The 55,226-nt window shown below is 68.0% G+C and carries 61 protein-coding genes and 3 pseudogenes (1 of these 64 running past the window's edge); 32 read left to right on the top strand and 32 right to left on the bottom strand.

What is annotated here, in order from left to right; genetic code table 11:
- The 4 genes and pseudogenes from B0F77_RS37225 to B0F77_RS50175 all read right to left on the bottom strand — a co-directional run.
- A protein-coding gene (locus B0F77_RS37225; protein WP_086667737.1) for a hemolysin family protein crosses the window boundary here: on the bottom strand, window positions 1-668 show its 5' portion. 622 nt of this gene lie to the left of the window's left edge; 668 of the gene's 1,290 nt are visible here — the first part of the coding sequence; its start codon is at window positions 666-668; the stop codon falls past the left edge of the window.
- 4 nt (window positions 669-672) lie between these two features.
- Window positions 673-1,218, bottom strand: coding sequence for an rRNA maturation RNase YbeY (gene ybeY / locus B0F77_RS37220; RefSeq protein WP_086667736.1), 546 nt, complete (start codon window positions 1,216-1,218; stop codon window positions 673-675).
- A 5-nt stretch (window positions 1,219-1,223) separates the two neighbouring features.
- Window positions 1,224-1,580, bottom strand: a pseudogene (locus B0F77_RS50180) (PhoH family protein); the annotation flags it as partial.
- Between the two features lie 954 nt (window positions 1,581-2,534).
- Window positions 2,535-3,227 (bottom strand): annotated as a pseudogene (locus B0F77_RS50175) (PhoH family protein); the annotation flags it as partial.
- Window positions 3,228-3,371: 144 nt separating this feature from the next.
- Between B0F77_RS50175 and B0F77_RS37210 the strand changes: the two are divergent.
- Window positions 3,372-4,121, top strand: coding sequence for a GNAT family N-acetyltransferase (locus tag B0F77_RS37210; protein ID WP_086667734.1), 750 nt, complete (start codon window positions 3,372-3,374; stop codon window positions 4,119-4,121).
- Between the two features lie 7 nt (window positions 4,122-4,128).
- Here B0F77_RS37210 and B0F77_RS37205 read toward each other — a convergent pair whose 3' ends face one another.
- The 6 genes from B0F77_RS37205 to hrcA all read right to left on the bottom strand — a co-directional run bounded on the left by B0F77_RS37205 (window position 4,129) and on the right by hrcA (window position 9,154).
- The gene (locus tag B0F77_RS37205; RefSeq protein ID WP_086667733.1) at window positions 4,129-4,446 is read right to left on the bottom strand and encodes a histidine triad nucleotide-binding protein; all 318 of its coding nucleotides are present in this window, start codon (window positions 4,444-4,446) and stop codon (window positions 4,129-4,131) included.
- 9 nt (window positions 4,447-4,455) lie between these two features.
- Window positions 4,456-5,046 carry a TetR/AcrR family transcriptional regulator gene (locus B0F77_RS37200; protein WP_086667732.1) on the bottom strand — a complete coding sequence of 197 codons (591 nt, stop codon included), beginning with the start codon at window positions 5,044-5,046 and terminating at the stop codon, window positions 4,456-4,458.
- 9 nt (window positions 5,047-5,055) lie between these two features.
- Window positions 5,056-5,655: an alpha/beta hydrolase gene (locus tag B0F77_RS50765; RefSeq protein ID WP_342746880.1), complete on the bottom strand. Its 600-nt coding sequence runs from the start codon at window positions 5,653-5,655 to the stop codon at window positions 5,056-5,058.
- Window positions 5,656-6,211: 556 nt separating this feature from the next.
- Entirely contained in the window at window positions 6,212-6,943 is a 732-nt protein-coding gene (locus B0F77_RS37190; protein ID WP_086667730.1) for a 16S rRNA (uracil(1498)-N(3))-methyltransferase, read from the bottom strand.
- Window positions 6,940-8,088, bottom strand: coding sequence for a molecular chaperone DnaJ (gene dnaJ, locus B0F77_RS37185; RefSeq protein WP_086667753.1), 1,149 nt, complete (start codon window positions 8,086-8,088; stop codon window positions 6,940-6,942). Before dnaJ ends, B0F77_RS37190 begins: the two co-directional genes overlap by 4 nt.
- Window positions 8,089-8,131: 43 nt before the next feature.
- Entirely contained in the window at window positions 8,132-9,154 is a 1,023-nt protein-coding gene (gene hrcA, locus B0F77_RS37180; protein WP_086667752.1) for a heat-inducible transcriptional repressor HrcA, read from the bottom strand.
- A gap of 227 nt (window positions 9,155-9,381) precedes the next feature.
- Between hrcA and B0F77_RS49330 the strand changes: the two genes are divergently transcribed.
- The 3 genes from B0F77_RS49330 (at window position 9,382) to B0F77_RS37170 (ending at window position 11,217) form a co-directional block, all read left to right on the top strand.
- Window positions 9,382-9,984 (top strand): hypothetical protein, encoded by a 603-nt coding sequence (locus B0F77_RS49330; RefSeq protein WP_211294221.1) that lies wholly within the window; start codon window positions 9,382-9,384, stop codon window positions 9,982-9,984.
- 104 nt (window positions 9,985-10,088) lie between these two features.
- A complete protein-coding gene (locus B0F77_RS49325) occupies window positions 10,089-11,042 on the top strand; it encodes a hypothetical protein (RefSeq protein ID WP_211294220.1) in 954 nt (317 codons plus the stop codon).
- Complete coding sequence (locus B0F77_RS37170) at window positions 11,008-11,217, top strand: hypothetical protein (protein WP_143467110.1); 210 nt, start codon at window positions 11,008-11,010, stop codon at window positions 11,215-11,217. The genes B0F77_RS49325 and B0F77_RS37170 overlap by 35 nt, the downstream gene beginning before the upstream one ends.
- Here B0F77_RS37170 and hemW read toward each other — a convergent pair whose 3' ends face one another.
- Complete coding sequence (hemW, locus tag B0F77_RS37165; protein ID WP_086667751.1) at window positions 11,218-12,426, bottom strand: radical SAM family heme chaperone HemW; 1,209 nt, start codon at window positions 12,424-12,426, stop codon at window positions 11,218-11,220. It lies immediately after the preceding gene.
- Between the two features lie 369 nt (window positions 12,427-12,795).
- On the opposite strand from hemW, the gene B0F77_RS37160 reads away from it, so the two are divergent.
- Genes B0F77_RS37160 through B0F77_RS37120 form a run of 9 tightly spaced genes read left to right on the top strand, consistent with a single transcriptional unit; the run spans window position 12,796 to window position 20,983 of the window.
- Entirely contained in the window at window positions 12,796-14,475 is a 1,680-nt protein-coding gene (locus B0F77_RS37160) for a nitrite/sulfite reductase (protein ID WP_281252593.1), read from the top strand.
- Window positions 14,472-14,630, top strand: coding sequence for a hypothetical protein (locus B0F77_RS37155; RefSeq protein WP_030472080.1), 159 nt, complete (start codon window positions 14,472-14,474; stop codon window positions 14,628-14,630). Before B0F77_RS37160 ends, B0F77_RS37155 begins: the two co-directional genes overlap by 4 nt.
- Window positions 14,627-15,322 carry a phosphoadenylyl-sulfate reductase gene (locus tag B0F77_RS37150; RefSeq protein WP_086667727.1) on the top strand — a complete coding sequence of 232 codons (696 nt, stop codon included), beginning with the start codon at window positions 14,627-14,629 and terminating at the stop codon, window positions 15,320-15,322. The genes B0F77_RS37155 and B0F77_RS37150 overlap by 4 nt, the downstream gene beginning before the upstream one ends.
- Window positions 15,235-16,233, top strand: a complete 999-nt coding sequence (gene cysD / locus B0F77_RS37145) for a sulfate adenylyltransferase subunit CysD (protein WP_425435774.1) — start codon at window positions 15,235-15,237, stop codon at window positions 16,231-16,233. Before B0F77_RS37150 ends, cysD begins: the two co-directional genes overlap by 88 nt.
- On the top strand, window positions 16,234-17,574 hold the full coding sequence (locus tag B0F77_RS37140) for a sulfate adenylyltransferase subunit 1 (RefSeq protein ID WP_086667725.1): 1,341 nt from the start codon (window positions 16,234-16,236) through the stop codon (window positions 17,572-17,574).
- A gap of 14 nt (window positions 17,575-17,588) precedes the next feature.
- Window positions 17,589-18,638 carry an ABC transporter substrate-binding protein gene (locus B0F77_RS37135; RefSeq protein WP_086667724.1) on the top strand — a complete coding sequence of 350 codons (1,050 nt, stop codon included), beginning with the start codon at window positions 17,589-17,591 and terminating at the stop codon, window positions 18,636-18,638.
- Window positions 18,639-18,658: 20 nt separating this feature from the next.
- Entirely contained in the window at window positions 18,659-19,435 is a 777-nt protein-coding gene (locus B0F77_RS37130) for an ABC transporter ATP-binding protein (protein ID WP_086667723.1), read from the top strand.
- Window positions 19,419-20,291, top strand: coding sequence for an ABC transporter permease (locus B0F77_RS37125; protein ID WP_086667722.1), 873 nt, complete (start codon window positions 19,419-19,421; stop codon window positions 20,289-20,291). The genes B0F77_RS37130 and B0F77_RS37125 overlap by 17 nt, the downstream gene beginning before the upstream one ends.
- Window positions 20,288-20,983 carry a sirohydrochlorin chelatase gene (locus B0F77_RS37120; protein ID WP_086667721.1) on the top strand — a complete coding sequence of 232 codons (696 nt, stop codon included), beginning with the start codon at window positions 20,288-20,290 and terminating at the stop codon, window positions 20,981-20,983. Before B0F77_RS37125 ends, B0F77_RS37120 begins: the two co-directional genes overlap by 4 nt.
- On the opposite strand, the gene B0F77_RS48225 is transcribed toward B0F77_RS37120, so the two are convergent.
- Entirely contained in the window at window positions 20,980-21,156 is a 177-nt protein-coding gene (locus B0F77_RS48225; protein ID WP_158102926.1) for a hypothetical protein, read from the bottom strand. The genes B0F77_RS37120 and B0F77_RS48225 overlap by 4 nt on opposite strands.
- Window positions 21,157-21,496: 340 nt before the next feature.
- On the opposite strand from B0F77_RS48225, the pseudogene B0F77_RS50760 reads away from it, so the two are divergent.
- The 5 genes and pseudogenes from B0F77_RS50760 to B0F77_RS37105 form a co-directional block, all read left to right on the top strand.
- A pseudogene (locus tag B0F77_RS50760) lies at window positions 21,497-21,952 on the top strand (histidine kinase); the annotation flags it as partial.
- Between the two features lie 97 nt (window positions 21,953-22,049).
- The gene (locus tag B0F77_RS50995; protein ID WP_425435775.1) at window positions 22,050-22,358 is read left to right on the top strand and encodes a sensor histidine kinase; all 309 of its coding nucleotides are present in this window, start codon (window positions 22,050-22,052) and stop codon (window positions 22,356-22,358) included.
- Window positions 22,355-22,972 (top strand): response regulator, encoded by a 618-nt coding sequence (locus B0F77_RS50155; RefSeq protein ID WP_245849150.1) that lies wholly within the window; start codon window positions 22,355-22,357, stop codon window positions 22,970-22,972. Before B0F77_RS50995 ends, B0F77_RS50155 begins: the two co-directional genes overlap by 4 nt.
- A gap of 323 nt (window positions 22,973-23,295) precedes the next feature.
- Window positions 23,296-23,814, top strand: a complete 519-nt coding sequence (locus tag B0F77_RS37110; protein ID WP_086667719.1) for a hypothetical protein — start codon at window positions 23,296-23,298, stop codon at window positions 23,812-23,814.
- A 162-nt stretch (window positions 23,815-23,976) separates the two neighbouring features.
- Entirely contained in the window at window positions 23,977-24,591 is a 615-nt protein-coding gene (locus B0F77_RS37105) for a hypothetical protein (RefSeq protein ID WP_086667718.1), read from the top strand.
- 30 nt (window positions 24,592-24,621) lie between these two features.
- On the opposite strand, the gene B0F77_RS37100 is transcribed toward B0F77_RS37105, so the two are convergent.
- Together B0F77_RS37100 and B0F77_RS37095 are read right to left on the bottom strand one after the other, a co-directional pair.
- Window positions 24,622-25,056 carry a MarR family winged helix-turn-helix transcriptional regulator gene (locus B0F77_RS37100; RefSeq protein ID WP_245849144.1) on the bottom strand — a complete coding sequence of 145 codons (435 nt, stop codon included), beginning with the start codon at window positions 25,054-25,056 and terminating at the stop codon, window positions 24,622-24,624.
- Window positions 25,043-25,660 (bottom strand): DJ-1/PfpI family protein, encoded by a 618-nt coding sequence (locus B0F77_RS37095; RefSeq protein WP_086667717.1) that lies wholly within the window; start codon window positions 25,658-25,660, stop codon window positions 25,043-25,045. The genes B0F77_RS37100 and B0F77_RS37095 overlap by 14 nt, the downstream gene beginning before the upstream one ends.
- Before the next feature lie 62 nt (window positions 25,661-25,722).
- Between B0F77_RS37095 and B0F77_RS37090 the strand changes: the two genes are divergently transcribed.
- Window positions 25,723-26,499, top strand: a complete 777-nt coding sequence (locus B0F77_RS37090) for an enoyl-CoA hydratase family protein (protein WP_086667716.1) — start codon at window positions 25,723-25,725, stop codon at window positions 26,497-26,499.
- Between the two features lie 10 nt (window positions 26,500-26,509).
- Here the strand turns inward: B0F77_RS37090 and B0F77_RS37085 are convergent, their stop codons facing one another.
- From B0F77_RS37085 to B0F77_RS37070, 4 genes are all read right to left on the bottom strand, one after another.
- Window positions 26,510-26,869 carry a DUF2690 domain-containing protein gene (locus tag B0F77_RS37085; RefSeq protein WP_086667715.1) on the bottom strand — a complete coding sequence of 120 codons (360 nt, stop codon included), beginning with the start codon at window positions 26,867-26,869 and terminating at the stop codon, window positions 26,510-26,512.
- Window positions 26,870-26,969: 100 nt separating this feature from the next.
- On the bottom strand, window positions 26,970-27,233 hold the full coding sequence (locus B0F77_RS37080) for a barstar family protein (RefSeq protein WP_086667714.1): 264 nt from the start codon (window positions 27,231-27,233) through the stop codon (window positions 26,970-26,972).
- Window positions 27,230-27,673 (bottom strand): guanyl-specific ribonuclease, encoded by a 444-nt coding sequence (locus tag B0F77_RS37075; RefSeq protein WP_086667713.1) that lies wholly within the window; start codon window positions 27,671-27,673, stop codon window positions 27,230-27,232. The genes B0F77_RS37080 and B0F77_RS37075 overlap by 4 nt, the downstream gene beginning before the upstream one ends.
- Window positions 27,670-27,882, bottom strand: a complete 213-nt coding sequence (locus tag B0F77_RS37070) for a hypothetical protein (protein WP_086667712.1) — start codon at window positions 27,880-27,882, stop codon at window positions 27,670-27,672. The genes B0F77_RS37075 and B0F77_RS37070 overlap by 4 nt, the downstream gene beginning before the upstream one ends.
- Before the next feature lie 70 nt (window positions 27,883-27,952).
- On the opposite strand from B0F77_RS37070, the gene B0F77_RS37065 reads away from it, so the two are divergent.
- Together B0F77_RS37065 and B0F77_RS37060 are read left to right on the top strand one after the other, a co-directional pair.
- Complete coding sequence (locus tag B0F77_RS37065; RefSeq protein WP_086667711.1) at window positions 27,953-28,918, top strand: quinone oxidoreductase family protein; 966 nt, start codon at window positions 27,953-27,955, stop codon at window positions 28,916-28,918.
- A 114-nt stretch (window positions 28,919-29,032) separates the two neighbouring features.
- Entirely contained in the window at window positions 29,033-30,454 is a 1,422-nt protein-coding gene (locus B0F77_RS37060) for an amino acid permease (protein ID WP_086667710.1), read from the top strand.
- On the opposite strand, the gene B0F77_RS37055 is transcribed toward B0F77_RS37060, so the two are convergent.
- From B0F77_RS37055 to B0F77_RS37040, 4 genes are all read right to left on the bottom strand, one after another.
- The gene (locus B0F77_RS37055; protein ID WP_086667709.1) at window positions 30,426-31,955 is read right to left on the bottom strand and encodes a DUF885 domain-containing protein; all 1,530 of its coding nucleotides are present in this window, start codon (window positions 31,953-31,955) and stop codon (window positions 30,426-30,428) included. The genes B0F77_RS37060 and B0F77_RS37055 overlap by 29 nt on opposite strands.
- Complete coding sequence (locus B0F77_RS37050; protein WP_342746879.1) at window positions 31,955-33,478, bottom strand: DUF885 domain-containing protein; 1,524 nt, start codon at window positions 33,476-33,478, stop codon at window positions 31,955-31,957. Before B0F77_RS37050 ends, B0F77_RS37055 begins: the two co-directional genes overlap by 1 nt.
- Window positions 33,479-33,488: 10 nt before the next feature.
- Complete coding sequence (locus tag B0F77_RS37045; protein WP_086667707.1) at window positions 33,489-34,535, bottom strand: nitronate monooxygenase; 1,047 nt, start codon at window positions 34,533-34,535, stop codon at window positions 33,489-33,491.
- Between the two features lie 442 nt (window positions 34,536-34,977).
- Complete coding sequence (locus B0F77_RS37040) at window positions 34,978-36,444, bottom strand: chitinase (RefSeq protein ID WP_086667706.1); 1,467 nt, start codon at window positions 36,442-36,444, stop codon at window positions 34,978-34,980.
- Between the two features lie 230 nt (window positions 36,445-36,674).
- On the opposite strand from B0F77_RS37040, the gene B0F77_RS37035 reads away from it, so the two are divergent.
- From B0F77_RS37035 to B0F77_RS37020, 4 genes are all read left to right on the top strand, one after another.
- On the top strand, window positions 36,675-37,724 hold the full coding sequence (locus B0F77_RS37035; protein WP_211294219.1) for an SGNH/GDSL hydrolase family protein: 1,050 nt from the start codon (window positions 36,675-36,677) through the stop codon (window positions 37,722-37,724).
- 10 nt (window positions 37,725-37,734) lie between these two features.
- Window positions 37,735-38,166, top strand: coding sequence for an HD domain-containing protein (locus B0F77_RS37030; protein ID WP_245849142.1), 432 nt, complete (start codon window positions 37,735-37,737; stop codon window positions 38,164-38,166).
- Window positions 38,167-38,240: 74 nt separating this feature from the next.
- A complete protein-coding gene (locus tag B0F77_RS37025) occupies window positions 38,241-38,465 on the top strand; it encodes a hypothetical protein (RefSeq protein WP_086667704.1) in 225 nt (74 codons plus the stop codon).
- A gap of 141 nt (window positions 38,466-38,606) precedes the next feature.
- The gene (locus B0F77_RS37020) at window positions 38,607-40,184 is read left to right on the top strand and encodes a peptide-N4-asparagine amidase (RefSeq protein ID WP_086667703.1); all 1,578 of its coding nucleotides are present in this window, start codon (window positions 38,607-38,609) and stop codon (window positions 40,182-40,184) included.
- 7 nt (window positions 40,185-40,191) lie between these two features.
- Here the strand turns inward: B0F77_RS37020 and B0F77_RS37015 are convergent, their stop codons facing one another.
- Window positions 40,192-40,803, bottom strand: coding sequence for a class I SAM-dependent methyltransferase (locus B0F77_RS37015; protein ID WP_086667702.1), 612 nt, complete (start codon window positions 40,801-40,803; stop codon window positions 40,192-40,194).
- Window positions 40,804-40,840: 37 nt separating this feature from the next.
- Window positions 40,841-41,302 carry a winged helix-turn-helix transcriptional regulator gene (locus tag B0F77_RS37010; protein ID WP_086667701.1) on the bottom strand — a complete coding sequence of 154 codons (462 nt, stop codon included), beginning with the start codon at window positions 41,300-41,302 and terminating at the stop codon, window positions 40,841-40,843.
- 94 nt (window positions 41,303-41,396) lie between these two features.
- Between B0F77_RS37010 and B0F77_RS37005 the strand changes: the two genes are divergently transcribed.
- Together B0F77_RS37005 and B0F77_RS37000 are read left to right on the top strand one after the other, a co-directional pair.
- Window positions 41,397-41,984 (top strand): dihydrofolate reductase family protein, encoded by a 588-nt coding sequence (locus B0F77_RS37005; RefSeq protein ID WP_086667700.1) that lies wholly within the window; start codon window positions 41,397-41,399, stop codon window positions 41,982-41,984.
- The gene (locus B0F77_RS37000; RefSeq protein WP_086667699.1) at window positions 41,981-42,343 is read left to right on the top strand and encodes a PPOX class F420-dependent oxidoreductase; all 363 of its coding nucleotides are present in this window, start codon (window positions 41,981-41,983) and stop codon (window positions 42,341-42,343) included. The genes B0F77_RS37005 and B0F77_RS37000 overlap by 4 nt, the downstream gene beginning before the upstream one ends.
- 5 nt (window positions 42,344-42,348) lie before the next feature.
- On the opposite strand, the gene B0F77_RS36995 is transcribed toward B0F77_RS37000, so the two are convergent.
- Both B0F77_RS36995 and lepA read right to left on the bottom strand, forming a co-directional pair.
- Complete coding sequence (locus B0F77_RS36995) at window positions 42,349-43,173, bottom strand: DUF72 domain-containing protein (protein ID WP_086667748.1); 825 nt, start codon at window positions 43,171-43,173, stop codon at window positions 42,349-42,351.
- 32 nt (window positions 43,174-43,205) lie between these two features.
- Entirely contained in the window at window positions 43,206-45,041 is a 1,836-nt protein-coding gene (lepA, locus tag B0F77_RS36990) for a translation elongation factor 4 (protein WP_086667698.1), read from the bottom strand.
- Between the two features lie 286 nt (window positions 45,042-45,327).
- On the opposite strand from lepA, the gene B0F77_RS48220 reads away from it, so the two are divergent.
- The 4 genes from B0F77_RS48220 to B0F77_RS36970 are packed head-to-tail and all read left to right on the top strand — an operon-like array spanning window position 45,328 to window position 47,559.
- Complete coding sequence (locus B0F77_RS48220) at window positions 45,328-46,608, top strand: protein-glutamine glutaminase family protein (protein WP_158102925.1); 1,281 nt, start codon at window positions 45,328-45,330, stop codon at window positions 46,606-46,608.
- Between the two features lie 13 nt (window positions 46,609-46,621).
- Window positions 46,622-46,876 carry a hypothetical protein gene (locus B0F77_RS36980; RefSeq protein WP_086667697.1) on the top strand — a complete coding sequence of 85 codons (255 nt, stop codon included), beginning with the start codon at window positions 46,622-46,624 and terminating at the stop codon, window positions 46,874-46,876.
- Window positions 46,877-46,895: 19 nt separating this feature from the next.
- Window positions 46,896-47,108 carry a hypothetical protein gene (locus B0F77_RS36975; RefSeq protein ID WP_086667696.1) on the top strand — a complete coding sequence of 71 codons (213 nt, stop codon included), beginning with the start codon at window positions 46,896-46,898 and terminating at the stop codon, window positions 47,106-47,108.
- 22 nt (window positions 47,109-47,130) lie between these two features.
- A complete protein-coding gene (locus tag B0F77_RS36970; RefSeq protein ID WP_086667695.1) occupies window positions 47,131-47,559 on the top strand; it encodes a type II toxin-antitoxin system PemK/MazF family toxin in 429 nt (142 codons plus the stop codon).
- Here B0F77_RS36970 and B0F77_RS50990 read toward each other — a convergent pair.
- From B0F77_RS50990 to B0F77_RS36945, 5 genes are read right to left on the bottom strand one after another with little or no spacing between them, the layout of a single operon-like run.
- Window positions 47,544-47,633, bottom strand: a complete 90-nt coding sequence (locus B0F77_RS50990; RefSeq protein WP_086667694.1) for a DUF397 domain-containing protein — start codon at window positions 47,631-47,633, stop codon at window positions 47,544-47,546. The two genes, B0F77_RS36970 and B0F77_RS50990, sit on opposite strands and share 16 nt — an antisense overlap.
- 15 nt (window positions 47,634-47,648) lie before the next feature.
- Window positions 47,649-48,494 carry a helix-turn-helix domain-containing protein gene (locus tag B0F77_RS36960; RefSeq protein WP_086667693.1) on the bottom strand — a complete coding sequence of 282 codons (846 nt, stop codon included), beginning with the start codon at window positions 48,492-48,494 and terminating at the stop codon, window positions 47,649-47,651.
- A 59-nt stretch (window positions 48,495-48,553) separates the two neighbouring features.
- Window positions 48,554-49,396 (bottom strand): transglutaminase family protein, encoded by an 843-nt coding sequence (locus B0F77_RS36955; protein ID WP_086667692.1) that lies wholly within the window; start codon window positions 49,394-49,396, stop codon window positions 48,554-48,556.
- Between the two features lie 3 nt (window positions 49,397-49,399).
- Window positions 49,400-50,347 carry an alpha-E domain-containing protein gene (locus tag B0F77_RS36950; RefSeq protein ID WP_086667691.1) on the bottom strand — a complete coding sequence of 316 codons (948 nt, stop codon included), beginning with the start codon at window positions 50,345-50,347 and terminating at the stop codon, window positions 49,400-49,402.
- Between the two features lie 13 nt (window positions 50,348-50,360).
- Window positions 50,361-51,989: a circularly permuted type 2 ATP-grasp protein gene (locus B0F77_RS36945; RefSeq protein ID WP_245849141.1), complete on the bottom strand. Its 1,629-nt coding sequence runs from the start codon at window positions 51,987-51,989 to the stop codon at window positions 50,361-50,363.
- 91 nt (window positions 51,990-52,080) lie between these two features.
- Between B0F77_RS36945 and B0F77_RS36940 the strand changes: the two genes are divergently transcribed.
- A complete protein-coding gene (locus B0F77_RS36940; protein ID WP_086667690.1) occupies window positions 52,081-54,279 on the top strand; it encodes a P-loop NTPase fold protein in 2,199 nt (732 codons plus the stop codon).
- Here B0F77_RS36940 and B0F77_RS36935 read toward each other — a convergent pair.
- Entirely contained in the window at window positions 54,276-55,097 is an 822-nt protein-coding gene (locus B0F77_RS36935; protein ID WP_086667689.1) for an SMP-30/gluconolactonase/LRE family protein, read from the bottom strand. The two genes, B0F77_RS36940 and B0F77_RS36935, sit on opposite strands and share 4 nt — an antisense overlap.
- Window positions 55,098-55,226: the final 129 nt, after the last annotated feature.

Below are 55,226 nucleotides of genomic sequence, written 5' to 3'. Positions count from 1 at the left end.
CGCAACGACTTGGCCTGCTCGATCCACACGATCTCGGTGCGCGGCACCATGATCTCGCGCGCGATGGTGTCACCCAACTCGAACACCGAGTGGATCATCTCGCGCTCGCCCTCGTCGACGACGCCGCGTTCCTGCGCCATGTCGACGAGCTCGCGCAGCTCCACTTCGGACGAGAACGGACCCTCGCGGAAGCCCTTGCCGGGCGTGATCGCGTTACCGATGAGGATCAGCAGCTTGCTCAACGGCCCGAGCACGCGACCGAGCTGCCGGACCGTGCCCGCCGCGATCAGGCTCACGCCGTACGGGTGCTGACGGCCGAGTGTGCGCGGCCCGACGCCGACGAGCACGTACGACACGACGAGCATGCTCAGGCACGAGTACAGAACGGCGAGCCAGTCCTGTTCCACGTACTGCAGGTACACGCCCGTGACGAGCACCGTCGCGAACAGCTCGCAGAACAGGCGCAGCAGCAGCAACAGGTTGACGTGCCGCGGCCGGTCGTTGAGGACCTGCAGCAGCTGCCCAGTGCCCCAGCGGCCCTGTCGTTGCAGCGCCTCCACCCGTGCTCGTGACACGGTGCCAAGCGCGGCGTCCACACACGCGAAGACACCGGCGGCAAGCACGAGCAGAACGGCCAGCACGATCACACTGGCAGGGTTCTCGCTCATCGCGTCAGGCTTCTTCGTTCTTCTCGTCCAGGCCGACGGCGCCGAGCACCTTGTCGTCCGTGCTGCGCTGGTGCGCCGCCCGTTCGGCCTCGTCGCGAGCGTTGCGGAAGTCCGCGAGGATGCGGTTCTGCAGCGTGAACATCTCACGCTCCTCAGCGGGCTCCGCGTGGTCGTACCCGAGCAGGTGCAACACGCCGTGCACGGTCAGCAGGTGCAGCTCGTCCAGCAGGCCGTGGCCCGCCTTCTTGGCCTGGTCCTTGGCGAACGCGGGGCACAGCACGATGTCCCCGAGCAGCGCCGGGCCGAGGCCCGCCGCGTCGGGCCGGCGCGCGGAGTCCAGCTCGTCCATGGGGAAGGCCATGACGTCCGTCGGACCCGGCAGGTCCATCCAGCGCTCGTGCAGGTCGGCCATCACGTCCAGCTCGACGAGCAGGACGGACAGCTCGGCCAGCGGGCTCACGCCCATGCGGTCCAGCGCGAAGCGGGCGGCGGAGACGATGGAACCCTCGTCGACTCCGACACCCGACTCGTTGGCGATCTCGATGCTCACGGCGCCTATCGTCCCCGGCGCTGGTTCCCCCGGCGTGCACCGGGTCCGTGGTGTGGCACGTTCTGGTCCAGGACGTCCTGCTGGACCTGCCACTTCTCGTACGCGTCGACGATGTCGCCGACCAGGCGGTGGCGCACCACGTCCTGGCTGGTCAGCACGGAGAAGTGCACGTCCTCGACACCTTCGAGGATGTCCTTGACGACCCTCAGACCGCTGCGCTGGCCGCCGGGGAGGTCGACCTGGGTGATGTCACCGGTCACGACGACCTTGGAACCGAAGCCCAGCCGGGTGAGGAACATCTTCATCTGCTCGGGCGTCGTGTTCTGCGCCTCGTCGAGGATGATGAACGCGTCATTGAGCGTGTTGTGCGTCAGCAGGTAGTCCTCGGTGACGTACAGGGAGTCCTGCGCCGCCACCTGAATGCACACCGTCTCCGTCCGGCCTGCGGGCTCGATGCTGTCGATGAACCGCATCGGGCGCCCGCCACCGCCTGCGGCGTGGTACTTCTCCCGCTTGCGCCCGAGCCGGAACGGCTCGACGCCCTCGGGCAGCCTGATGTCGAGCACGTAGGCGTCGTGGCGGCCATCCTGGTAAGCCACGCCGCCGAGCGAACGAACGAGGGCGACCACGTCGTCCCGCAACTGTTCGGACGTTGTCATGTACGCGATGCGGCAGGTTCTGCCGACCTGGGCGACCGGTCCGCCGGCGGAGTCGAGCAGGCCCTGGAGCACTGCCAGACGCACGTCCGCGCTGTTGTGCAGATAGAACTCTGGAACGAACGCCACCTGCGGACGCGTCTCGTGCAGCCCCAGCTCGCACAGGACCGCGGTAGCCGACCTCTCCAGCGTGACCACGTCGCCAGACGCCCTGACGCGCAGGATCTGCGCCGCGCGCACCACCTCGGCAGAGGACGACGGCGTCGTGGAGCCCGTGAGGCACCCGTCGCCGATCAGCAGGCCGAGCGCGTAAGCGTCCATCGGCACTTCGCGGGCCGGGAGGCACACCGGCGCGCTGAGCATCGGCAGCTCGTAGCGCCCGCGGAGGTTGCCGATCATCTCCTTGGTCTCGAGCACGCGCCACGGCTTGTTCCGGCGCCGGTCAGACGCGGTCCGAACGGTCCAGAGATGCTCGCCACACGCCAGCGTCGAGGAGCCGTCCTGGGCGGTGACGCGGTAGATGTCCTTCTCGCCCTGCGGGTACACGCCGAGCACCGGTGTCGGCTCGCCGTTGGAGCCGATGACGAGATCGCCCACCTGCAGCGACCCGATCGGCCGGTAGCCCTCCGGGGTGAGGACCGGAGTGAAGATCGGCTGAGCGCGGCCACGCATGTAAGCCAGCGGGGCGACCTCGATCGTGCCCGCCTGGGTGAGGCGTGGGATCGACTCCGGGTCGACCATGTCGTGCAGCGCGTCGTAGAGCGGGCGCAGGTACGGGTCGATCTTCTCGTAGAGCGTGCCCGGCAGGTAGCCGAGGCGCTCGCCGGCCTCGACGGCCGGGCGGGTGAGGATGATCCGGTTGACCTGCTTGGCCTGCAGCGCCTGCACGGCCTTGGCCATGGCGAGGTACGTCTTGCCGGTGCCGGCGGGGCCGATGCCGAACACGATGGTGTTCTTGTCGATCGCGTCGACGTAGTGCTTCTGGTTCAGCGTCTTCGGCCGGATCGTGCGGCCGCGGCGGCTGATGATGTCCAAGCTCAGGACCTCGGCGGGCGAGGAGTCGGCGTTCGCGCTCAGCATCGCCACGGTGCGGCGGACCGTGTTCTGGTCGACTGCCTGGCCGCGGCTCGCGAGGGTGACGAGCTCGGAGAAGACGCGCTCGGCGAAGGCCACGTCGGCGGGGTCGCCGGACAAGGTGATCTCGTTCCCGCGCACGTGGACGTCGGCGTCGAGCAGTTCCTCCGCGAGCCGGAGGTTCTCGTCACGCGACCCCAGCAGGCTGAGCACCGCGCCGTCTGGCACGGCGAACCGGGACTGACCTTCCTTGGTGCTCTGCTGTGTTTCTTCGGCCACGTGGCCCCGGCCTGCTTCCTGTCGCTCGGATCTGATGCGTCGATGCTAGTCCGGGCGAAAATGAGTGGCTACCGCTTTGCTCACGGTGTGTGCTCACCGACCGTGGAGATCCGCAGGCTTGGTGTCGACGACATACCCGAGTGCATGAAGCTCATCACGGACCGAGGTTGGGCGTGGACCCCGCAGCAGTGGGAGCTGATGCTCGAACTGGGTCCGGGTTGGGGCGCGTTCGACTACTCAGGATTGCTGGGCACGACGCTGACGACGCCATATCCCGAGATGCAGGCGATCAGCGGCGTGCTGGTCGGCTCGTGGGCCGAACGACGTGGCGTAGCCACCGCACTGATGTCCAATATATTGGATATCAGTGCGTCGGTGCTGTACGCGACGCCGATGGGCGAGCCGCTCTACGCCAGGCTCGGCTTTCACCCGGTCGGGACGACGACCGACTTCCACGGCGTGTTGCCCGGTGCCGCGCCCGGCGTGTCGAGGGAGGCCACTCCGGCCGACGCCGAGTCGCTGGCGGCGCTCGACCACGAGGTCAGCGGGTACACCCGGCCCGCGCTGTGGGAACGGATGCTCGACCCGGCCTCGCCGCACACCGTCCGCACGTCCGGCGCGGGTTTGATCGCCACCCGGCCGAATCCCGCGGGGCTGACCATCGGCCCGGTGATCGCGCCCTCCGCCGCGGAGGCGTGCGAGCTGATCGCGGACGTGGCGGCCGGCGCCGGCCAGGTCCGGGTGGACACCGACAGCGTCGACGTGGGCGCTTTCCTGCTGGAACGCGGTTTCGAGAAGCGCACCGGCGGCTGCACGTTGATGGTGCGCGGAGCCGAGCACGTGCCGGGCGACCGGTCGCGCTACTTCGCGCCCGCGTCACTCGCGCTCGGCTGATCTCCGGTCAGAGCTTCCCACCGCCCAGCAGGTGCAGGTGAGCGTGAAAGACCTCCTGCCCGCTGTCCGGCCCGGTGTTGAACACCAGCCGGTATCCGCTCTCCGACACACCTTCGGCTTCGGCGACCTCGCGCGCGGCGGCGAAGAGGTCGCCGAGCTGATCGCCGTTCAGGTCGACGGCGTTCGGCACGTGCTCGCGCGGAATGAGCAGCACGTGCACCGGCGCCTTCGGCTGGATGTCGCGGAAGGCGAGAATCGTCTTGGTCTCGTGCACGATCGTCGCGGGAACCTCACCGTCGACGATGCGGCAGAACAAACAGGACATGCCCTCCAGCTAAGCGAAGATGGCGTCCAGCTGCTCGTCGACGGCCGCGATCATGTCGTCGGCGGTGAGCTCGTCGGGCCCGAGCCCGTGGTGGATGTTGAGCCCGTCGATCAGCACGATCAGCCGCCGCGCCGACTTCAGGGGCACCACACCGTCCCGCAGCTGCCCGGCCTCCTGCGCGGCAGTGAGAATGCCCGCGATCTCGCCGTACAGGTGACGCGTGCCGTAGCGCTCCAACTCGTGCAACGACGGTTCGACCATCGCGCGCGGCAAGAACGACAACAACACGGCAGCCTCAACGCGCCGTTCGTCGTCCAGGGTGAGCAACTCGTGCGCGACGGCCCGCAACAGCTCGCGGTTGCCGACCGAGGTGTCGATCTTCTGCAGCCGCGCGATGAACCGCCGGTACGCGAGCTCCATCGCGAACCCGAGCAGGGCGTCCTGCGTCGGGAAGTAGTGGCGCAACGACCCGCTCGACCACCCGGACTCGGCCGCGACGGCACGCACGGAGGCGCGGTCGATGCCGTCCCGCTGCACGATGCGCCACACCGCCTCGGCGAGCTCACGGCGACGTTTCTCGTGGTCGACAACCTTCGGCACCGACCCTTTTTAGCAGTCGCGGGCAAGCCGAACGACAGCCGCGCGGCACCTCTCCCACGACTCCGTGCCCGGCGTGATCATGTCCATGTGCCCTGCCCCCGGCACCACGACGAGTTCGGCCTGCGGCTCCACCTCGCAGAACCCGATGCTCTGCGCGACCGGCACGTCCTCGTCCTGATCGCCGTGCACGCAGATCACCGGTTTGCCGATGGGCACGAGCGCGGCCGGCGAGGCCTCCGCGAACTGCCCTTCGGCACACAACTCCAACGCCCGCGGCGTGATGTGCCGGCTGAAGTCCAGCACCGCGGCCTGGGCGACAGCTCCGACCACTCGCGCGCTGTGTTTGGCCGCCCACACAGCGAGGTGGCCCCCAGCACTGTGTCCAAGCGTCACAAGGGGCCCAACATCGACGGCGTCGATGGCAGCAAGAACGTCCGCACCGGTCTGCGGCCATCCCCCACCGCCGCCAACACGCCGATATTCGATGTTCCAGACAACAAATCCGTCCGCGACAAGAGCGTCCGCGAGGGGCCGGCCAAGTTCCAGCCCGTAGCGCTGGTGCCAAAAACCACCGTGAATGACGACAACAGCACCCTGAGTCGCCCCCACAGGCAAATGTAGCTCACCAAACTGACTGGGGTGATCACCGTAAGCAATCCGCTGCACACGCAGAACTTACGTGACCGTCAGGAATTCCCAGGGAAGCAACACCGACACGAGAAGAAGACACGAGCAGGCACAGGAACACCACGGGAAGACACGAGGTGTGCCGAAGGTTTTGTCAGGGCCTGCCGACGCCGAAGGCGAGGCGGCCCACGGGGGTCCGGGGGCTTGCCCCCGGCGTGGGGCTTGGGGGCTCGGCCCCCAAAAGACACGCTTTTGGTGCCGGCAGCGAAGGCGCGCCAGCGCCGAGCAGCCTGCACCAAAACCAAAAGGGGCGCCTCGCGGTCCGAAGCCTGGGGGTCGCTTCGCCGCGAGGCGCCGACGCCGGACCGAGGGGGGAGGTGTCCGGCGAGTCCTTTGGTGTGAAAGGTCTAATGGTCTACTCCGTTTACGGATAGACCAATCAGCCCCTCCGCAAACTAGGGTAACCCCATCGGCCTGCGATTCGCTACAACTTCCGTCAAGCCAATCCATCCGATGTTCACCTTCGGAGTGATTGGGGTCACCAGCGCTCGGTGAGTACCCCGAGCGCACCAAGAGCAACCGCCGCAGCGGTAGATGCACGCAGAACGGTTGGGCCCAATCGGACAATCCGCGCACCCGAAGATCGCAAGACGTCCAGTTCCTCTGGCGTGATCCCGCCCTCCGGACCGACGACGAGCAGCACGTCGCCGGACGCGGGCAACGGAACGTCGGCCAGCCGTTCGGTCGCGCTCTCGTGCAACACGAGCGTCAGGGCCGAGGACGACACGCGCTGGGAAAGCTGGGTCGTGCTCACGGGTTCGTCGACGAACGGCACCCGTGAACGGCGGGCCTGCTTGGCCGCCTCGCGGACCGTGGATCGCCAGCGCCCCAACGCTTTCGCGCCGCGCGGGCCGTCCTCCCACTTCGCCACGCACCGGGACGCGCGCCACGGCACCACACCGTCCACGCCGGCCTCGGTGGCCAGTTCGACGGCGAGTTCGCCGCGGTCGCCCTTCACCAACGCCTGGGCGAGCACGACGCGCGGCGTCGGTTCGGGCTCCACGGAACGCTCAACCACACGCAGTGACAACGCATCGCGCTCCACCGCGACCACCGAGCACCGCACGAGCGCGCCGGAACCGTCGGACAGCACGAGCTCCTCGCCCGCGCGCAGCCGGCGAACCGTGGCGGCGTGCCGGCCCTCGGGGCCGTCCAGCACGAACTCCTCGCCCGGCGGAAGCGCCGGGACGAGGAAGACCGGCAGCGTCACCGGTGGCCGCGCGAGGCACGCAGGCGGGAGAACAGACCGCCGCCGCCCTTGCCGTTGTGCGACAACGAGGGCTCGCTCTCACCACGCAACTCGGCGAGGTCGCGCAGCAGCGACGACTGCGCGGCGTCGAGCTTGGTGGGCACGACGACCTCGAGGTGCACGTGCAGGTCGCCACGGCCGTCGACGCGGCCGGTGGAACGCAGCTTCGGCATGCCGCGGCCCGTCAGCACGAGCTGCGTGTTCGGCTGCGTGCCGGGGTCGATCTCCAGCTCTTCCTCGCCGTCCAGCGTCTTCAACGGCAACGTGGCGCCCAGCGCCGCCGTCGTCATCGGGATCTGCACCACACAGTGCAGGTCGGCGCCGTCGCGTTCGAAGATCTCGTGCGGGTGTTCCTCGACCTCGACGTAGAGGTCGCCGGCCGGGCCACCGCCGGGGCCGACCTCGCCCTGGCCCGCGAGGCGCACGCGCATGCCCTCGGCGACGCCGGCGGGGATGTTCACGGAGATCGTGCGACGCGACCGCGTGCGGCCGTCACCGGCGCACTGCTGGCACGGGTCGGGGATGACCTCGCCGAAGCCGCGGCACACCGGGCACGGGCGGGACGTCACGACCTGGCCCAGGAACGAGCGCTGCACCGACTGGACCTCGCCGCGGCCGTTGCAGGTGTCGCACTGGACCGGCTTGGAGTTGTTCTGGGTTCCGGCGCCGTGACAGCGGTCGCACAGGATCGCGGTGTCGACGGTCAGCTCGCGGGTCGCGCCGGCCGCGCACTCCTCCAGCGTCATGTCGAGCCGGATCAACGCGTCGGAGCCCGGCTGCACGCGGCTGCGCGGACCACGACCGCCGCCGGTCGAGGCGCCGAAGAAGGCGTCCATGATGTCGCCGAGGCCGAAGCCCGCGAACGGGTCACCGCCAGGACGGCCACCGCCGCCCGAGTCGAGCGGGTCGCCACCCAGGTCGACGACGCGCCGCTTCTCGGGGTTCGACAACACCTCGTAGGCGGCCGTCACCTCCTTGAAGCGGGCCTCCTCGTTGGGATTGACGTCCGGGTGCAGCTGCCTGGCGAGCTTGCGATAGGCGCGCTTGATCTCATCCTGTGTCGCGTTCTGCGAGACACCGAGGATGCCGTAGTAATCCCTGGCCACCTTGTTCGCTTTCGTGTTCATCTCAAGTGCAAGAAGTTTCTGGTCAACGACCGGTCAGGATCTCACCGACATAGTTGGCAACCGCGCGGACGGCCGCCATTGTTCCGGGGTAGTCCATGCGCGTCGGTCCCACGACGCCCAGGCCCCCGAGCGGATTGTCACGGCTGCCGTAGCCGATGGACACCACGGAAGTGCTGCGCATCTCAGCCGCCTCGTTCTCCTCGCCGATGCGCACCAGCACGCGACCGGGGTCGCGGGAGGCGGCGAGCAGCTTGAGCACGATCACCTGTTCCTCGAGCGCTTCCAGCACCTGCCGCAGCGATCCGGGGAAGTCCGTGATGTTGCGGGTGAGGTTCGCGGTGCCACCGAGCACCAGGCGTTCCTCCGGGTGCTCGACCAGCGTCTCGATGAGCACGGTAGCGACTCTCAGCATCGGGTCGCGCAGGTTCGACGGAACCTCTTCCGGCAGTTCGGCGACCTTGGCCGAGGCGTCGGCCAGGCGCTGGCCCGCCATCGCGGTGTTCAACACCCCGCGCAGCTGGGCCGTGTGCTCCTCGCTGATGACGTCACCCAGCTCGACGATCCGCTGGTCGACGCGGCCGGTGTCGGTGATCAGCACCAGCATCAGCCGCGACGGTGTGATCGGCAGCACTTCGAGGTGCCGCACGGCGGCGCGGGACAGGGTCGGCACCTGGATCACCGCGACCTGTCGGGTGAGCTGCGCGAGCAACCGGACGCTGCGGCGCATCACGTCGTCGAGGTCGAGCGCCCCGTCGAGGAAGCTCCGGATCGCCCGCTTCTCGGCCTGCGAGAGCGGCTTGATCTCGCTCAGCTTGTCGACGAACAGCCGGTAGCCCTTGTCCGTCGGCACGCGCCCGGCACTGGTGTGCGGCTGGGCGATGTAGCCCTCGTCCTCCAGCGCGGCCATGTCGTTGCGCACGGTCGCGCTCGACACACCCAGGTTGTGCCGCTCGACCAGGGCTTTCGACCCGACGGGCTCCTGGTTGGACACGTAGTCGGCGACGATGGCGCGCAGCACCTCGAACCGACGCTCATCGGCGTTCACGCTGTTCACCTCCGTGTCCCGTACTCCCGAGTTTACCCAGCCGGTTTCCGGCCCGGTGCCCGCTGTGTTTTTCACGAGCAGGCAGCCCAAGACGGCGCTCGTCGATGTGCGCCGGGGCGCCAGCCCGGGCGATGTAAACACCGCAGAACTCTCCTTTTCCCTTGACCGACGGCTCAACCGGACCGTTGGGTTGAGGCGCCGCCGCCCCGGTCGAGTGAGGGGTGCGCATGCGCAAGCTCTGGTGTCTGCTCCTGGCGGTGATGCTGCTCTCGCCCTCTGGCGTCGCGGCGGCGCACGACTCGATCCGCGGCTGGACCGTCCTCTCGGACAGCGACGCCGGCGCCGACGAGGTGATCGCGTCCGCGCGGAAGTACCGGGTCAACCACCTGCAGCTGTCCCACGAGGTGGTGCACGACCTGCGGGAGGTCCGCGACCCGCGCAGACAGGCGCAGGTGAATCGGCTCACCTCGCTGGCCCACGCGTCGGGCATCAGGGAGGTCGCGGCCTGGGACCACGCCCTCTACGACCTGACCTACTACCCCGCCGAGTTCCGCACCGGCCCCGGCGGCACGATCGATCTCGACAACCCGGCGTTCTGGGACTGGTTCCGCGGCGACTACCGCGCGATGCTCGACCTGGTGCCGCAGGTGGACTCGATCATCCTGACGTTCGTCGAGACCGGCGCCCGTGTCGAGAACCAGCACTCCACGCGCCTGAAGACCGCCGAGGAGAAGCTCGCGCACCTCGTCGACCAGATCGCGTCGGTGATCGACGACCGCGGCATGCTGCTGTACCTGCGCACGTTCGGCTACTACCCCGCCGAGAGCTGATCGAGTACGACACCACCGGCAAGTACAACGGCCAGGGCAAGATCGCGAACGCCCTCGTCGCCGAGCACGCCGACCGGCTCCGGCACTACCGCAAGCTCCCCAACGTGATCGGCTACGTCGCCCGCACCGACCGCTACGACGAGTCGCGCATCGTGGGCACGCCCACCGAGATCAACCTGTTCGCGTTGAAGCGGGCGAGCGAAGGCGCCTCGAACGCCCAGATCTACCTGGAGTTCGCCGCCCGCAAGTACGGCCTTCTCGCCGCACCTCACATCGCCCGCGCGCTCGCCCGGTCACCAGAGATCATCACGTCGACGCTCTACACGCTGGGCAGCAACAGCGCGAACCACTCACGGCTGGACTACGACCCGTACTGCTCCAGCTATCACCGCAGCGTGTCCGGCAAGTGGATCGACCCGCCCGAGACGTTCGTGCGGCACGGTGTGAACAGGAAGTTCCACTACTGGATCGACGTCGCGAACCACCTGTCGCCGCCGCACTGCAAGACCGACGGCATCCTGCGGCGCGAGGCCGGCTACGTGCTCGACCGCGGCTGGGTCACGCCGGGCAACCTGATGACCCGGGAGCACCTCTCCTACATCGGCATCGAGAAGGACCACGGCGTCCAGCTCGCCGAGGCGTCGTTGCGCGACGTCGAGCACGTCCGGAAGTTGCTGCGCCCCAACGACTTCGCGCAGCTGAAGTCCTACTTCGAACGGACCGTGCTGACCGCCAGGCTGCACCGGGCGGTCGCCAGGGCGTACTTCGGTTACCGGATCTACGTGCAGCAGCCGTCGGCCGAACTCGCGCGCACGATCTGGGCCGGGCTCGACGAGGCACAAACCGTTGCGGCACAGGTGAAGGCGTATCCGGCACCACCGACCGGGGAGTGGAACTGGGTGGTGGACGCCGCGCAGGCCGAGCTGTACTTCAAGCGGATCTCGGAGGGCTGGGACCGCTACTCCAACATCAAGGTCCCTCGACCCTGGCGTTTCTGTCGGTGGTGGTCGCTAGGGTCCAAACGTGGACAACGTGGTGTGGCTGCGGCCGCCCGATGAGGAGCCGCCCGGGAAGGCGTGCCTGGTGCACAGCGACGACGAGTGGTGGGAGGGCACCGTCGTCTGGGAGCAGGCCCGCCGGGAGGACGGGTTGTGGTGGGGCAGCGTGACGTACCGCAAGGGCGGGCAGGAGATCACCGAGGTGCGCAGCCAGCACGACCTGCGCGCCCGCTGATCACGGCAACAGGCGCCTGACCACGGCGTCGGCCAGCAGGCGGCCGCGGTCGGTCAGCACGCAGCGGTCGTCGAGCGGTTCGAGCAGACCGTCGGCGATCGCCTGTTTCGCTTCCTCACGCCCGGCGTCGTCCAGCACGTCGAGAGGCAGGCCCGAGGCGAGGCGCAGTTCCAGCAGCACCCGCTCGACCCGCTGGTCCTCGGCGGACAACACCTCTCGGCCCGCCGCGGGCGAAAGGCCCTCGGCCAGCAGCGACGAGTAGCGCGCCGGGTGCTTCACGTTCCAGAACCGCACCCCGCCGACGTGGCTGTGCGCTCCCGGTCCGAAGCCCCACCAGTCGGCGCCCTGCCAGTACAGGACGTTGTGCCGGCACTGCGCCTCGACGGAGGTCGCCCAGTTCGACACCTCGTACCAGGAGAAACCGGCGCCGGACAGCACGGAGTCGACCATCTCGTAGGACGACGCGAGCACGTCGTCGTCCGGCATCGGCAGGTCACCACGACGGATCCGGCGCGCCAGGCCCGTGCCGTCCTCCACGATCAACGCGTAGGCGGACACGTGGTCGACGCCTGCCTCCAGCACGGCGTCCAGCGAGGCGGCGAGATCCGAGGGCCGCTCCCCCGGCGTTCCGTAGATCAGGTCCAGGTTCACGTGCTCGAAGCCCGCCGCACGGGCCTCGCGCGCGGCGTCCAGCGCCCGGCCCGGCGTGTGCTTGCGATCCAGCACGGCCAGCACATGGCGTGCAGCCGACTGCATACCGAGTGACACACGCGTGTATCCCGCATCCCGTATACCGGCGAAGAAGGACGGTGACGTCGACTCAGGATTGGATTCAGTCGTCACTTCGGCGTCCGGTGTCAGGCCGAACGACTGATATATCGCATCCAATACATCAGTCAGGCCCGACGCGCCCAGCAGCGACGGGGTGCCGCCGCCCACGAAGACGGTCGAGGCGGGCACCGGAGAGCCGAGCACCGAGGCGGCCAGGTCCAGTTCGCGGCGCAGGCCCTCCAGCCACGACTCGGGCGAGGCGGAGGTGCCCAGTTCGCCGGGCGTGTAGGTGTTGAAGTCGCAGTAGCCGCAGCGGGTCGCGCAGAACGGCACGTGCACGTAGATGCCGAACGGGCGGGAGCCGACGCCGGCGAGGGCGGAAGAGGGAAGCGAACCGTCGGCGGGCGCGGGCTCACCTTCGGGCAAAGCGGAGGGCATGACGTTCAGTGTCCACCACGAGCCCCGGATGGCGGTGTCCAGCCAGGCGTTGTGTCTGTCGGTGACAGACACATTACGGAGTGAAACCAGCCTAGGATGTCAACTTCCCCTCGTCAATCCCAGCATTCGGTTGGCGGTGGACCATGCACTGGACGCCAGGCACACTGAGGTCATGCATTCGACTGGAGTCCGCCTCGTGGCCCGCCGCCACGTCGACTTCCGTCGTGTCTCCAGCGCGATGTGCCGTCGTTCGGCATAACCGCGCGCTGATTTGTTCCCGTCGGCGCTTGGTGCGCTGACGAGGCCCCCACCACAAGCACCTCTGGGCTCGCATGCGCATGAAGCGCCTCGAAATCCCGGAGGATGGCGATGGTCCCGCCGCAGACGTCACCGCGAGCCAAGCAGCGTCGCGGCGAGGGACAGTGGGCACTCGGCTACCGAGAGCCGCTGAACCCCAACGAGCGGAGCAAGAAGGACGACAACCCGCTCAACGTCCGCGCCCGCATCGAGAACATCTACGCCCACGGCGGTTTCGACTCGATCGACCCGGCCGACCTGCGTGGACGGTTCCGGTGGTACGGCCTGTACACGCAGCGCAAGCCCGGCATCGACGGCGGCCGCACGGCCACGCTGGAGCCGGAAGAGCTGGACGACGAGTTCTTCATGATGCGCGTCCGCAGTGACGGCGGTGCGCTGACCACCCAGCAGCTCAAGGTGCTCGGCGAGATCTCGCAGACCTACGCGCGCGACACCGCCGACATCACCGACCGGCAGAACATCCAGTACCACTGGATCCAGGTCGAGGACGTTCCCACCATCTGGCAGAAACTCGAAGCGGTCGGGCTGACCACGATGGAGGCCTGCGGCGACAGCCCGCGCGTCATCCTCGGCTCGCCGGTCGCTGGCATCTCCGAGGACGAGATCATCGACGGCCAGCCGGCGATCGACACGATCCTCGAGCGCTACATCGGCGACCCGCGCTTCTCGAACCTGCCGCGCAAGTTCAAGACCGCCATCTCCGGGCTCCAGGACGTCGCGCACGAGATCCACGACATCGCGTTCGTCGGCGTGAACCACCCCGAGCACGGGCCCGGCTTCGACCTCTGGGTCGGCGGTGGCCTGTCCACGAACCCCATGCTGGGCAAGCGTCTGGGCGCGTGGGTGCCGCTGGACGAGGTGCCGGACGTGTGGGAAGCCGTCATCAGCGTCTTCCGCGACTACGGCTACCGCCGGCTGCGCCACCGCGCGCGCATCAAGTTCCTCGTCGCCGACTGGGGCCCGGAGAAGTTCCGCCAGGTCGTGGAGGACGAGTACCTCAAGCGCAAGATGATCGACGGCCCGGCGCCCGAGGTCCTCGACCAGCAGCTCGACCACATCGGCGTGCACAAGCAGAAGGACGGCCTGTTCTACGTCGGCGCCGCCCCGGTCGCGGGCCGCGTGTCCGGCTCGATCCTGGTCGAGGTCGCGAAGGTCGCCGAACGCGCCGGTTCCACCCGCGTGCGGTTCACGCCGCAGCAGAAGATCATCGTGCTGGACGTGCCCGAGACCGAGGTCCCCACGCTCAAGAGCGACCTCGCCAAGCTGGGCCTGCAGGTCGACCCGTCGCCGTGGCGCCGGGGCATCATGGCCTGCACCGGCATCGAGTTCTGCAAGCTCGCGATCGTCGAGACCAAGGCACGCGCCCTCGACCTCGTGACGCAGCTCGAAGCCAACCTGAAGGACATCGTCGACGGCGTCACCGCGCCGATCACCGTGCACATCAACGGCTGCCCCAACTCCTGCGCCCGAATCCAGACCGCGGACATCGGCCTGAAGGGCCAGATCGTCACGGACGAGCAGGGCAACCAGGTCGAGGGCTTCCAGGTGCACCTCGGTGGTGGCCTCGGCCTCGACGCCGGGTTCGGCCGCAAGCTGCGTGGCCACAAGGTCACCGCGGACGAACTTCCCGCCTACGTCGAGCGCGTGGTGCGGAACTTCGTGGCCCAGCGCGAAACCGACGAGCGGTTCGCGCAGTGGGTCGGCCGCGCGGAAGAAGGCTCGCTGCGATGAGCGAACGCGCGACGCCGTTCTACTGCCCCTACTGCGGTGACGAGGACCTCCGCCCGCAGGAGGAGCCCAGCTACGCGTGGCTGTGCACCGGGTGCCGCCGCGTCTTCAAGGTCTCGTTCGTCGGGCTCAACCTGCCGCAGGAGGTGAAGAAGTGAGCGATCTCAAGGAAGACCTCAAGATCGTCGCGGAAGCCGCGGAGCTGGAGCTCAAGGACGCCACCGCGGAAGAAGCGCTGGAGTGGGTCGCGCGGACGTTCGGCGACAACTACATCGTCGCGTCGAACATGCAGGACGCGGTGCTGATCGACCTCGCCGCCAAGGTGAAGCCGAACTTCGACGTGCTGTTCCTGCAGACCGGCTACCACTTCCCGGAGACCATCGGCGTGCGCGATGCGGTCGGGGTCGTGTACCCGGACGTCCGCATCGTGAACGCCGAGGCCGAGCAGTCGGTGGAGGACCAGGAACGCGAGTTCGGCCTGCTGTACCAGTCGGATCCGGCCAAGTGCTGCAACCTGCGCAAGGTCGTTCCGTTGCGGCGCGAGCTCGCGAAGTACGACGCGTGGGTCACCGGTGTGCGCCGCGTCGACGCGCCCACCCGCGCGAACACGCCGATCGTGCAGTGGGACGACCGCAACGGCCTGGTGAAGATCAACCCGATCGCGCCGTGGAGCGATGACGAGTTCAACGCCTACATCCGCGAGAAGGGGATTCTGGAGAACTTGCTGGTGCAGGAGGGATATCCCTCCATCGGCTGCCTGCCGTGCACGTCGAAGCCGTTGCCGGGGCAGGACGCCCGCAGCGGCCGGTGGGCCGGCCAGTCGAAGACGGAATGTGGGTTGCACGGATGACGGTCACATCACAAGCAGGGGCACTGGACACCCTGGGACGCCTCGAATCGGAGGCGATCCACATCTTCCGCGAGGTCGCGGGCGAGTTCGACCGGCCGGTGATCCTCTTCTCCGGCGGCAAGGACTCGACGCTGCTGCTGCACCTCGCGATCAAGGCGTTCTACCCGGCGCCGGTGCCGTTCCCGCTGCTGCACGTCGACACCGGGCACAACTTCGACGAGGTCATCGAGTTCCGCGACCGCGTTGTCGCGCAACACGGTCTGCGTCTCGAGGTCGCGAAGGTCCAGGACTGGATCGACGACGGCCGTCTCGAAGAGCGCCCGGACGGCACCCGCAACCCGCTGCAGACCGTGCCGCTGCTGGACTCCATCACGCAACACAAGTTCGACGCGGTCTTCGGCGGTGGCCGCCGGGACGAGGAACGCGCCCGCGCCAAGGAGCGGATCTTCAGCCTGCGCACGGCGTTCGGCCAGTGGGACCCGAAGCGCCAGCGGCCCGAGCTGTGGAACCTCTACAACGGCCGGCACCGCGCTGGTGAGCACGTCCGCGTGTTCCCGCTGTCCAACTGGACCGAGCTCGACGTGTGGAACTACATCGAGCGCGAGGGCATCGAGCTGCCGGACATCTACTACTCGCACGAGCGCGAGGTGTTCCTGCGCGACGGCATGTGGCTCGCCGAGGGCCCGTGGGGCACGGCGCGCGACGGCGAAACGTTGCAGCGCAAGGTGGTTCGTTACCGCACGGTCGGCGACGGCTCCTGCACGGGCGCCGTCGAGTCCGACGCCGCCGACATCCACGCGGTGATCGCCGAGGTCGCCGCGTCCCGACTGACCGAGCGCGGCGCCACGCGGGCCGACGACCGGTTGTCCGAGGCCGCCATGGAAGACCGCAAGCGGGAGGGGTACTTCTAAATGAGCGACCTGTTGAGGCTGGCCACGGCGGGCAGCGTGGACGACGGAAAGTCCACGCTCGTCGGCAGGCTGCTCTACGACACCAAGTCCGTGCTCGCGGACACGCTCGACGCCGTGCACCGCGCGAGCGCCGACCGCGGTCTCGCGACGCCGGACCTGTCGCTGCTGGTCGACGGCCTGCGGTCGGAACGCGAGCAGGGCATCACGATCGACGTGGCGTACCGCTACTTCGCGACGCCCAAGCGGTCGTTCGTGCTCGCGGACACCCCCGGCCACGTGCAGTACACCCGCAACACCGTCACCGGCGCCTCCACCGCGCAGCTCGCGGTCCTGCTCGTCGACGCGCGCAAGGGCGTCATCGAACAGACCCGGCGCCACGCGGCGGTTCTCGCGCTGCTGGGTGTGCCCCGGCTCGTCCTGGCGGTCAACAAGATCGACCTCGTGGACTACGACGAGGTGACGTTCTCCCGCATCGCCAAGGAGTTCACCGCGCACGCGACGGCGCTCGGCTACACCGAGGACGCGGTCGTCGAGATCCCGGTGTCGGCACTGGCCGGTGACAACGTCGTGGAGAAGTCCGCGAACACGCCGTGGTACGAGGGCCCGACCCTGTTGGAGCACCTCGAAAACGTGCCGGTCGAGCCCGACCCGCACGACGCGCCGTTCCGGTTCCCGGTGCAGTACGTGATCCGCCCGCGCACCGCCGAGCACCTCGACTACCGCGGGTACGCCGGTCTGGTCGCGGCGGGCACGGTCAAGCCGGGCGACGAGATCGTCGTGCTGCCGTCCGGCCGTCGCTCGACCGTGACGAAGATCGACACCGCTGACGGCGAACTGACGGAGGCGGCGGCCGGGCAGTCCGTGACGTTGCTGCTGGCCGACGACATCGACATCTCGCGCGGTGACCTGATCTCGGTGGTGGGCAACGAGCCCAACGTCACCGACGAGCTGGACGCCACGCTCTGCTGGCTCGCGGAGAAGCCTCTTCGCGCCGGCGCCCGCGTCCTGGTCAAGCACGGCACGCGCACCGTGCAGGCGATGGTCACGGACCTGCGCGACCGCTTCGACGAGCAGACGCTGTCCAGTGTGGACAGCCCCAGTTCGCTGGAGCTCAACGAGATCGGCCGAGTGGCTCTGCGGCTGGCGGAGCCCGTTCCGCTGGACGACTACAGCTTCAGCCGGCGCACCGGGTCCTTCCTGGTGATCGACGCCTCCGACGGCAGCACGCTCGCCGCCGGACTGGTGGGCGCCCCGCTGCCGGAGTTGGACGCGGAGACCTGTACCGAGGGCGGCGACATCGCTGCCCAGGACGACCGCGCCCTCGTCTCCCCCGGTCCCTGAAAGGCCTCATCCCCGTGAACCTCAAGCCCGCACTCGCCATCGCGCTCATCGCGCTGACAGCACTGTCCGGTTGCAGCCGCCGCGGCACCGAAGACGCACCCGTCGCTCAGTCCAAGGGTGCCGCGACCGAGGTTCGCCTCGGGTACTTCCCGAACGTCACGCACGCCGCCGCGTTGATCGGCGTCGAAAAGGGCCTGTTCGCCAAGGAGCTCGGCAACACCAAGCTCACGACGCAGACGTTCAACGCGGGCCCGGACGAGGTGAACGCGCTGCTGGGTGAGTCCCTCGACATCGCCTACATCGGCTCCGGTCCGGCGATCAACGCCTACGCGAAGTCCAAGGGCGAGGCGGTGAAGCTCATCTCGGGCGCCACCTCGGGTGGTGCGCAGCTCGTGGTGAAGCCCGAGATCAACTCGATCGAGGACCTCAAGGGCAAGATCGTCGCCACGCCGCAGCTCGCGAACACGCAGGACGTGTCGCTGAAGAAGTACCTGGCGGAGAAGAACCTCACCGGCCAGGTCACCGTCCAGAACGTGGAGAACGCGGCGTCGCTCGACCTGTTCAAGAAGGGCGACATCCAGGCAGCGTGGGCACCGCAGCCGTGGTCGGCGCGCCTGGTCGCCGAGGCGGGCGCCAAGGTGCTGCTGGACGAGAAGACGCTGTGGGAGGGCGGGGCGTTCCCGACCACCGTGGTGATCGTGCGGACCAAGTTCCTGCAGGAGCACCCGGAGACGGTCGAGGCCGTGCTGAAGGGTCACGTCGCGGCGATCGACTGGGCCAAGGCGAACAAGGACGAGGCCAAGACCACCGTCAACGCCGCCCTGGAGAAGCTCACGTCGAAGAAGCTCGGCCAGAAGATCCTCGACGCCGCGTGGGACAACATCGAGCTCACGACCGACGCGCAGGCCAAGCAGTTCCCGCAGCTCGCCAAGGACGCCGTGACCGCGGGCGTGGCCAAGGAGGCGGCGAACGTCGCCGGGTATGCCGACTTCACCTTGCTGAACAAGGTTCTTCAGGCACAGGGCAAGCCGCAGGTGCAAGCAGCCGGACTGGACCAGAAGTAACTTTCCGAGGGGACACGGACATGACCGCCACGCTCGAGACCACTGTTTCGTCTACTGTGGACACTGCCGTCGAACTGGCCGGCGTTCGCAAGGTGTTCGGCCACGGCAACTCGGCCGTGGTGGCGCTCGACGGCGTCGACCTCAAGGTCAAGCCGGGTGAGTTCGTGTGCCTTCTCGGTGCTTCGGGCTGCGGCAAGAGCACGCTGCTGAACATCGTCGCCGGCCTGGACGGCGCGACGTCGGGTGAGCTGCGGCTCAACACGTCGCGCCCGGCCGTGATGTTCCAGGAACCCGCTCTGATGCCATGGCTCACCGCTACTCGCAACGTCGAACTGGCGCTGCGCTTCGCCGGCGTCGGCCGGTTGGCGCGCAAGCGTCGCGCGCTGGAGCTGCTGGAACTGGTGCGGCTCGGCGACGTCGCGGACAAGCGTCCGCACGAGCTTTCCGGTGGTATGCGTCAGCGCGTGGCTCTGGCTCGCGCGCTGGCGTCCGCCACCGTTTCCGCGGACGGCGCTCCCGCCCTGCTGCTGATGGACGAGCCGTTCGCGGCGTTGGACGCCATCACGCGTGACGTGCTGCAGGGCGAACTTCTGCGCGTGTGGGAGACCACGAACACCGCGATCATCTTCGTCACGCACGACGTGCGCGAGGCCGTGCGCCTCGGCGAGCGCGTCGTGCTGCTCTCGTCGCGCCCTGGCCGTGTGGTGCGCGAGTGGGACGTGACCAACTCTTCCGACACGGTGCTCGACGAGATCAACATCCACCTGCGAGAGGTCATCAGTGGCCACGCCTCCTGACACGCTCGACAAGGTCGGCGCCGGCCTCGACGCGCTGGATGTGCCCGTAGAGGCATACAGGCCGCCGTTGTGGCGCCGTTTTCTGAAGACAGGCGTGCCACCGATCATCGCGTTCGCACTGCTCTTGGGCGTGTGGCAGGCGTTGTGGGCTTCGGCGATCCTGCCTGAGTTCCAGCTGCCCGCCCCGGTCAACGTGTGGAACGAGCTGGTCAGCTCGATCTCCTCCGGTGAGGCGTTCAGCATCCTGTGGACCTCGTTGCACCGCGCGGTGTTCGGGTTCATCGCGGCGGTGCTGATCGCGACGCCGCTCGGGTTGCTGGTTGCCAAGGTGCGGGTGGTGCGTGCGGCGATCGGCTCGTTGCTGACCGGCCTGCAGTCACTTCCCTCGGTGGCCTGGGTTCCGGCGGCGATCCTGTGGTTCGGCGTGACGCCGTCGACGATCTACTTCGTGGTGCTGATGGGATCCGTGCCGTCGATCGCCAACGGCCTGGTGGCCGGCATCGACCAGATCCCGCCGCTGCTGCCGCGCGTGGGTCGCGCTCTGGGCGCGGGACGGCTTGCTTCGGCACGGCACATCCTGCTGCCCGCCGCGCTGCCCGGCTACCTGGCCGGCCTGAAGCAGGGCTGGGCGTTCTCGTGGCGGTCGCTGATGGCCGCGGAGATCATCGCGACCTCACCCCAGCTCGGCGTCGGGCTCGGTCAGTACCTGCACAACGGGTCGTCGTTGAACGACATCAACATGGTGATCGCGGCGATCTTCCTGATCCTGTTGGTGGGCATCGGGATCGAGCTGCTGCTGTTCCGCCCGTTGGAGCGCGCGGTGCTGCGGGCCCGTGGACTGACGGGTGCGCTGTGACGCCGTTGATCGCCGTCGCGCACGGCAGTCGTGATCCGCGATCGGCCGCGTCGATCCACGCTCTGTTGGACGTCGTGCGGTCGTTGCGTCCGGAGTTGGACGTCCGCGGTTGTTTCCTCGACCTGTGCGCGCCTCGGTTGAGCGATGTGTTGCGCGGGCCGGCGGTGGTCGTGCCTTTGTTGCTGGGCAAGGCTTATCACGCGCGGGTCGACGTTCCGGCCGCGGTTGCCGAGTCACGGATGCCTGCCGTGGTCACGGACGTGCTGGGGCCGGATCCGCGGCTGGAGTCGGCCGCCCTGCGACGGCTGTCCGAGGCCGGGGTTTCGTTCGGCGACCGGTCGTTGGGCGTGGTGCTGGCCGGTGCCGGGTCCTCGCACGGCCCCGCGAACGAGGCCGTGGCACGCGTCGCCCGGCGGTGGGCGCGCGAGTCCGGGTGGGCCGGCGTGGAGCCCGCGTTCGCGTCGATCGCGTCGCCTGACGTGCCGACCGCCGTTGCACGGTTGAAGGCTCGCGGGGCGACGCGGATCGCCGTCGCGTCCTGGTTCCTCGCGCCGGGTCTGCTGCCGGACAAGGTGGCGTCCCTCGCAGGTGACGCCGTGGTGGCGCACCCGTTGGGTGACGATGTCGAGGTGGCCCAGCTCGTGCTGGACCGTTACGACTCCGCGGTGGCACGCCAGACGGTTGCCGCTTAGCTCTTCTGGTTGGACAGGTAACCGACCGTCGCCCAGCCGATGCCGAGCAACGCTCCCCCGGCGATCGCAACGGCCGTGAGCGCGCTCGACTCGGCGACGGCCAGCAGGGCGATCACCGCCGCGTAGACCATCGACAGGATCAGCAGGACCAGACCGGACTTCTTTCTCGTCATGGCCGAGAATCCTGGGTGCTGAGTGCGTGCGCCCGCATCGACGTTCCGGTGGGTTTTGATCTCAGTCGACCGGCTACTGGTGTTTTCGCGCGCGTGGCCGCACAGTTTCCCGGTGTCCTCCGAAGACGCCTGGGACCGCACCAAGGTCGCCTGGCACGTCGCCTTCGCCGTGTTCGCGCTCGTCGGCGTCATACTGGTCCTCGCGGAAGAACGCGTTCAGCCCGTCGCGCTGGTGCTGCTGGCAGCGCTGTGCGTCTGGTACTGGCGTGTCGGAGCACCGCTCACCCGAGACGCACGCGGCGTGCGTTACCTGGCGGTCGCGATCCCGCTGGTGATCGCGATGTTCGCGTTGGTACCCGCCCTGTCGGTGCTGTTCTTCACGCTCTACCCGCACATCTGGTCGCTGCTGCAACCTCGCCTGGCAATCTGGGCGACCGCGCTGACGTCCCTGTCGATCGGCACCGTGGTGCTGGTGGCCGGCCGCTTCAGTGCGGCCTCGGCCGAAACGGCGGTGATCATCTTTCTCAGCGTGATGCCCGCGGTGATGCTGGGCCTGTGGATCGCCCGGATCATCGAGCAGAGCCGTCAGCGCGCTGCGCTGGCCGACGTCAGCCATGAGGCAGGCATCCTGACCGAACGCGAACGGCTCGCCCGCGACCTGCACGACACGCTCGCCCAGGGCGCGACCTCGGTCCTGCTGTTGCTGCGAGCCGCTCGAACGGCCACGGAACCCCTTGTGCGCGACCGACATCTGGCTCTCGCGGAGCAGACCACGGCCGAGAACCTCGCCGAGATCCGCGCTCACACCCGTCGAGTTGAACGGCGCCGCCCTACCCGCCGCACTGGAGCGTCTCACTTCCCGGTTGGGCCGCGAACTAGGCCTTACGGCTTCGATGACCGTGCACGGCTCGTATCGCCCGTTGCCGCCCGACCGCGAGGTAACGCTCTTGCGCGTCACACAGGAGGCACTGGCGAACGTCCGCAAGCACGCACACGCCTCGACCGTGACCGTGTCGCTGGACTACTCGTGCGGCGTCGAGCTCTCGATCGTGGACGACGGCCGCAGCTTCGGCCCGGACACCCCGCCCGGCTATGGTCTCGACGGGTTGCGGGACCGCGTGCGCGACGCCGGCGGCTTGTTCGAAATCCGTTCCGCCCCAAGCGAAGGAGTCCGCGTGCAGGTCCGGCTGGAGGACGCGTGATCCGGGTGCTGCTGGTCGACGACCACCCCGTCGTCCGGTTCGGCCTGCGCACGATCGTCGAGGCTCAGCCCGACCTGACCGTCGTCGGCGAGTGCGGCTCCGGCATCGATGCCGTGCGCCTGGCCGTGGAACTCGCACCGGACGTGGTGTTGATGGACCTCAAGATGCCGGGCATGGACGGCGCTTGCGCGACCGCACAGGTCGTTGCCCAGACGTCCAGCCGAGTCGTCGTCCTCACGACGTTCGACACCGACGGCGACATCCTGCGCGCCATCGAAGCTGGTGCCACGGCGTATTTGTTGAAGGACGCGCCCAGCGATGAGTTGATCGAGGCCGTGCGGGCTGCGTCTCGTGGTGAGACGGTGCTGGCCTCTCCGGTGGCGACCAAGCTCGTGAGCGCTGTGCAACGGCCTGGGTTGAGCGTGCGGGAGGCGGAGGTGTTGTCGTTGGTGGCTCTTGGGCTGTCCAACGGTGCTATCAGCCGGGAGCTAAACGTGAGCGAGGCGACCGTCAAAAGCCATCTGCTGCACGTGTTCGGCAAGCTCGACGTGAGTGATCGCACCGCCGCCGTGACAGTGGCGATCAGCCGCGGTTGGCTGCCGCCGCCGGTCTGATCACCCGGACGAGATCTGTCAGGGGGAAACAGCGAGCACGTTCGATCAAAGTTGTTGGCGCTACTGGTCGAAGACGCCATCGGTGCCGGCGTCACCAGGCTGGTGCTCGACTCGCGGGACCCCGTGGCCAACGGCCGGGACCGACTGGTGATCGGTACCCGGACCAAGGCTCACTTCCTCCACCTAGCGGCAGAGGCGATGGGAACACCATCGCACATTTGAGCCCAACCGCTGACTCCGAAGCGCCCCGGCCTGATTCGCCGAACCGCCACGACGCGGGGCCATGGCGTGGTAACAACCGCGCAAACGGCACCGGGGGCGACGTGAACGACGATCCACACCAGTCCGAGCCACACCAGTTCGATCACAGCATTCGTGACGGGATCTTCGACGGCAGCGCCGACGACATCCAAGACCTCGACCGCGACGGCTTCACCGACTTCAACAGCTTCTCGCGCTCACGACGCCGTTCCGGCTACCACGGCTACCGCGACCTGTCCGGGGCACCTTCGTGGGTCAAGGTGTTCGTGTGGGCGGGCGTCCTCCTGGCCATAGCGGGCATCGGAGTCGTCATGTTCGGCGTCCTGTCGACCCCGGACGCGCCCGAGCCGTTCAGCACCCGCCTGGCGCCCGGCATCACGACCTTCGCCCTGCCGCCCGGTTTCCCGCCCGATGACCTGCCGGTCGACCTGCAGCCCCCGGCCGTGACGGGCTTCCCCAGCCGGCCCACGCCCCCGAGCGTCGGAGGTCCCAACCTGCCGCTGGGCTTTGGCCTCTTCTTCGCGGGCTTCGTGCTGGCGGCGATCGGCGCGCTGGGTCACAGCACCTCGACCCGGCGCTGACCCGCACGACGACACCACTTCCGGCCGCCGCCACAAGATCGAATCCGCAGCGCCGTTCGGGCGATGTGAACTGTGAACTGTTGACGTGAAACCTACTCATGAGTAGTCAAGGGTTACGCCGCGTGCTGGAAATGTCCCTCGTCCACTCATCGGGGAGAGGTCATGAAGCTAGCCGGAATTGCAGCAGCCGCACTGGTACCGATGCTGATGTTCGCCACCAACGCGTCAGCAGCGGCCCCGCAGACCATCACCTACAAGCTTCGGGCGAGCGCCGCCGGGCAGTCGTCGGACTTCACGCTCGACCAGGGTGTCGACGCGAGTGCTCCCGCGACGGTCGCGCCCAACGGCACCCTCAAGGTCACCATCGACCCCGCGCCCAACAAGATCCCGTCCGAGGCCGGTGGCCGGCAGGTCCGGGAGATCAAGGGTCTCGCGCTGAAGCTGCCGGTGCCCGGCAACTCGAAGTTCCAGTCCGCCTCGCTGTCCGGCGGCGCGGGACTGGGTGGCACGCCGACGATCGCCTTGCAGGGCAACGACGTCGTGCTCAGCGTGCCCGGGCCGATCAAGGGCGGGGCTGACTTCGAGCTGCCCACCGTGACGATCAACCTGCAGGCCGGCGGCACCGGCACCATCACCACGAAGCTGGGTGGCACCAGCTACGACGTGCCCGGTCTCACCTTCACCGCCGTCGTCACGGTCATCGGGTTCCCGATCAACGCCGCCGCGAAGGGCTACCCGGACCCCAGTCCGGTGCTGACGACCACGACCATCGGCTAGAAGTCGTGATGCCCCAACCCCTGCCGGGCATCACGACGTAGCCGCGACGAGTTTGGTCATGGTTTCGAGCGTCGTGCGCAGGTCTTCCAACGAGACCTGCGCACTGACGCGGTTCGCCCACTCGTGCTGTGCCTCCCGCAGCCGCTCGATGGCCGCGTAACCCTCGTCGGTCGGCCGCACCAGCTTGGCCCGCTGATGTGCCGGGTTCGGCAGGTATTCGGCCAAACCCTTGTCCACCAACAGGTCTGCGATCCGTTGCACCGACTGGCGGGCCAGTCCCATCTCGCGGGCGATGCCCGACACCGACAGCGGTTCGCGCAGCACCGCGCCGAGCACCTGCCACCACGCCGCCGTCAGGCCGACCGGCTTCGTCATCACCTCGGCCGCGTCGAGAAACGCTCCGTACAAACGGAAAGTCCTCATCACGACGTCGGTCAGCACGTCGCCAGACTCACTCCTGGACACTCGCCACCAGCTTCCCGAACGCTTCGACGGTGTCGTCGCGGTTGAACTCGTACCAGGCGGTCAAAGTCTTGGGAGAGAACGTCTCCAGCTCCGCCAGCACCTCTCGCGCGAACTCCAGCGAGCTCGCGCCACCTGCCGTGATCACGCCGTCAGCGCGCACGACCCGTTCGTCGCGGTACAGCGCCGCGCCGCCGTAAGAACCAAGTCCCTCAAGGAAGTTCGACGTGTGCGCCACGTCGTCCAGCAGCCCCTCGGCCGCGAGCCCCACCGTCGCACCGCAGATCGCCGCCACCGGCTTGCCCGCCTCACGGAACTGCCGTGCGAGCTTCGCGAACGGAGCCAGCGCGCCGCTCTCCCACCCGTCGCCGCCCGGCAGCACGAGCATCGCCGCGTCGTCCAGTGAAACGTCGGAGAGCGCGACGTCCGGCAGCATTCGCACGCCACCGAGAGTGCGGATCGGGTCCAGGGTGAGCCCGACCGTCCTGATCGCGTAGCGCCCCGGCCGAGCCTGGAACCGCTGGATGCTCACCTGCGCGGCCACGTGGCCGTACTCCCAGTCCGCCAGCTGGTCGTAGAGGCCGAGGTACACCGTCTGCGTTGTCATGACAGTAGGCTGTCATATTCGACAGCATGCTGTCAACAACGGCCCCAGCTAAGGTCAGCCGCATGGCAGACGAGCTGGTCCACTACGAGGTGCGGCGTGGCATCGCGACGATCACGCTGGACTCTCCCCACAACCGCAACGCCCTGTCCGCGCAGCTGCGCCGGGAGCTCAAGGAGCACCTGAGCCAAGCAGCGAGCGACGATCAGGTGCGCGTGGTCGTGCTGACCCACACGGGCTCCGTGTTCTGTTCCGGCATGGACCTCAAGGAGGCCGCCGGCGCGAGCGCGGGAGACCAGGGCGTCAACGAGTTCCCGGCGATCCTGGAGCAGCTCTGGACCAGTCCGAAACCGGTCGTCGCCGCACTCAGGGGCCCGGCCCGCGCCGGCGGCGTCGGCATCGTCGCGGCCTGCGACATCGCCATCGCCGCGAACGAGGCGACCTTCGCGTTCAGCGAGGTCCGGATCGGCGTCGTGCCGGCCGTCATCTCGGTGACCGTGCTGCCGCGCCTGCTCCCCCGCCAGGCCCACGAGCTGTTCCTGACCGGCGAGGCGTTCGACGCCCAGCGCGCGAAGGAGATCGGCCTGCTCAACTCCGCCGTGCCGGTCGACGGCGTGGACGCCGAGGTCCGCCGCTACACCGACATGCTCGCGCTCGGCGCGCCCAACGCGCTCGCCGCCACCAAGGAGATGCTGCGGCAGGAACGGTCCACGAACCTCGGCGAGGTCTTCGCGGACATGCTCGAGCTCTCCGCGCGGCACTTCGGCGGACCGGAGGGCCAGGAGGGCATCACGGCGTTCAAGGAGAAGCGCAAGCCCTCCTGGGCGCCGGCCGACAACTAGAACCAGCAGGCTAGAACCAGCCGGTGCACTCGATGACGCCCTGCGAGGAACCGCAGGCGCGCATCACCTTGCCGTCGTTCTTGAACGCTTCGGTGTACTTCGCGGAACCCGAGTCGATCCGGGTGTAGCCCAGGAACCCCTCGTGCTGATTGGCCGAGGGGTCCTTGCGGTCGGTCCAGATCTCCTCGCCGGGCGTGCCGTAGGAGATGCGGCCCCACGCGCACTTGGACTTGTTCGACGCCCGCAGCTCGATCACGCGGCCGTTCTGCATGGTCACCGGGTTGTCGCCGTCGATCGTCTCGAACGGCGTGAAAGGCCCCTCCTGCGAGCAGTCGGGGTCACCGGCGAACGAGACCGCCGGACAAAGCACACCAACAACTGCAACGACGCTGAGCGCACAGCTCAAGCGGCGGAATTGCGTTCCCATGGGATTGCACTGTCCACTCCGGACCGGAGAAGCGCAGCCCAAGTCACCGATCCGTGCGAATCACGCGCAGTTTCCGGTCACCTGATTCAGCGGTCCGCTTCGCAGCGTCACGCAGCACTCCCGAAACGGACGAGTCCAGATCAGCGGGCACGACCAGCACGTACTCACCCTCGGGCAGCCAGGAGAGATCGCTCAGGCTGTCGTACAACGCGTCCAGGTTCTGCCCGAACCATTCCGGGAAGTCCAACGCCTGCGCAATGGCCGATATGGCAGCCTGCTTTTCCGAAACGAGAATGTGCCGTTTCATTTGCTCACGTCCACGACGACGAACGTCGAATAGTGGTCGCCGGTGTAGAAGACTTCTTTTTCCGAACCGGTCACGATCCGGCGCGCGCCGCGATCCGGGCTACCGGGCGTCGGCACGGTGTACTCCTTGTAGTACCCGGACTTCTGCTGCGGCAGCCGCTTCTCGCGGTTCTCGAACGTCACGCCGTCGTTGCGCGGGTACGGGAACGGCCCCTTCGCCTCGATCAGCTTCCACGTCTTCGCGGCCTCGACCGGCAGCTTCGACAGCGCCTGGACGTCCAGCTTCGACGAGGCACCGGGCACGGCCTGCTGGGAGGCCGACGGCGGGGTGCTCGTCGGCGGCGTCTCGGGGTTGGCGACGTTGTCCTTGACGAACCACCCGACCACGACCAGCGCGATCAGGCCGACCAGGGCAACGGTCAGGCGACGACCAGGACTCACGCGGCGACCTTCTCCGACTCGGTCTCGGGTTCGGGCTCAGGAGTCGACGCGGGGTTCTTCGCTCCCCAGTCCGCGACCCTGTCGATGAGGCGCGCCACGCCGAGACAGGCCGGCAGCACCACGATCATCACGACGGGGAACTGCACGGCGACGGGCAGCTGCACGACCCACAGCTCGACCCCGTCCCACCACTGCACCAGCCAGTCCACGCCGCCGACTCTAGTCTCGTGACCGGTGTCACGGCATTTGGCCAGGGCAACGCTGGGTATGTTGCCAACCATGTTCGCCGTTTACGCAGCAGAACCCAGTCCTGAGAACCCGCTGGCGTCGCTTCGCGTCGGCGAGCGCCCCGAGCCCGAGGTTCCGGACGGGTGGGTGCGGGTCGCGGTCAAGGCGGCCAGCCTCAACATGCACGACCTGTGGACGTTGCGCGGCGTCGGCATCAAGCCCGAGCAGTTCCCGATGATCCTGGGCTGCGACGGCGCCGGCGTGCTCGACGACGGCACCGAGGTGGTGCTGCACTCCGTCATCGGTGACCCGAACTGGTCCGGTGAGGAGACGCTCGACCCGAAGCGCACGCTGCTCACCGAGAAGCACCAGGGCACGTTCGCCGACTACGTCACGGTGCCGGCCCGCAACGCGCTGCCCAAGCCCGCCGGTCTGTCGTTCGCCGAGGCCGCGTGCATGGGCACGGCGTGGCTGACCGCGTACCGGATGCTGTTCGTGAAGTCCGGCCTGCGCCCCGGCCAGTCGATGCTCGTGCAGGGCGCGTCGGGTGGTGTGTCGACCGCGCTCATCCAGCTCGGCCGCGCCGCCGGTTTCCGCGTCTGGGTCACCGGCCGCAGTGAGGAGAAGCGCGCGCTGGCGACCTCCCTCGGCGCGCACGAGGTGTTCGAGTCCGGTGCCCGGCTGCCCGAACGGGTCGACGCGGTCTTCGAGACGGTCGGCAAGGCCACCTGGTCGCACTCGATGAAGGCGCTCAAGCCCGGCGGCATCGTGGTGATCTCGGGCGCGACGTCCGGCGACGCCTCCGCGGCCGAGCTGCAGCGGCTGTTCTTCCTGCAGCTGCGGGTCGTCGGCTCGACCATGGGCACCCGCGAGGAGCTGGGCGACCTGATCCGGTTCTGCGCGCTCAACGACCTCAAGCCGCAGATCGGCGCCGAGCTCAAGTTCGAGGACGCCGAACAGGGCCTCAAGGCGATGCTCGACGGCGAGACGGCCGGCAAGATCGTGCTGACCCGATAGCCGTAAACAAGCCATCTGGCCAAAAATCGGCTCCCTGATTGGTGGGTCCGGACAAACCGCGTGACAGTTGACGCGAATAGGTTCGCCCGGACCCACCATCAAGGGAGCTGAGGCATGACTACGCAGGGCGTGTTCCGGCGCAAGCCCATCGACCAGATCGCGGACGACAAGGGCGACGGGCTCACCAGAACGCTGGGCCTGTGGCAGCTGACCGCGATCGGCATCGGCGGCATCATCGGCGCGGGCATCTTCTCGCTCGCCGGCGCCGTCGCGAACAAGACGGCGGGCCCGGCCGTGCTGATCTCTTTCCTCGTGGCCGGTGTCGCGAGCGCGGCGGCGGCGTTCTCGTACGCGGAGTTCGCGGGCCTGATCCCCAAGGCGGGCAGCGCCTACACCTACGGCTACGCGGTGCTCGGCGAGATCGTCGGCTGGTTCATCGGCTGGGACCTGTTGCTGGAGTACACCGCGATCGTGGCGGTGGTCGCGATCGGCATCTCCGGCTACTTCACCGAACTGCTGTCACTGCTCAACATCCATCTCCCCCAATGGATGCTGGGCGCGCCGGGCACGGAAGGCCAAGGCGTCGAACCGGGAAGCTACAAGGTCAACCTCTTCGCGGTGATCCTCTGCCTGCTGATCGCGTACGTGCTGAACCTGGGCATGAAGAACGCGGCGCGGTTCGAGACCACGTTGGTGTACCTGAAGATCGCCGTCGTGCTGCTGGTGATCGGTGTCGGTGTCTTCCACATCAACACCGACAACTACAACCCGTTCTTCCCCTTCGGCCTGTCCGGCGCTTTCACCGGTGCCGCAACGGTCTTCTTCGCGGTGTTCGGCTACGACGCGATGAGCACCGCGGCCGAGGAGTCGAAGGACTCCCAGAAGCACATGCCGAAGGCGATCCTCTACTCGCTGGCGATCTCGATGGTCCTGTACGTGCTGGCCTGCCTCGTGCTGACCGGCATGGTCAACTACCAGGACGTCGACGCCGAAAGCGCGTTCGCCACGGCGTTCGCGGACATCGGCTTCCACTGGCTGGGCATCATCATCAGCGTCGGCGCGATCCTCGGCATCACCACCGTGCTGTTCACGTTCCTCCTCGGTGCGGCCCGCGTCGGGTACTCGATGAGCCGCGACGGCCTGCTGCCCCAGTGGTTCGCGAAGACGCACCCGGTGAAGCACGTACCGTCGCGCATCACCTGGGTGCTGGGCATCGCCTCCGCGGTCATCGCCGGGTTCCTGCCGATCGCCGAGGCCGCCGAGCTCACCAACATCGGCATCCTGCTGGCGTTCGTCGTCGTGTGCGTCGCCGTGATCGTGTTGCGCTACAAGCAGCCCGACCTGCCGCGCACGTTCAGGACCCCGGGCATGCCGGTGGTGCCGATCATCGGCGTGATCTTCTCGATCTGGCTGATCACGTTCCTCACCCCGGAGACCTGGGCGCGGTTCGCGATCTGGTTCGTGATCGGCATGGTCATCTACTTCGCCTACTCGAAGCGCAACTCCGTCATGGAGAAGCAGCGGTCCAGGCAGTGACCTGCTGATCGAGCACCGACAGCGGAACGGGTCCGAGCCCGATCACGAGGTCGTGGAACTCCCTGACGTCGAAGCGGTCGCCCAGCCGGGCGGCCGCTTCGGCACGAACGCGCTGGATCTCCAGGCGCCCCACCATGTACGCCAGCGCCTGGCCCGGCACCTCGATGTACCGGTCCACCTCGGAGTTGATCTCGGGCTCGGTCATCACGGTGTTCTCGCGCAGGTAGTCGACGGCCTGCTGCCGAGTCCAGCCGAACGCGTGCAGGCCCGTGTCGACGACCAACCGGCCGGCGCGCATCGCGTCGAGGCTGAGCATGCCGAAGCGCTGTTCGTCCGACGAGTACAGGCCCATCTCCTCGGCCAGGCGCTCGGTGTAGAGACCCCAACCCTCCAGGTAGGCCTCGATGAACGCGAACCGCCGCATGTTGTGCATGTCCGTCTCGGCCGCGACGGTCAGCTGGTAGTGGTGGCCGGGCACGGCCTCGTGGAACGCCGTCACCTCGGACAGCGTGCGGCTGCGTTCGGTGGCGCCCAACGGGTTCAGCCAGTACGTGCCGGGACGGCTGCCGTCCAGCAGCGCGGGCTGGTAGAACGCGATCGCGGCGGTCTGCCGTTCCGCCTCGTCGACCGGACGCACCTGGCAGCCGACCTTCGGCATGCGGCCGAACCAGTTCGGGGCCTCGGCCTCGGCCCGCGCGATCGCCTCGACCGCGTGCTCGACCATCTCGTCCTCGTTGGCCCACAACAGTTCCGTGCGCAACCGGTGGAAGATCTCCGGCACGTCGGACGTGCCCCACACCCGTGCGCCGATCTCCGCGTACTCCTCGCGCAGCCCGGCGATCAGGTCGAGGCCGAGCCGGTGCAGTGCGTCGGGGGTGTACGAGGTGGTCGTGTAGTTGCGGACCAGGTTGGCGTAGTTCTGCTCGCCCTCCGGCAGCCAGCAGATGCCCGGCCGGTCGTCGGAACGGCCTTCTGTCGACGCCAGCACGTCGCGGTACCCGGCGATGGCGGTGCGGATCTCGGCGGAGAACTCGCCCTCCCACTCCTGCGCGGGTGACGCGAGGAACCTCTCCAGCCGCGTCGTGGCGGCCTGAACGTGCCTGCGCATCGGCTTGCGGTCCGAGTCGCGGACGCGGGCACCCGCCTGTTCGACGTACCGCGCGATCCTGCCGCGCCGCTGCGACACGTCGAGCTGCGACGCGACCATCAGCAGTCCGGTCACCGGCGCGCTCAGCCCCGTCGCGACGGTGTGCTCGACCAGCCGGGCGTCGATCCTGGCCGCGATCGACTCACCCTGATGCCTGATCACCGCGAGCGTGACGGGATCCTCGTCGCTGGTCTCGGCCCGCCGCAGGATGTCGGCGATCCGCGCCCGCAGGGCCTGTTCGCCCTCGACGCTCAGGTCCTCGAGCTTGTCGTCCCAGCCCTCCAGCCCGTACATCGTCGGCAGGAACGGCGACCAGTCCATGGCCGCCTGGAACATCTCGTCAGCGAGCGACATCAGGGCCTCCCCGCCCAGTCGGTGACCAGGTCGCCGAGCGTGGAGAGCGGCACGGCGCCGTTCTCCAGAACCACGTCGTGGAACGCCTTCACGTCGAACCGCGAGCCCATCCGCTCCTCGGCCGCCGCGCGGATCCGCTGGATCTCCAGGCGCCCCACCATGTACGCGAGCGCCTGGCCCGGTGTCTCGATGTACCTGTCGACCTCGCCGTCGATCTCCGTGTCGTCCATCGCGGTGTTGGACCGCAGGTAGTCGACGGCCTGCTGGCGCGACCACCCGAGCGCGTGCAGGCCCGTGTCGACCACCAGCCGCCCGGCGCGCATCGCGTCGAGGCCCAGCATGCCCAGCCGTGCCTCGTCGGAGGAGTACAGGCCCATCTCGTCGGCCAGGCGCTCGGTGTAGAGGCCCCAGCCTTCGAGGTAGGAGTCGATGAACGCGAACTTGCGCAGGTTCGACAGCTCGGTCTCGGCGGCGATCGACAGCTGGAAGTGGTGGCCAGGTGTCGCCTCGTGGAACGCCGTGACCTCGGACACCGTGCGGCTGCGTCCGGTGGCGTTCAACGGGTTCACGAAGTACGTACCGGGCCGGGAGCCGTCGAGCGCGGCGTCCACGTAGTACGCGAACGCGGCGCTCTGGCGGTCCATCTCCGGCACGAACCGGACCTCGCAGCGTGCTTTCGGCAGCCGGCCGAACCAGTTCGGAGCCTCCGCCTCGGCCCGCGCGACGGCCTCCACCGCGCTGGTGAGCATGTCGTCCTCGTTGGCCCACAACAGGTCCGTGCGCAGCCTCCGGAAGATCTCCGGCACGTCTGCCGTGCCCCACACCCGCGAGCCGATCTCGGCGTACTCCTCGTGCAGACCCGCGATCAGGTCGAGTCCGAGCTGGTGCAGTTCGGCAGGGGTGTAGGACGCGGTCGTGTAGTCGCGGACGAGCTTGCGGTAGTTCTCCTCGCCGTCGGGCAACCAGCAAAGACCGGCGTGTTCGTCGTCGCGGCCCTCGATGGACAGCAGGAACTCACGGTACTTCGCGAACGCGGGCCGCAGGTCCGCGTCGCCCTCCCACTCCTGCTTCGGCGAGGCCAGAAAGCGTTCGACGTGGGCCGCGCCGCCCTGGACGTGCCGGCGCAACGGCCGGCGGTCGGTGTCGCGCAGCCGTTGCGCGGCCTGGTCGAGGAAGTGCGGGACGAGGTGCAGCCGCCGGGAGAAGTCGATCTGCGACGCCATCCTGAGCAGAACCGCGACCGGGGCGTTCAACCCGCGGGAGACGGAGTGCTCGACCAGCCGGGCGTCGATCAGGGTGATGATCGAAGTGGCCTGGTGCCGGATCACGTCCTTGGCGACCTGGTCCTCGCCACTCTCGTCGACGCGGCTCAGGATGTCGGTGAGCCTGGCACGCAGCGCTGCCTGACCATCGGTGCTGAGGTCTTCGAGCCGGTCGTCCCAGCCGGGCACGCCGACCACGGTGGCGAACGTCGGCATCCAGTCCATCATCGCCTGGAACGTCTCATCTGAGAGCGAGGTCACGCTCTCCTTCTTAGCCGCGCCGGAAGCGCTCCGCCAAGGAATTGACCACATCCACGAGCTCGGTGTGGAGCCTTCGCACCACGTCGCCCGCCGGTTCGGCCGTCGCGAGCGGGTACGTGGTGCCCGCCCAGAGCGACATGACCTCCAGCTCACCGGTCGCGCGCACGGGCTTGGTCAGGTGGTGCACGTTCGGGTACGCGGCCGGCGCGTACGGGCTGTGCTCGATCAGGAACCGGTTCACGAGGCCTCGCGCGGGCCGTCCGCTGAACGCCCGCGTGAGCGCCGTCCTCCTGGCCCCTTCGGCGAGCGCTTCCCGGTGTGCCGCGGCCGTTCCGGCCTCCGGGCAGCCGAGGAACGCGGTGCCCAGCTGTGCCGCGACCGCCCCCGCCGCCAGCACGGCGGCGACGTCCGCCCCGCTCATCAGGCCGCCGGTCGCGATCACCGGCAGGTCGACGGCGCTGCGCACGAGCGTGAGCGCCGCCAGCGTCCCGTACAGCTCACCGCCGCCGGGCGAGATGCCGTCGTCGGTGAACGTGCCGCGGTGCGCTCCGGCGTCCGCCCCCTGCACGCACAGGACGTCCGCGCCGATCTGCTGTGCCTGCCGCGCCTCGCTCGGTGTGGTGACCGTCACGACGATCGTGGTACCGGTCGCCTTGAGCCGCTGCACGTCGTCCGCGTCGGGCAGTCCGAACGTGAACGACACCACCGGCACCCGCAGGGCCAGCACCAGTTCGAGCTTCGCCGCGTAGTTGTCGTCGTCCCAGCGCGGTTCACCCGGCACCGCGCCGATCTTGGACGCATAGGCCTTGACGCGATCCACGTACGACGAGATGTCCGCGGTCGGCCGCGTGCCGGGCACGAACAGGTTGACCCCGAACGGCTTGCTGGTGAGCTGGCTCGTCTGGGTGATCTTCTCCGCGAGCTGCTCGACGGTGATGTAGCCGGCCGCCAGGAACCCGAACCCGCCCGCGTCGCTCACCGCGGCGACCAGTTCGGGAGTGGAGGCGCCACCTGCCATGGGCGCCGCGATCACGGGCACGGCGAGCGTGTGGAACATGAGGACAACCTAGTTGGACCGGGCCTCGGATGCCCGCCGAAGTTCGTGTGTCCTTGATGACGCAAGGAACACCGGGGTTGCTCCGATCAGCTCACGTCGTTGATCCAGTCGGCGAACGGCCACGTCGGCGCCACGTCCACAGTGGACGCGGCGCCGACGGGTCCATCATCTAAGCACCTGGCCGAAAGTGGTATCCGAACCCTCTGGCCTCGCTGGGTGCCCACAGTGTCCTGCAAGTACCACCAACTCTTGATCGAATCGCCGTCAACTACACCCGATCTCGTCGCCGCCTGTCGAGCCGCTGCGGTGTTCTCAGAGGGAAGCGACCCCTGTTGGGTGTAGAAACACGCCTGTTGATGTTGAGTTGGTGGTACTTGCAGACGCCATGAGAGCCCAAGGCAGAGCACCAGACGAGTAACGGACACAACTTCCGGCAGCCTGCTTAGGGCAGGGAGTCCAGATGAGGGGCCACGGTGTTGGCGAACTGCCAGTTGTTCGAGGCGTCCCAGTTGATCGACCACGTCATGGCGCCGCGGATGGACGGCCACGTCGTGCTGGGCTTGAACGTGCCGCAGCTGGTGCCGCGGGCCAGGCAGCTGAGCGCGTTGTTGACGTTGGACGGCGACTGGTAGCCACCGCCGGCGCCCGACGGTGACGCGGGCAGGCCGAGGCCGACCTGGTCGGGCCGCAGGCCGCTCTGCAGCTGGATGCACGCGAGCGCGGTCAGGAAGTTGACCGTGCCCTGGCTGTAGACCTGCTGGTCGCAGCCGAGCATCGAGCCGGAGTTGTAGTACTGCATGTTGACGATGGTCAGGATGTCCTTGATCGCCAACGCCAGCTTGAAGTACTCGGCGCCGGTGTTCTGCATGTCGATCGTCTGCGGCGCCATGGTGATGACGGTGCCGCCACCGGCGTGGATGCCGCGCAGCGCCTGAGCCATGTAGGTGGCGTTGACGCCGTTCTCCAGGTCGATGTCCACGCCGTTGAAGCCGTAGTTGGTGATCAGCGACTTGACGCTGTTGGCGAAGTTGTTCGCCGAGTTGGAGTCGTTGACGCTGATGGTGCCGTTCTGGCCGCCGACGCTGATGATCACCTTCTGGCCGCGGTTCTGCAGGGTCCTGACGTCGGCCTTGAACTGCGCGTCGGTGTAGCCGCCGAGCTGGCCACTGAGTCCCGAGTCGAGGTGGAACGCGACCTGACCCGGCGTGCCCGTCGCGTCGGCGAACGAGACCGCCACGATGTCGTAAGTGGTGGGAACGTCCGACAGCCGCAGAGCGCGCGCACCGTTGTAGAAGTTCTGCCAGTAGCCCGTCAGCACGTGCTTGGGCAGACCGGTGTTCGGCGGGTTGCTGGTCGTGGTGGTGGTCGTGGTGGTTGTCGTAGTAGTGGTGGAGGTCGTCGTGCTCGTGGTCGTCGGCGGCGTGCCGGGACCGTCGAGGTTGACGTCGTCCGCGAAGTAGGCGGGCTGGCCGTACCAGCCGTGCAGGTAGATGGTCACGCTGGTGGCGCTGCCGCTGGTGAAGTCGACGGTGAGCTGCGTGAAGCTGCTCGCGTTCGGCGTCCAGGTGCTCTTCTCCACGCCGCCGGTGACACCGAGGTAGACGTAGCTGCCCTGCACCCACGCGGACAACTTGTAAGCCGTGTTCGGTTGCACCGTCACGGTTTGCTGGCAACGCGCGTTGCTCTGACCGGCGGGCGCACCCTGCAGCGCGTAGTTGCCGGTGCGCTTGGTGTTCGTGGTGGCGCTGGTGCCCTCGGTGCAGGTCCAGCCGCTCAGGTTGCCGGCCTCGAAACCGCTGTTGGCCGCGAGGTTCGCGGCGACGGCGCTGCCGTTGATCACCAACACCAGACCGGCACAGGCGACAAGCGCGGACAGCAGCGCCAACGCTGCTCGTCTGGTCTTGGACATGGTCCACCTCCACACATCATGCGGCGGCCATGTTGTGAGTGGACTAAAAATGGACTAGACCACTGCTGCTGGTCAAGCATTGCGCAGGTCATCGGATGTATTACGCTGAGCCGCACGCCGCCTTGTTGCCTAGGAGTGACATGCGCGTATTGGCTGTTCTGGCTCTACTGCTGGGTTTGGTGACGCCAGCAGATGCCTCGCCCGACTGGGTGGCGTCGTGGGGTTCCGCCATGCAGACACCCGTGACATCGGAGGTCAGCGAGACCTCCTACACCGTCCGGAACATCGTCCGGCTGACCGTGGGCGGCTCGACGGTCCGCGTGCGGCTGTCGAACGTCTTCAGCTCCGGCGACCTGACCGCGAGCAAGGTGTCCGTGGCACCGGCCGGAACCGGCGCCGCGCTTCAGGACAAGGCCCGCCGGGTGACCTTCCGCGGCCGTGAGTCCGTCGTCGTACCTCGCGGCGGTGAGGTGTTGTCCGACCCCGTGGCGTTGCGGACGTTCGCCGACTCTTCGTTGACCGTCTCGATCTGGGCCTCGGCGGCGCCTTCCGTCGCGACGTATCACCGCAGCGCGTTGTCCACCAACTACGTGGCGCCCGGCGACCACGCCTTCGACTGGGACGGCACGGCTTTCACGCAGAAGGTCGGCTCCTGGTACTACCTGTCCGAGGTCTCGGTGGCCTCCGGCGTGCGCGGTTCGGTCGTCGCACTGGGCGACTCGATCACCGACGGCTCCGGCTCGACCGGCGGCGCGAACCGGCGGTGGACCGACGTGCTGGCGTCCCGGACCGCCTACGGCGTGGTCAACTCCGGCATCTCCGGCAACCAGCTTCTTCGTGACGGAACCTATGGCGTGTCCGGGATTTCACGCACACCCCGCGACGTACTGGCACGCGCCGGCGTGCGGACGTTGATCGTGCTGGAGGGCATCAACGACATCAAGGCCAAGCCCGACGCGACGTTCGAGGAGCTGCGCGACGGCTACCTCCGCGTGATTTCGCTGGCGCACTCAAAGCACGTGCGCGTGCTCGGCGGCACCATCACGCCGATGGGCGGCTACGCCAACTACACCGACGCGCGCGAGGCGGTGCGTTCCGCCGTGAACACGTGGATCCGCACGTCCGGCGCGTTCGACGGCGTGGTCGACTTCGACGCCGCCGTCCGGGACCCGGCGCGTCCGACCTGGCTGCGCGACGAGTTCGCCAGGCCGGACCGCCTGCACCTGACCGACGCGGGCTATTCGGCCATGGGCCAGGCGGTGGACCTCTCGCTCCTTTAACTTGATGCGCGTGTTCACCCTCGAAGACGCCATCGCGCTCGCCACCTCCGCCCACGACGGCCAGGTCGACAAGTCAGGCCGGCCGTACATCGGACATCCGCTGCGGGTGATGGCCTCGGTGACGGGTGAACACGCGCAGATGGCCGCCGTCCTGCACGACGTCATCGAGGACACCGCGGTGACCGCTCATGATCTGCTCGCCCGCGGCTGCCCCACCGTCGTGGTCGACGCCGTCGTCGCGCTGTCACATCTGCCCGGCGAACCGCAGGACGTCTATCTGCGCCGGGTGGCCGCGAACCCGTTGGCACTCTCCGTGAAGCGCGCCGACATCGCCGACAACCTCTCACCGGCCCGCATCGCCCGCCTCGACGCCGCCCTGCAGGAGCGTCTGCAGACCAAGTACGCGAACGCCCTGAGGTTGCTCGACGAGTTCGTGAGTTAACTAACCTTCTTCATCGGTACAGGTCGCTTGAACAGGGTGTATTATCGAAACGTAACCGAGATTGGAAGGACAAGATGACCCGCCACGACCTGTCCGTGAAGTCCCTGCGCACGAGCCTGGCCTCCCGCCGTGACGCTCGTCTACAGCGCCGGAGCCTGGAGCGGCAGTTGGCCAGCTACACCACCGAGAGCGACCGGCTCGAGCTGGACGCCATCCTCTCCCGCCACAGCGCCGAGGAGACGGGCGAGCTCCGCTCGATCATCAACCGCCAGGCGATGGACCGCTTGATCCGCGCCTGACGAAGTCACCCCTGGGCCACCCCGGCAACGTTGCCGCGGGTGGCCTTCATGTTTCTCGATCTGGCAGCGTTTCCGGGCCCGGCAACCGTGAACGGGCGTCCGCGGGTGCCCCCTGCGGCACGACGGCGATAACGTCCGGCCATGCGTCGAATCCTTGCCACCGCGTTGGCCGCGCTCGCCATGGTGTCAGTGCCCGCGGCGAAGGCCGACCGGGTGGTCACGGACTACCAGGACCCGCTCCAGGCGATCCCCGCGGTGAGCCGGCCACCGACGAAGTCCTGCACGGTCACGGCGATGCGGCACACGTTCGCGAACTCCTACGGTCAGCCGTTCGTGGGCACACTCGCGCCACCGCCGGAGTGTGCCGGGCCGTGGACGAAGGTCGTGCTGGACTGGACGGGGCGCAGCAAGGGGCGTCAGTTCGACCGGCTCGCCGGGTTGTGGATCGGCGGGGCGGAAGTGTTGCGGACGTCGACGCCGGAGCCGGATCCGTCGGGCATCGTGTGGCACTTCGACCGGGACATCACCGCTTTCGCGCCACTGCTGACCAAGGCGCAGCCATTCGTGGTTGATCTCGGGAACGTCGTCAACGACACCTACACGGGGTTGTTCGACATCGAGGTGACGGTCACCTACTACCAGGCGACGAAGAAGTACCCGGCGCCCAGGCAGGCCGACGTCGTGCTGCCCCTGTCCGCTGACGCCACCAAGCCCGGCTGGCAGTTCCTCAAGGACGGCAAGAACTTCACGAAGCAGCTCACCGTTCCGCCCAACACCGCGAAGCTGACCGCCGAGATCTACGCGCGGGGTGGCGGCTGCGAGGAGTTCTGGTGGTCGAACGTGCCGAGCGACCTCGCCGCCAGGTTCCCGGACGCCGGACTGTGCGGTGGCGGAACGTATCGCGAGGTCGAGGTGCGCGTCGACGGGCGGTCCGCCGGCGTGGTCGCCCCGTACTCGGTGATCTACACCGGCGGGGTGGCACCGATGCTGTGGCGGCCGATCTCGGCCGTCGACGCCATCGACACGCTGCCGTACACGATCGACCTGAGCCCGTTCATCGGAACGTTGACCGACGGGAAGGCGCACACGATCGACCTGGTGCCGCCGCGCGGGATCGTCGACGACTGGACGCTGGGCGGAAACCTCTTCGCCACCACGGATCCGCACGTGCAGCGGGTGACCGGAACGCTGACCGGCACCGACGTTCCCGCTGCCGAGGTCAGGACTTCCACGACCGGTACCGAGCTGGACGTGACGATCAAGACGCAGGTGCGGCGGGCCTGGCGGACCAGTGGCGTGATCAGGACGTCTCACGGCACGCAGCAGGTCTTCTCCCAAGGCGCCTGGACGTTCGACAACACGACGTCGCTCGCGGAGAAGGCCACCAAGCAGAAGACCGACCAGAAGGTGACCGGCGCGTACTCGTCGAAGGGCAGGTACGACGGGTTCGACTTCCCGCTCAACGTCGACGTCACCCAGAACATCGTGGACGACAACAACTACCGCATCGACGCGAAAGTCCACATGGGACGTCGCTTGTGGACGGTCGGCGACGGCGCGAAGTTCAGCGACGACACCCTCGACACCCAGGGCGGTTTCGGGCGGACCAACGGGGTGCTCTCCTACGCGGACGGGTCGTCCAGCGAACGCTGGCGCGGCACGGTGGACGGCCGTTTCCGCCAGCGCACGCTGAAGACCGAGCACGGATACGTGGTCTGAGCCGCAGTCAGTAGAGACGCTTGACGGTCAGGACGTTGTCCTTGCGCGACTCCTCCTGACCGTCCGGCCCCACCAGAGGCCGTTCCACCACCTCGTCGGTGATGATGATCCAGTTGTCCCTGAGCCCGAGGTGGTCCAGCACGTCCTTGGTCGTCGGGAAGTAGTAGTGCTGGTGCTCGGACCACGACGGCGCCCCCGCGTGCCCGCCGACGATCAGGTACCCGCCGGGAGCCACCGCCTCCGACGCCCGCCGCAGGATGCTGTTGCGCTCCCCGTCCTCCTCCACCGGCGAGTGCAGGAACTGAGCACTGACCAGGTCGTACAACCCTTCGGGGAACGTGACCTTGAGGTCGTGCCGTTCCACCGAGATCTCGACGCCGGCCTCGAACGCGTGCTTCAACGCCCGATCCAGCGCCACCTGTGACACGTCGACGCCCAGCACGCGCCAGCCCCGCTTGGCCAACCACACGGCGTCGCCACCCTCGGCACACCCGATGTCCAGCGCGCTGCCGGGCGTGAGCCGCTCGGCCTCCCGAACCAGCAGCGGGTTCGGCTTCCCGGACCAGACCTGGTCCCGCTCCGAGTAGAAGGTCTCCCAGAACTCCTGCGCAGTCGTCATGATTCAACGGTGCGCCAGGCCGTGCGAATTCGGCAACCTACGTTGCCAATCCAGCAACGCCCGGACCCGGCAGCAGGTCGACGTCACCGGCTCGCATCGGCTCGCCGCAGTGGTCACAACGCAGCTCGACGTCCGCGATCTCCCCGCACGCGTGGTGCCGGTACAGCACGGGCGGCCCGGCCTCGCCCGCGAGCCACCGGTCGCCCCAGCCCTTCATGACCATGAGCAGGTCGACGAGTTCGGCGCCTTTCCGCGTCAGCACGTACTCGTACCGCGGCCGCCGGTCGTAGGGGCGGCGCTCCAGCACCCCCTGCTCTACGAGGTGGTGCAGCCGCTCGGTCAGCACCTTGCGCGAGATCCCGAGATCGGCCTGGAGCTGCTCGAACCGGCTCATCCCGACCCACACGTCCCGCAGGATCAGCGGCGACCAGGGCTCCCCGATCACATCGAGCGTGCGCGCGATCGAGCAGGCCATCCCACTGAAGCTCGTGCGTTGCATGACAGCACTCTAGCAAATCGGGGTTCCCTTAAGGAACTCATCTCTGCTACGGTTCGCAGCGTCTCTTAAAGGAACCCAGAAAGGAGTCACCGCGATGAGCAAGGTCCTGAGCGCCCACTCGGTCTCGGTCGACGGCTTCATCACCGGCCGCAACCCGCGCGCCGGCCACGGTCTCGGCGACGGCGGCATGCTCTTCGACTGGTACTTCGACGGCGACACCCCGAGCCGGGTGTTCGACGGCTTCAAGCTGAGCGAGGCCAGCGCGCCGGTGTTCGACTTCCACGCCGGCCGGGTGGGCGCGATCGTCGCCGGCCACAACACCTACGAGGACTCCGACCGGTTCGGCGGCGGCAGCCCGCACCCGGCCGCTCGCCTGGTCCTGCTCAGCCACGAACCGGTGGAGGTCAGCGAACGCCAGACGCTCGCGACGACCATCGAGGACGCGATCGCCCAGGCACGCGAGCTCGCGGCCGGCAAGGACGTCGGCGTGATGGGCGGTGGCGCGGTGACGGCGGCGCTCAAGGCAGGGTTGGTCGACGAGATCGTGCTGCACCAGGTGCCGATCCTGCTGGGCGGCGGCCGCCCGTTCTTCCAGGAACTGCCGGAGCACGTCCAGCTGAACCTCGTCGACGTCGTCCCCGCGCCGGGCGTCACGCACCTGCGTTACGAGGTGCAGCGATGAACCCGGACGTCCGCGAGGTGCTCGACGGCACCCCGATCGCCCACCTGGCCACCCTGTTGCCCGACGGCGCACCGCACTCCGTTCCGCTCTGGATCGCCACGCACGGCGACCACATCGCGATCCTCACCGGACCGGGTTCGCGGAAAGCGCGCAACCTGCGCCGCGACCCGCGGGTGGCGATCTCGCTGACGCCGCCGGACAACCCGTTCCAGCCGATCATCCTGCGCGGCCGGGTCGTCGAGTGGGTCGAGGGCGAGCCGGCCTGGGAGATCGTGGACCGGATCGCGATGAAGTACATCGGCCGGCCGTATTCACGCGACGAGGAACGGGTCGTGGCGCTGATCGAACTGAGGGCGTAGCGGACTCAGAACAGGGTCGCGGGCTCGACCGGCTCGGGCTCGGGCAGTGCGTCAAGGCTGGGCACGAGCGTGCGCACGTCGTCGTGGAACCGGCGGGCGAGCGCGGGCGCGTCGTGGTTGTCGGGGGTGTGCACGAACACCGTCGGCGACCGGCCCTCCCGCAGCCAGCCGGCGACCACCTCGGTCCACGGCCGCCACCCCTCGACCGTGGCATCGACCGAGTCCCGGCCCAGGTAGCGGACGATCGGCTGGCCGGTCAGCGCCCGCGTCCGCCGCGGCAACCGCGGTTTCCTGTCCCAGGCCTCCTGCTCGGCCTCACTGGTCGGCGGGCTCTGGAAGAAGACCGTGGTGTCGAACGGCACCCACTCGGTGTCCGCACCGGCGAGCGCCCCCTCCAGCAGCGACGTCGCGCCGACGTCGGTGAAGAACCCGGGGTGACGCACCTCCACGGCACGCGGGAGGCCGGCGGGCAGCCTGCGCAGGAAGCGGCTCAGGGCGTCGACCTCCGTCGGGCCGAACGAGCCGGGCAACTGGGTCCACAGGACCGCGCGGTCGCCGAGAGGTTCGATCGCGTCCAGGAACGCGCGCATCGGCACCTCGACGCCGGCCAGCCGGCGCTCGTGCGTGACGACCTTGGGCAGCTTCACCACGAACCGGAAGCCGGGGTCGGTCTGCCGCGCCCAGGTCTCGACGGTCTTGCGGGCGGGCGTCGCGTAGAACGTGGTGTTGCCCTCGACGGCGTTGCACCAGCCCGCGTATGCCCGCAGTCGCTCTCCGGTGGGAAGCGACTGCGGCAGGTACCGCCCGAGCCACGCCTTGTGGTTCCACATCGCGCAGCCGACCTGAAGACGTGCCACCGCGCCTACTTCTTGCCCTTCGGCTCCTCGGTGGACAGCGCGGCGACGAAGGCCTCCTGCGGCACCTCGACCCGGCCGACCATCTTCATGCGCTTCTTGCCTTCCTTCTGCTTCTCCAGCAGCTTGCGCTTACGGGTGATGTCACCGCCGTAGCACTTGGCGAGCACGTCCTTGCGGATCGCGCGGATCGTCTCGCGGGCGATCACCCGAGCGCCGATCGCGGCCTGGATCGGCACCTCGAACTGCTGCCGCGGGATCAGCTCGCGCAGCTTGGTGGCCATCCGCGTGCCGTAGGCGTACGCGTAGTCCTTGTGCACGATCGCGCTGAACGCGTCGACGGCCTCGCCCTGCAGCAGGATGTCGACCTTGACCAGGTCCGCCATCATCTCGCCCGACTCCTCGTAGTCGAGGGAGGCGTAGCCACGCGTGCGGGACTTCAGCGAGTCGAAGAAGTCGAAGATGATCTCACCGAGAGGCATCGTGTAGCGCAGCTCGACGCGGTCCTCGGACAGGTAGTCCATGCCGCCGAGCTGCCCGCGCTTGGTCTGGCAGAGCTCCATGATCGCGCCGATGTAGTCGGACGGGGCGATGATGGTGCACTTGGTGACCGGCTCGTACACCTCGGCGCGCTTGCCCTCCGGCCAGTCGGACGGGTTCGTCACGACGATCTCGGAGCCGTCCTCCATGACCACGCGGTAGACGACGTTCGGGGCCGTGGAGATGAGGTCGAGACCGTACTCGCGCTCCAGGCGGTCACGCGTGATCTCCAGGTGCAGCAGGCCGAGGAAGCCGCAGCGGAAACCGAAGCCGAGTGCGGCGGAGGTCTCCGGTTCGAACGTCAGCGCGGCGTCGTTGAGCTGGAGCTTGTCCAACGCCTCGCGGAGCTCCGGGTAGTCGGAGCCGTCGACCGGGTACAGGCCCGAGTAGACCATCGGACGCGGCTCGCGGTAGCCGGCGAGCGGTTCGGAGGCGCCCTTCTTCTCGGACGTCACCGTGTCGCCGACCTTGGACTGGCGGACGTCCTTCACGCCGGTGATCAGGTAGCCCACCTCGCCGACACCGAGGCCGCGGGACGGCTTCGGCTCTGGCGAGACGATGCCGACCTCGAGGATCTCGTGGGTGGCGCCCGTCGACATCATCTTGATGCGCTCGCGCGGCGTGATCTTGCCGTCGACGACCCTGATGTACGTCACGACGCCGCGGTAGGTGTCGTAGACCGAGTCGAAGATCATGGCGCGCGCCGGGGCGTCCGCCTCGCCGACCGGGGCCGGGACCTTCTTCACGACCTCGTTCAGCAGCTCACCGACGCCGAGACCGGTCTTCGCCGAGACGCGCAGCACCTCCTCCGGCTCACAACCGGTGATGTGCGCGATCTCCTTGGCGTACTTGTCCGGATCCGCCGCGGGCAGGTCGATCTTGTTCAGCACCGGGATGATGGTGAGGTCGTTCTCCATCGCCAGGTACAGGTTCGCGAGCGTCTGCGCCTCGATGCCCTGCGCGGCGTCCACCAGCAGCACGGCGCCCTCACAGGCCTCCAGCGCGCGGGACACCTCGTAGGTGAAGTCGACGTGACCAGGCGTGTCGATCATGTGCAGGACGTGGTCCTGCCCGTCGACCTGCCACGGCAGACGCACGTTCTGCGCCTTGATGGTGATACCGCGCTCACGCTCGATATCCATGCGATCGAGGTACTGAGCGCGCATCGCCCGCGCCTCGACCACGCCGGTGATCTGCAGCATCCGGTCGGCCAGCGTGGACTTTCCGTGGTCGATGTGCGCGATGATGCAGAAGTTCCGGATGAGCTCCGGCGGCGTGAAGGTCGTGTCGGCGAACGTGGTCAAGGTGGTCCTCAGCAGGAAATCGGACGGGTGTCCCCTTATGGTCCCATAGCGGCCGGCGTGCCCTGCACCACTGGCTGGTAGCGACCCGCCAGAGCCAGGAGCCGGACCGTCGCCCGGGCTCCCCGTTGCGCCGGCCCGGCCGCCCGGAAATCACTCCGATGGCTGAATGAATTGAGAAATCATATCGATCTGCCGGGGCTTTCGACTCTGTGCGCGTAATGCCCTCCCGCAATAAAGTTCACCGGCCCGCACCAGGGGAACAATCGCGGGCAGGGGAGGTCGTGTGATGCCGCGCGAAAACGTTCTGGTCGACCAAGTCAGCGAGTTGGCGATCGCGGCAGCCGCGGAAACGCGATATCACGCCGTGGTGTTCGCCGGCGGCAGCAGTGCCCGGCTGGATCTCGAGGATTCCCGGGCGACCGGCTGGCTGGCCGCCCTGGAGGAGATGCGCGCGGCCGGGCTGAGCGCCTACGTGGAGGTGGATCCCGGCACCGGAGTGATCGTCGAGCTGTTGTGCCCGCTCCCGGTCGTGGTCGGTGAGCTGCGGGAAAGCGACGACGGGGTCGACGTCGAGCTGGTCGTCTCGCAGGCTCGGCACCGGCTGTCGCGCGGCAACCCGGAGTTCGACGAGTTGCTGGCGGCGCTGCGCCGGGCACGCGAGAGCCAGGAACCGGTGCTCGTCACGGAAACCCTCGACGCGCACGAGATCATCGACGTCCGGTCCGACCCAAAAGTGCGCACGGAAAGCGTGACAACCGGTGAAAGCGAAGTTCTCGGCACACCGGTGACGCTGGCCAAGGCGAACGAGATGTTCACCCTCGTCAACAATCGCACGGCGTGTTCCGCGAACCCGGTCGCGCCGGGAATTCCCTTCACCTATCCCGACGACGGGTGTTGGGGGCGGGCGCACGAGATGTGCCGGTTGATGATCGGCGCCGGGGTGCAGCCGGACAAGGTGTGGATCTACGGCAGCCTGCACGTCGTCAGCTTCAACAAGCCCGGCTGCAACGTGTACTGGGGCTGGCACGTGGCACCGACGCTCACGCTCACGACCGGCGAGACGTACGTGGTCGACCCGGCGCTCTTCCCGAACCCGGTGCCGCGGGCGACGTGGGCCTCGGTGCAGGGCGACCCCTCGGCCAGCCTGGTGCCGACCGGCGCGGACGTGTTCCACCGGTCGTCCGGCGGCGGGCTGACGTTCGACCCGACGTACAGCCAGACGAACTCGGTGCTCGCGACCTACCGCACCCAGCTGCAGCTCAGGGCGGCCGGTCCGAGCGGGCCGCCGCCGTACTCCGAGTGCCTGACCCGGCCTGCGGGCACGCAGTGGTTCGGCACCATCGCGGGCAACTCGAGCCAGCGGTGGTTCACCTTCGGCTGGCCGGCCGGCTGGCACATGGTGTGGACGATCATGCCGACGCTGATCTGTCCGGGCACGCCGACGCTCTCGTGGTCGGTCGCGGCCGAACGGGCCAACTCCACCCAGGCCACCTACTGGATCACCGTGACCAACTCCAGCCCGCACACGGTCCGCTTCGAGGGCCGCTACGACGTTCTCAGCACCTGATCAGGGGGCCGCCATGTGGACCGGAACGCAGTTCAGCGCAAGCCTCGCACCCAACACCTCGCACCGGTGGTTCACCTGGGGATGGCCAGTGGCGTGGCACGTCGTCTGGTACGTCATGCCCACGTCCGCGGTGTCCGGGGCACCGCAACTGGACTGGGACGTCGCCGTCGAGCGGGCGAGCTCGACCCAGTGCACGTACTGGATCACGGTCAAGAACCTGACCGGCGCCACGGTCACCTTCGACAGCCGGTTCGCGGTCCTTTCCTGACTACGCAAGGGGAACCAACGTGCGCATCGTGATCGAGCTCGACGACACCGAGCGGGACGTCGTGATCAGGGTCAGCCGGGAGGGCGAGGTGGCCGTGACGCGGACGGCCGAACCCGCCGCGATCGCCGCGGGCCCGGCCGCCGCCGCACCTGCCGCACTGGCCGAGGACGGCGGCACGACCGACGCCGGCCCCGCCCCAGAACTGAACGCCCCGGAACACAACGACGGATGACCTGCTCGTCTAAGGTGCGTTCGTGCTGACGAACGGTGAGGACCCCCGCCCGGCGAAGGGCGCGGTCCGCGAGGTTTTCGACGCGGCGCAGGCCGCCAAGCTCGACTACTCCCCCACCCTGGACGGCGACGCCGACCCCGGTGAGGTCGTCTGGGCCTGGGTGCCGTTCGAGGAGGACGCCTCCCGCGGCAAGGACCGCCCGCTGCTCGTCGTGGGACACGCGAACGGCGACCTCGTGGCGCTGATGCTCTCCTCGAAGGAGCCGCGCGACGACTACCTGGAACTGGGCGCCGGCGCCTGGGACCGCGAGGGCCGGCCGTCCTACCTGCGGCTCGACCGCGTGTTCGTGCTGGACTCGGACGACGACATCCGGCGCGAGGGCGCCGTGCTGGCTCCGGCCGCGTTCGGCCAGGTCGTGGACGCTCTGCGCGACCGTCACGGCTGGCGCTGACCGAACGCACGCCACGCGGGTGCGCTGAACATCAGCGTGCCCGCGTCGGCGTTCTGGGAGTCACGAACCAGCACACGCTGTAGCTGTTCTTACGCTACGTGCGGTCCCGGACGCCGATTGTCCTCTCGCGGTCGGCCGACGTACTCCGCCAGCTTGCTCCGCGATTGTCCCGCATCCAATGCGACCTGAGCGAGGCGCTTGAAGAGCAGCCGGATCCGCGCGATCGCTCCCGGACCCTGCACGTACAGCTTCACAAGGTCGGTCTCGCCGAAGGCAACGGGCAGCGACTTCTCGTACTCCCACAACACACAGGCCGGCGAAGGCGCGATGACGCCGGCGGGCACGATCCTGATGTTGTCCGCCTCGAACAGAAGCCGGGCGTACTGATCCTCCATGATCGCGTCGTCCCCGGCTTTTTGCTGCAGCGCCAGTTCATGGATGTAGAACAAGCATGTTGGCCGTTTGGGTCGCCGGAGGATCGACTGGCGTTGCATGCGAGCCTCGACAGCTCGCGGAATCCGTTCCTCCGCAACGAACCCGCCCAGCCGGTAGAACGCATCGGCGTACTCTTCCGTCTGCATCAAACCCGGCACCGAGCTCGGTGCGCAACTGGTGAGCGTCTTGGCCGTGGACTCGGCGAACGCCAGCGTCCGCAGGTCGCCCGACACCTGCAGGATGTACTCCTCGAAGGCGTTCTTGTAGCGGCGTTTGAAGTCCTCGAAGAAGTCGATGTCCTTGTCGCACGCGGTCAAGAACTGCACCAGGTCGATCTCGCTGGCGCGGGCCTTGCCCTTCTCGATGTTGGTCACCTTGCTCGGATGCCAACCCAGCCGCACAGCCATCTTGGCGCCGCCCAGGTCGGTGCAGGTCTCCCGAATTCGACGCAGCTCGTCTCCCAAAGACCTGCTGCATGCCGTCGATGTGATCACGGTCATACCTCGACGCTAGGTGTTGCCCCTGGGCCAAGCCAGCTGCTCATTCGGGTGAAAACGGCCTACGCGAGGCGGGTGATGTCGACCGTCACCTCCAGCGCGGTCGCCGCTCCACCCGAGTAGATCCCCTTCAACGGCGCCACATCCGCGTAGTCACGGCCCAACGCGACCCACACGTGCCGTGGCCCGACAGGCATCGCGTTCGTGGGGTCGTACCCCCACCACCCGCCGGTCCATGCCTCGATCCACGCGTGCGACTCGCCGCGCACCGTCTCTCGCGGCGCACCGTCCTTCTTCGTGTGCAGGTATCCGGACACATAGCGCGCCGGAATCCCCATACCCCGCAACAACACCAACGACAGATGCGCGAAGTCCTGGCAGACGCCCTTGCGTTCCTGCCATGCGTCCACAGCCGAGCTGTGCACGCCCGTCGATCCCGGCTGGTACTTGAGCTGCTCCCACACCCACTGCGAGGCGGCCAACACCGCGTCCGAGGGCGAGTTGCCCTTCTTCAGCTCACGCGCCTTGGCCAGCAACTCACGGTTGCGCGGCGTATAACGCGTGGGCTCCAAGAACTCCGTGTAGCGGTCCACGAGGTTCTCCTCGCGCATGTCCGCCCACGTGCCCGTGGTGACGGGTTCGATCTCCGAGCTCGTCTCGACGACCGACGACGCGACCACCTTCAGTTCCGTGTGCGGTGCATGCAGGTCGAACGACGTGACCTCCGTGCCCCAGTAATCCGTGTACCGATAAGCACGCGTAGCCGGACTGGTCTCAACGCGCGAGACGACCACGTTCTGCCGTCGGTCACCACGCGGAGTCAGTCGCGCCTCGTTGTACGACTGCACAACCGGCGCCTCATACACATAACCCGTCGTGTGCACCACACGTACACGCCAGCTCATAGGTCAGCCCACCTCGGTGTTCGTCCAGGCGACCCACGGCGCCACGTGGAAGTACTGCTGTGACACGGCCTCACCGACGTCACGGACCGTTTTCTGCAGTGCCGCAAGACGTTTGGGCAAGTCGTCGAGCAAGTCGTGCGGCCGGAGAAACTCCAACTCACTACGCGCCTTGCCCAGCAATCGCAGCGCCTCCGCCCGCGCCCCGACCCGCACCGACGGCTGGTTCTCCAGCTGTTCCAAACACGACTCGGCCTGCCTCAGCGCGTGGAACACCGAACGCGGGAACAGCCTGTCCAGCAACAAGAACTGCACCACCCGCGACGCGTCCAACGCACCTCGGTAGGTCCGCAGGTAGGTGTCGTGCGCGCCGGCCGACCGCAACACCGTCACCCACCCAGGAGACGAAGCCCGGTCGCCAACACGCGCCAACAGCAACCGCACGATCATGTCGACGCGCTCAACCGACCGCCCCAGCACCAGGAACCGCCACCCGTCGTCCCGCGACATCGTGGAGTCCGCCAGCCCTGCGAACATCGCCGCCCGCTCCTCGACGAAGCTGAAGAACGCGTGAGGCCCCATCGTGCGCGCGTAGGTCTGCCGTTCGGCGACGGCGTTCCACATCGCGTTGAGGCACTCCCACATTTCGGTCGACACGACCTCGCGCGCACCCCGCGTGTTCTCGCGCGCGCTGTTGACCGAGCTGACGATCGAACTGGGGTTTTCCTTGTTGTACGCCACCAGTTCCGTCAACGCCCACACGTCGAACTGCTCAGCTCCGACCGGCGGCTTGATCCCCAGAACCGTCAGCAGTTGCCGTGACGTGGCGTCCGGATCAACCGTGGCGTCCTCCAACAGTTGATGGACCGAAACGTCCAGGATGCGCGCCGTGTCGTCCGCCCGTTCGACGTAACGGCCGATCCAGTACAGCGACTCCGCGTTGCGTGCCAGCATTTCGCGCGCCTCCTTACTGCTGCTGTTGCTGTTGCTGGGCCGTCGTCAGTTCCGGCCCCTGCTCGGCCGCCGTCGACTCCATTTCGGACGTTCCGGCCAGCCCGGGCTCCGCCAGCTCCCGCTCCACAGTGGACGACTTGGCCGCCAGCACCCACGTGTCCTTCGACCCGCCGCCCTGCGACGAGTTGACGATCAAACTGCCCTCCGGCAACGCAACCCGCGTCAGCCCACCCGGCAGCACGAAGATGAAGTTCCCGTCGTTCACCGCGAACGGCCGCAGGTCGACGTGCCGCGGAGCCAGCTTGTCCCCGACCTTCGTGGGCACGGTCGACAGCTGCACCACCGGCTGCGCGATCCACCCGCGCGGGTTGTTCTTGATCTGCTTCCGCAGCGAGTTCAGCTCCTTCGGCGACGCGTACGGCCCGAACACGATCCCGTACCCACCAGACCCCTCGACGGGTTTCACCACGAGCTCGTCGAGGGTGTCGAGCACGTGCTCCCGCTCGTCCTGCAACCAGCAGCGGAACGTGTCGACGTTGGGCAACAACGGCTTCTCGCCGAGGTAGTACTGCACGATCTCGGGCATGTACGTGTAGACGAGCTTGTCGTCCGCCACCCCGTTGCCCACCGCGTTGGCCACAACCACGTTGCCCGCCCGCGCCGCGTTCAGCAGCCCCGCGATGCCCAGCACCGAGTCCGGCCGGAAATGCACCGGATCCAGGAAGTCGTCGTCGATGCGCCGATAGATGACGTCGACCTGCCGCTCTCCCTCGGTGGTCCTGAGGTACACGAAGTTGTCGCGACAGAACAGGTCCCGCCCCTCGACCAACTCCACCCCCATCTGCCTCGCCAGCAACGAGTGCTCGAAGTAGGCGGAGTTCGCCAAGCCAGGCGTCAGCACCACAACGTTCGGGTCCGCTGCGTTGGGCGCGGCGGCGTTGCGGAGTGATCTGAGCAGGTGCACCGCGTAGTCGCCCACCGCGCGCACGCGATGCCGCGCGAACAGGTCCGGGAACACCCGCGCCATCGTCCGGCGGTTCTCCATGACGTAGGAGACACCACTCGGGCACCGCAGATTGTCCTCGAGCACCCGGAACGTGCCCTGCTCGTCCCGCACGAGGTCGACGCCCGCGACGTGGATGCGCACCCCGTTGGGCGGGTTGATGCCGGCCGCCTCCCGGTGGAAGTGCTCGCATGACGTAATGAGACGCCGGGGCAACACTCCATCCCGGACGATCTGCGCGTCGCCGTAGATGTCCGCGAGGAACATCTCCATCGCCCTGACCCGCTGCACGATGCCCCGCTCCAGCTTCGACCACTCACTCGCCGTGATGATGCGCGGGATGAGGTCGAGCGGGAACGGCCGCTCCTGGCCGCTGAGACTGAACGTGATGCCTTGGTCGACGAACGCCCTGCCGAGCGCTTCACTCCGCGCATTCAGCTCGTTGACCTGCGACGGAGCCACCGACTCGTACAGCGCGCGATAGGCCGATCGCACACCGTTGTCGGTGGAGAACATCTCGTCGTAGGCGCCGGCGTGCGGGCGTTGGGGATTGAGATAGCCGTTGAACAGCTCACCGAGCCTCGGCGTGGTGACCGTGCGGCTGCGGCGCAGTCCTGAGGTGCGGGCTCGGCGTTCCATGGTCCACATCTTCACCCTGTTCAGGGCGATTTCGCACTAGTCCGACCGAACAAGAAACCTGTCGGAAACGAAACTCGGTACTTTTCCAGGCGTGAGCTCAGCCGAACCGTTGGACCGCACGCCCCGGATGACGCTGGAACGGGTCATCGAGCTCGGCAATCCGATCATCGCTCTCGCCGCTAGCACGAATCAGTTGATCAGGATCACCCTCCTGGACCACGTGCCTGTGACGGTGCACGCGGAGACCGGAGAGCCCTACGAAGGCACCGATCACATCCTCTTCAAGGCCGGGTTCACCGGCACCGAACCGCTGGGCTTGGGTGTCGTGAACGTCCAGGCGCTCGGCGGCCACCTCGTCGTCCAGGACGTCAAGATCCAAAGCGAGATGGAGGTGATCGAAGCCCACAAGACCCCGATCACGGCGCTCGGTCTTTGTCTCTCACCAGGTGAACCGCTGGTCATCACGGCAAGCGAGGGCGGCAACCTGCGGTTGTGGAACCCGTACTCCCACCGGCAGCGGCGCGTGGGCGTGCAGCAGAGTCCCACCAGAGCGTTGCTGAGTTACCTGGGACAGGACAAGCGACCGCGGATCGCATCCGGCGGCCCGGACGGCACGCTGTACATCTGGGATCCGCAACTGCCCGAGGTCCCGCTCACCGGGCCGGTCGCCACCCGCGGTTTCAGCGACCGTGTGGCCGCACAGGACCTGCTCGACCGCGCCTCGCTCGTCTCCGCCCTCGCCGAGGTGCTCACACCGGACGCGGGCGGCCCGACCGTGATCACGATTGAAGGCGCGTGGGGCTCCGGCAAGAGCACGGTGCTGGAGTTCGTGCGAGCCAGCTTTCCGGTGCAGGTCGCCGAAGTGGCGCGGAAGCGGCGTCTGACCGTGTTCGGCGCAGACCGGATTCTGTACCGACCGCCCGCGCGCAGGTTCTCCCACCCGCGACCAACGACCACGCTGGTCGCAGAGTTCAACCCGTGGCGGCACCAGTCGAGCGAACAGGTGTGGGCGGGTCTCGCGCGTTCCGTGGCCGATGCCGCGCAGGACGCGATCATGCCGGACCAGAACACCAGGGAACGGTACTGGTTCGCCAACAACGCCCGCCGCATCGACCGCCGGCACCTGCAACGTCAGTTGTGGAAACGGATCTACTCACCGCTGCTGTCGTTCGCCGGACTGGGTTTCGCCCTGTCGGTGCTGGGCGCGCTGACGAAGCAGAACATCGGCTGGGCGTGGTGGGCGACAGCAGGGGTCGCCGGGCTCGGTCTGCTGCACACAGCGCGGCGGTACTTCTTCGGGAGGGCGTCGGCGTTCCTGCCGGGTGAGCTGTTCTCGGGACCGGTCGCCAGCAACGCCTTGTCCGGCCCCATCACGGACCCGTTGATCCGCGATCCGTACTACCAGGCGAAGTCCGGCTACCTGTACCTCGTGCAACACGACGTCAAGGCGCTGCTGGAGGACCTAGCCGAACACAGCTACCAGGTCGTGCTGCTGATCGACGACCTCGACCGCTGCACGCCACGCACGACGGCGCAGGTGTTCGAGGCGATCAACGTGTTCCTGTCGGACGACTTCCCCGCGGCTCGCTTCGTGCTGGGACTGGACAGTTCGGTCGTGGCCTCGCACGTCGACCATGCCTACAAGGAGCTCGCGGACGCGAACGTGGTGGCACATCCCGACGATCCCAGTCCAGGGTGGACGTTCCTCCGGAAACTGGTGCAGTTGCCGGTGCGGCTGCCGCGCACGACGGAGAACACCGTCGACGTGGTGCTGACCGCACACCTCGGGGAGGTCCACCGGGAAGAGGGGGTCGAACCTCCACAGTTCAAGAGCACCAAGGACATCTTCGACAAGTGGGTGAACGCCGTGGCGGCCAACGCCGTGGATCTCGCCGACGAGAAGGTTGTGGAGATCGAGCGCCATGCCGAGGTCCGCGAACGTCTGCGACGCCGCCTGAGCGCCCAGCCGGAGCACTCGGTCCGCGAGCAGAAGCGTCTGCTCAACGTGTGGCAGTTCTACCTGCGGGTGCTCGGTCTGACCGACGTGGAGCAGGCGTGTCACCTGGTCGCCGTCGCCGAGACCGCGGTGAGGTGGCCGGCCTACATGCACCGGCTGCGCGGTGGGTGGCAGGACCTGGCCGCCGCGGTCGGCGACGACGTCCGGTGGGGCGCGACGATCGCCAGGCTCGGGTTCGCCTACTCCGATCGCAAGGCTGCGGCGAACCTGCGCGAACTGTTGCGCGACTGCGATGCGCAAGCGGTTGCGGGGTTGGCGAACAGGTTGTTCTAGAGGCGGACCTTCAGCACCGTGCCGGAGGCCTGGGTGACGAACATCGTGTGCGTACCCGGCAGGAAACGGGCTGCCGTCGGGTTCTTCAGGCCGTTGAGCAGCACGCAGTGGGCACCGGTCCAGGGGTCGACCTTGATGATCTCGCCGCTGGTGTAGGTCGTGACGTAGAGCTTGCCGTCGGGGCCTACGGCCAAGTCGTCGAGGCCCTTGTCGGGGGCGCCGAGTTCGATGCGCGTCTGGCGGTTGCCGGTGATGCGGACAATGGCGGACCTCGGGTCGATGACGATGTTGGTGAAGACGGTGTTGCCGATGGTGACGATGCCGTTGGGGTAGGCGATGTCGAGGTGGCGGACCAGGGAGCCGCGGCGGTCGAACTCGTAGACGCCGGTGAAGGGATCGGAGACGTAGAGGTGGCCGCGGGCGTCGAACTCGGCGCCGTTGGCGGAGCTCAGGGTGTCGCCGCCGATCCACACCTCGGGCTTCGGGGTCAGGCGGACGACACCGGACGGCTGGGGCCGGGTTTCCGGGCTGTCGTTGCCGAAGTTGACGTAGAGGTGGCCGTCCGGGCCCTTGCGGATGGCGCCGGGCGCCCGGAGATCGATCGACTGCAGGAAGGTGCCGTCCAGGCGGTACTGCTCGACGGCGTTGCCGGTCAGGTTCGAGAGCCAGATGGTGCCGCGGTCGAACTCCAGGTTCTCGTACCAGGTGGCGGCGGTGTGGAAGGTGGTGACGGTCGGCTGGGGACAGCGGACCGGTGTGGCGTTGGCGGGTGCGGCGGTCAGGGACGACACGAAACACAGCAGTATGAGGATCCTCATACGCTCGACGCTAGGGGCTGGAGCCGGCGAAGCGCATCGGTTTTTCCACCCAGAACGTGAAAAAGCCCTGCGGGGAGCGCATGAAGCGCTCAACCCGCAGGGCCAAATTAAGTTCGGCGGCGACCTACT

The sequence above is a fragment of the Lentzea kentuckyensis genome, from assembly GCF_002150765.1.
Lineage (GTDB): Bacteria > Actinomycetota > Actinomycetes > Mycobacteriales > Pseudonocardiaceae > Lentzea > Lentzea kentuckyensis.
The sequence above is the reverse complement of the archived record's forward strand: the minus strand, read 5'-3'. Positions and strand labels throughout refer to the sequence as shown.

Bases quoted from the DNA above. Each gene is read 5' to 3' on its own strand.
- B0F77_RS37010 (WP_086667701.1), bottom strand. From the start codon at position 41,302: ATGCAACGCACGAGCTTCAGTGGGATGGCCTGCTCGATCGCGCGCACG.
- B0F77_RS37095 (WP_086667717.1), bottom strand. From the start codon at position 25,660: ATGACAACGCAGACGGTGTACCTCGGCCTCTACGACCAGCTGGCGGAC.
- B0F77_RS48220 (WP_158102925.1), top strand. From the start codon at position 45,328: ATGCCGCGCGAAAACGTTCTGGTCGACCAAGTCAGCGAGTTGGCGATC.
- B0F77_RS37065 (WP_086667711.1), top strand. From the start codon at position 27,953: ATGTTCGCCGTTTACGCAGCAGAACCCAGTCCTGAGAACCCGCTGGCG.
- B0F77_RS37035 (WP_211294219.1), top strand. From the start codon at position 36,675: ATGCAGACACCCGTGACATCGGAGGTCAGCGAGACCTCCTACACCGTC.
- B0F77_RS37060 (WP_086667710.1), top strand. From the start codon at position 29,033: ATGACTACGCAGGGCGTGTTCCGGCGCAAGCCCATCGACCAGATCGCG.
- B0F77_RS37040 (WP_086667706.1), bottom strand. From the start codon at position 36,444: ATGTCCAAGACCAGACGAGCAGCGTTGGCGCTGCTGTCCGCGCTTGTC.
- B0F77_RS37205 (WP_086667733.1), bottom strand. From the start codon at position 4,446: ATGTCCTGTTTGTTCTGCCGCATCGTCGACGGTGAGGTTCCCGCGACG.
- B0F77_RS37090 (WP_086667716.1), top strand. From the start codon at position 25,723: ATGGCAGACGAGCTGGTCCACTACGAGGTGCGGCGTGGCATCGCGACG.
- B0F77_RS36960 (WP_086667693.1), bottom strand. From the start codon at position 48,494: ATGACCGTGATCACATCGACGGCATGCAGCAGGTCTTTGGGAGACGAG.
- B0F77_RS50995 (WP_425435775.1), top strand. From the start codon at position 22,050: ATGACCGTGCACGGCTCGTATCGCCCGTTGCCGCCCGACCGCGAGGTA.
- B0F77_RS37025 (WP_086667704.1), top strand. From the start codon at position 38,241: ATGACCCGCCACGACCTGTCCGTGAAGTCCCTGCGCACGAGCCTGGCC.
- B0F77_RS36980 (WP_086667697.1), top strand. From the start codon at position 46,622: ATGTGGACCGGAACGCAGTTCAGCGCAAGCCTCGCACCCAACACCTCG.
- B0F77_RS37210 (WP_086667734.1), top strand. From the start codon at position 3,372: ATGAAGCTCATCACGGACCGAGGTTGGGCGTGGACCCCGCAGCAGTGG.
- B0F77_RS37140 (WP_086667725.1), top strand. From the start codon at position 16,234: ATGAGCGACCTGTTGAGGCTGGCCACGGCGGGCAGCGTGGACGACGGA.
- B0F77_RS37000 (WP_086667699.1), top strand. From the start codon at position 41,981: ATGAACCCGGACGTCCGCGAGGTGCTCGACGGCACCCCGATCGCCCAC.
- B0F77_RS37045 (WP_086667707.1), bottom strand. From the start codon at position 34,535: ATGTTCCACACGCTCGCCGTGCCCGTGATCGCGGCGCCCATGGCAGGT.
- B0F77_RS36955 (WP_086667692.1), bottom strand. From the start codon at position 49,396: ATGAGCTGGCGTGTACGTGTGGTGCACACGACGGGTTATGTGTATGAG.
- B0F77_RS37155 (WP_030472080.1), top strand. From the start codon at position 14,472: ATGAGCGAACGCGCGACGCCGTTCTACTGCCCCTACTGCGGTGACGAG.
- B0F77_RS37080 (WP_086667714.1), bottom strand. From the start codon at position 27,233: ATGAAACGGCACATTCTCGTTTCGGAAAAGCAGGCTGCCATATCGGCC.
- B0F77_RS49330 (WP_211294221.1), top strand. From the start codon at position 9,382: ATGCGCAAGCTCTGGTGTCTGCTCCTGGCGGTGATGCTGCTCTCGCCC.
- B0F77_RS37130 (WP_086667723.1), top strand. From the start codon at position 18,659: ATGACCGCCACGCTCGAGACCACTGTTTCGTCTACTGTGGACACTGCC.
- B0F77_RS37055 (WP_086667709.1), bottom strand. From the start codon at position 31,955: ATGTCGCTCGCTGACGAGATGTTCCAGGCGGCCATGGACTGGTCGCCG.
- hemW (WP_086667751.1), bottom strand. From the start codon at position 12,426: ATGCCCTCCGCTTTGCCCGAAGGTGAGCCCGCGCCCGCCGACGGTTCG.
- B0F77_RS36995 (WP_086667748.1), bottom strand. From the start codon at position 43,173: ATGTGGAACCACAAGGCGTGGCTCGGGCGGTACCTGCCGCAGTCGCTT.
- B0F77_RS37005 (WP_086667700.1), top strand. From the start codon at position 41,397: ATGAGCAAGGTCCTGAGCGCCCACTCGGTCTCGGTCGACGGCTTCATC.
- B0F77_RS36945 (WP_245849141.1), bottom strand. From the start codon at position 51,989: ATGGAACGCCGAGCCCGCACCTCAGGACTGCGCCGCAGCCGCACGGTC.
- B0F77_RS37020 (WP_086667703.1), top strand. From the start codon at position 38,607: ATGCGTCGAATCCTTGCCACCGCGTTGGCCGCGCTCGCCATGGTGTCA.
- B0F77_RS37160 (WP_281252593.1), top strand. From the start codon at position 12,796: ATGGTCCCGCCGCAGACGTCACCGCGAGCCAAGCAGCGTCGCGGCGAG.
- B0F77_RS37105 (WP_086667718.1), top strand. From the start codon at position 23,977: ATGAAGCTAGCCGGAATTGCAGCAGCCGCACTGGTACCGATGCTGATG.
- B0F77_RS37015 (WP_086667702.1), bottom strand. From the start codon at position 40,803: ATGACGACTGCGCAGGAGTTCTGGGAGACCTTCTACTCGGAGCGGGAC.
- B0F77_RS48225 (WP_158102926.1), bottom strand. From the start codon at position 21,156: ATGACGAGAAAGAAGTCCGGTCTGGTCCTGCTGATCCTGTCGATGGTC.
- B0F77_RS36950 (WP_086667691.1), bottom strand. From the start codon at position 50,347: ATGCTGGCACGCAACGCGGAGTCGCTGTACTGGATCGGCCGTTACGTC.
- B0F77_RS36935 (WP_086667689.1), bottom strand. From the start codon at position 55,097: ATGAGGATCCTCATACTGCTGTGTTTCGTGTCGTCCCTGACCGCCGCA.